The following is a 57,671-nucleotide window of genomic DNA, read 5'->3' on the forward strand; positions in this document are numbered from 1 at the left end:
GCTTGGCGTGAAAAAAGCGTTGGCAAAGGCTGTGGCTGACGGGCAAACTTGCCGTAACCCAGCAGGGCTCACCACCTTTTTTCCGCCATTGCGTCTGGTTCTCCTGTTAGCGGGGCACTGATTGTGTCGCGGCGTTGGCTATGGTGTTTGCTGCGCATCTCTTCTGCGGCGGATTAGATCGTGAAGGCGCGGCCTTCGTTTTGCCTTGCAAACACCGGATAGCTATTTGTTGAACACCGCGGTCTGTCGGTTTCGCCATTGATCCGGGGTCATGTCGAACTTGCGGCGAAATGCCCTGCCGAAGCTGGTGCCGCAACTATACCCCAATGCGCGGGCGATTTGTTCGACTGTCTTTATTTCTTCTGCAAGCAGCGCGGTTGCAAGCTCCATTCTTGCCTCGGTAACAGCTTCACGAAAGACGATTCCGGCTTCCGCCAATTTGCGATTGATGGAACGTTTTGAAAGCGCAGACCCGGCGGCCACTTCATCCAGCGTGGGCACTCGCCGCCGGATCAGCATGGATTGCCTTATCTGGCGGCGCAGGGAATCGCGGGTAAAATACTCCGGATTGGCGCCGATCATCTGCCGCATGGCCTGAAATGCCAGATCCCATGTTTCGGGATCTTGCCGCGGGTTGGGCCTTGTCGCCAGGCGTGCGGGAAGAAACAGCCGGGTCGATGTGTCAGTTTGGCAGGTCGCGATGCCGCTGCTGCGCGCGATTGTCTGAATGATGTCCTGGCCGGCGTGACGCAGATACAGCACCGGACCTTCCACCGGGCTTTCGGATAATTCGATCAGCTTGCGCGGGAAAATCGCCAGCAGGCTCAGAATTGCCGAAGCGACGAGATGTTCTTTTATCCAGCCAAAGGGACCCAGCGCGGAGATAGCCTTGATTGTCAGGGCAAAACCGTTGTTCTGGGCGGAAACGATCACGGTGAGGTGGCGGCTTTGCACGCTCAGTGCTTCGCTGATCAGGCGCAGCAAGGCCAATATGTCCGGTGCTGCTGCCAATTGGCCCCTCGAAACGAAATTCAATGATTGTGAAAAGTCGTTCAAAGTGGCTTCGATGAGCGCCGGTGCCCCGAAAAAGTCGAGAAAATTTGCCATGATGAGCAGGTCATCAGCCAGATCGATCTGCCGGGGCAGGCTGCGTGCTGGCGGCAGCGATGTGCCTTCGAAAATCCAGTCCGGCCAACCAAGATCCTGCCCCCAGATGTTGAAAATGCCTGAAGGAACCGGCGATCGGGACAATTCCACCAATTCGGGCAACAGGGTGCTGACCATGTCGCGATAAGGTTTCGAAGGGCTGCGGGGCGAGGTAAAATCGTGCCTTGCGCTATTCATGTTTCCGCACCCCTTTTGCAAAATGGACCAGACAGCAATTTTCGACGTTGCCGCCGGAAAGTAAAGCAAGCGATGGTTTGGCAGCAAATGTCTATCGTCTGGTCGTTACTGTTTATAGCGCATTGTCATTATGTTCCATACCATTGCCACTACCCGCATGTTTATGGAGGCAGGCGAATATCCGGCAATGCAATACCATAAGTGCGGCCGCGCTGCCCGCGCTGAACGGTTGGCTTTGTGCCATTGACGGCACGATTATTTAAGGACCTGAACCAGCATCCTGTTGAGTGAATGATGCTTTGTTGCAGCAGTCTTGCGGGTGCAGATGACGAGGAGAAACCAGAATGCGATTTTTTGCGGCTCTTTCGCTTTCCTTGCTTGCCCCGCTGGCGATACCGTCAGCGCATGCCCAGACCGTTGTTCCGGTGCAATTTGAGCGGGGTGCATCATCCGCAACGATTGCCGGATCGATCAAGGGGCGGGAATATGCCGATTATCGGATTATGGTGCGCGCGGGGCAGCATCTGTCCGTCCGCCTAACGCCGACCGATGGATCGCCCTATTTCAACCTGCTTGAGCCGGGATCAAGGGATGTAGCAATTTTCAACAGTTCGATGAACGGTCAGTCATACGCTGGTACAACCACCCGCGCCGGGGCTTACACCATCCGCGTTTACCAGATGCGCGCATCGGGAAGGCGGGGGGAGACTGCGCGATTTACTCTCGACATTGCCGTGCGGGGCAGCAGCGACGGTGCCCATTCCACCATACCAAGCCACCGTCCGGTCGATGCATTGGTGGCAGGCACGCCATATCATGCGACCGCCTCGATCATGTGCCGGGCGAGCGCCGGAACCGGCATGGGGACTTGCAAGGCGGGCGTTATTCGCAGGGGCGGATCTGCCACCGTCCATCTCGACACCCCTGACGGCGGGGAACGCACGATCCTGTTTCGCGGCGGAACGGCGGTGTCCAGCGACAGCCAGGCAGGATTGACGGTAACGCGGCGGCGCGATGTCAGCATTGTGCGGATTGGCACAGTGGAAATATACGAAATTCCCGACGCGCTGATTGAAGGGGGATGAGGTGACAGCAAACAGGGCCATACGCCCGCGCGTATGGCCATAATGGCAGCCGGGATACGCATGCTAGACAGCAGACCGAGCGGTCAGCCCGGGCCTCGATTTTCCAACCGTTCGACATCACCTGTTAAAGGAAAAAATATGCAGATTTCATGTTTCGGCCGCGCATTTGCCTCGGTTGCTTGCGTCGCATTGGCGGTCAGCCCGGCGCTTGCTGAAAAGGCCAGCCAGCTCACTTCGATTAATGGTATGTCCGGCAGCCGGGCGGAAAGCGCGCTGATGGACCGGGGGTTCACCTTTATTGGCAGCAATAATGCATCATCAGGTTATACCTATGCCCACTGGTGGCATGCAGGCAGCAAGAATTGCATCACGACAGAAACCAGAAACGATATGGTTCTGACAATTACCGATGCATCAGCATCCGATTGTCATCAGAAAAGCGGCAACAGCGACGCCGCCGTTGCCGCAGGGGTGGTGGCCGGTGCGGCCATTCTGGGCGCATTGCTGACCCATAAATCCCACCACCACGATGACCGGCAGCATCTGTCAGAGGGGCAGGCAGAAATGCAGTATGAGCGCGGATATACCGACGGATTGCACAATGCTGCATATCACAATTACGAGACTTCGGAACGCTACGCGCAAGGCTACACTGCCGGGGTGGATGAGCGAAACGCCAATTTGTCCCATCACAGCGGACGGGGCGGGCATGCAGCCTATGCGCAGATCAACGACCTCAGCGGCGCGCGCGCTGCGGGCGGAATGGAAGATCTGGAACGGCGCGGCTTTCGCCAGGTCGATAATTTCACCAGCGGCGATACACGCTATTCCATCCATTACCGGCCGCAATCACGCCAATGTGTCCAAGTGACCATCGCTGACGGCAAATTCTATGATGTGAGGGACATCGAACAGCACCCCAAGTGCCGTTGAGGTAAATACGCCAAACGCCTGTCTCGCATCGCCGCCGCTATAACAATCATGTTGCTTGTGGCGGCGTGCGGGCAGACTGCCGATACCTTTAGCAGCACTGGCAGCAGCGCTGGCCGCAGCACTGCCGGCGGAACAATCAGCAGCAGGACCCGAGATAGGGGAGCGCGGGGACGGGAAGCGGCGAAGCCGTCTTACGCGGCCAGCTGCGGCCTTGCGGCATGATCATCAAGTGCCAGACTGACGATGACACGGCGATGTAAATTAGGTAGCTAGGTAAGCTAGCCCGCCAAATTCGTCAGGAGCCTGCATTCATGCCAGAAACGCCGTCTGGAACGTCTGGTACATTTCCGCCCAAAAAACGCGGCGGGCCGCTGCGTATTCCCAAAACGGCCGAAGTGGTGGCAGATACCATCCGCAGAAAAATTGTGCAGGGCGAGCTGCCCGAAGGGTCTGCCCTGCCATCGGAACCGCAAATGGCCGAGGAATTCGGCGTGTCGCGGCCAACCTTGCGCGAAGCATTCCGCATTCTGGAAGCGGAGCGGCTGATTTTGCTGACGCGCGGTTCCCGCAGCGGCGCAATCGTCAGCCTGCCGCAGATCGAAGGCGTGTCGCGCCATGCCAGCTATTTGCTGCAGGCGCGCGAAGTGTCAGTTGCCGATATTTACGAAGCCCGTCTGGCGATTGAACCCTATATCGTGCGCAAGCTGGCGCAAAAGCCGACAAAAAAGGCTGTTGCCACATTGCGCGCCGAAGCTGACCGCCTGTCGGATCTGAACGAAAGCGGGCGCGACCGGGAAGTGGTGGTCGGCGTCGCCGAATTTCACCGGGTGCTGGTGGAAGTGGGCGGCAATGACACGCTGCATTTCATGACCCAGATGCTGCAGGATGTGATGGAGCAATATCAGTTGAGCCATTTGCGTGACGATCCATCGGGCAGGGACACCACCAGCCGGATCGGGATCAAAAGCTTTTACAAGCTGATCGACCTGATCGAGGCTGGCGACCCGGATGCAGCGCAGCGCCACTGGCAATTGCACCTGGTCAATTCCAACAAGCATTGGGCCACCACGCGCAGCCTGCGCGAAATGCTTGCCGGTTAAGACCCCTTGCGCAGCGTATGATGCGGTGGATCAATCTGCCGCTGGTGCTGACTGCGCTGCTGACTGCGCTGCCGACCCTGCTGTCAACGCTTCTGGATTATCAGGCCCCCCATCAGCACTTGCGCGCCGGAATGCGCTGAGGCCAAGGAAAGTTGCGCGCTGGCCCAGCACAACCCGGTTGAATGCCAGCGCAGCCATGATTGACGTGACCAGTGTGACCACCATGAAGTCAATATAATGCAAGGCCACAAGGCCCGCTGGCTGCCACCAGAAGCTAAACACACCGTACAGGCCAACCCCCCATATGACCCCTGCAATGGCCGCCCGGGCATCCACATTGCGGAACAGGAGCCCTGCCACGAATGCCGAAAGGATCGGCATGGACAGCAGCCCGTTCAGCTGTTGCAGCAGGTTGATGATGCTTTCGGCATTCTGATACATTGGTACCAGCATGACCGAAGTGACGGTGACGATGGCCGATACCACAGCGCCCAGTTTCCAGTGATTGGTGACCTTGCCGACGAATTGTTCGTGAAAATCCACCGAATATAGCGCGACTGTGGAATTGAGAACGGCACTGAAAGTGGTGATGACGGCCGCTGCCACCATGGCGGCAAAGGCGCCCGCCAGCCATCCCGGCATCACTTGTGCCACCAGCATGCCATAGGCGCTGTCGCCCACATCGCCGAATAATTTATATGCCACCACCCCGGGCACCACCACGATGGGCGGAATGACCAGAATGCGAATGATGGCCGCAGTCATGACTCCCTTGCGCGCTTCCTGAACGGTGGGTGCGGCCATGGCACGCTGGGTGATATTCTGGTTGGTGGACCAGTAGAAAATCTGGATGAACAGCATCCCTGTGAACAGGGTATGGAAGGGAATGGGGGAATCAGACCTGCCGACCATGGTCAGCCGTTCGGCAGGCACATTGGTCACAATATCGAAATCTACCGCCTGCAACGCCAGAAACACGATCAGCAGGGCAAGACCCAGCACGCCGATGCCGGAATAGGTGTCCATCACCGCCACCGCGCGCAGGCCGCCAAACACGGTGTAGGCTGCGCCAATGATGGCCAGGAGAATGGAAAACCCGATCAGCGGAATGGAGCCGCCAAACAGGGACTGGAGAAACAGGCCGCCGCTATACAGGGCAGCAGGCAGATAGATGAAAACATTGCCGAGCAGGAACAGCGCGGAAATGAGCGTGCGGATGGACCGGCCATTATACCGCCGTTCCAGAAGCTGGGTCACTGTGGTGCAATTATAGCGATAATAAAGCGGCACAAATATGAAGGCCAGAATGGTCAGCCCGGCAAACCCGGCAATTTCCCACCACGCCAGCAGCAGCATCTGGTTGCCGTTCATGCCCACCAGCTGGTCTGTCGAAAGATTGGTAAGCGTGATGGCGCCCGCCACGAAAACCCAGCTCAGGCCCTTGCCCGCCAGATAGACATCCTGCTGCGATCCGCCATCGCTGCGCGCTTGCCGGGTCTGCGTGCGCACCTTTGCCCAGGTCAGCACACCGACAAGGGCTGTAAGGCCGATGAAAATTGCCACTTGCAGTGTGCTGCCAAATTGCGCTGTATCTGCGAACATCACTTGCTCCCCACCCCGGATCCCCCCACCCGGAATAGCGGGCCTAGCGGCTTGCACGCAGGCTGCCAATCTGTCTGTGTGCGCAAAAATGGCGATAAGACAGGAACTACCGATGGCACATGACCAGGGCAAAGATGCACAGATGCGGCTGGGCGTATGCTATTATCCGGAACATTGGCCGCGTGATCTGTGGGATGATGATGCGCGGCGCATGGCAGATGCCGGCATCACCCGCGTGCGGATTGGCGAATTTGCCTGGAGCAGGCTGGAGCCGCAGCCGGGCCAGTTTGACTGGCAGTGGCTGGATGATGCGATTGCCGTTTTGGCGCGCCATGGCCACGGCATCATTCTGGGCACGCCCACGGCCACGCCGCCCAAATGGCTGGTGGACCGGATGCCGGACATGCTGGCCTGCGACGAGGGCGGGGCGGTCCGCAAGTTCGGATCGCGGCGGCATTACTGCTTCAGTCACGACGGATACCGGCAGGAATGCGCCCGCATCACCATGGCAATGGCGCAGCGTTACGGGCACAACCCGGCCATTGCCGCGTGGCAAACCGATAATGAATATGGCTGCCACGACACAGTATTGAGCTATTCGGATGCGGCCCGCGAAGCCTTCTGCATCTGGCTGGCGGCCCGTTATGGCACCGTTGCCGCGCTGAATGCAGCATGGGGCAATGTGTTCTGGAGCATGGAATATGCGTCATTTGACGAAGTGGACCTGCCCAATCTGACAGTTACGGAAGCCAACCCGGCGCATTGGCTGGCGTTCCGGCGGTTTTCATCCGATCAGGTTCTGTCTTTCGACCGGATCCAGACAGATATCCTGCGCGAATTATCACCCGGCAGGGACGTGGTTCATAATGCGATGGGCTTCTTCACCGATTATGATCACCATGCCCTGGGCCAGCAGCTGGATGCGCTGGGGTGGGATTCCTACCCGCTCGGCTTTCTGGAAATGTTTCCTTTCAGCGCTGCGGACAAGCTCGCCTATGCCCGGCAGGGCCAGCCCGATATTGCAGCGTTTCTTCATGATCTTTACCGCGGATGCGCGCGCAATGGCCGCTGGTGGGTGCTTGAACAGCAGCCCGGCCCGGTGAACTGGGCGCGGCACAATCCCGCCCCGCTGCCCGGAATGGTGCGCCTGTGGACTTTGGAAGCCATGGCGCATGGGGCCGAACTGACCAGCTATTTCCGCTGGCGGCAGGCACCCTTTGCGCAGGAACAGATGCACGCCGGATTGCTGCGTCCAGACAGCGCGCCTGCACCTGCGCTGGCCGAAGTGACGCAGGTTTCGGCAGACATCGCACGCCTTGGCCCCACAGGGGAAGGCGCGGCGCGGGTCGCCATCGTGTTTGCTTACCTGTCCGAATGGGTCACGCAAACCCAGCCGCAGGGGGAAGGGGCATCGGCCTTGTGGGCAGCTTTCAATTGTTACCGTGCGGCGCGCAAGCTCGGCCTTAACGTGGATATCATCAGGCCGGGCGCGCCGCTTGACGCCTATGGCCTGGTGATACTGCCATGCCAGCCCATCGTGGAAGACAATTTTGCCCGCCAGCTACAGGGCTTTACCGGCCAAATCATCATCGGGCCGCGCAGCGGCAGCAAAACGGATGAATTTTCGATTCCCGACAATCTGGCGCCAGGCCCGCTGCAATCTGTGTTCAGCGGTGTTGTCACGGCCAGCGAAAGCCTGCGCCCCGGCCTCGTGCATCAGGGGCAGGGCTGGGACATTGGCCTGTGGCTTGACCATCTGGACACGCAGGCCACTGCAGAGCTGGTGGCCGATGATGGAACGGCGGCGTGCTACCGGGCGGAAAATATCCGTTATCTGGCAGCATGGCCGAAGCCTGCGCTGATTGCCGAAGTGATGAAGCGCGCAGCCAGGGATGCAGGGCTGGAAGTGGTCCGCATGCCCAAGGGAATGCGGATGCGGCAGAGCGGGAATTACCGTTTCGTGTTCAACTATTCCGCCGCCGCCCAGCCTTTACCCGATGCGATTTCTGGCGAGCTTGTCATTGGCGACAGGCTTGTTGCTCCGGGCGGAGTGGCCGTGCTGGCAGCAGGTTAAAGGGTTTTACGATCCAGCCGCTTTGCCCAGCTGACGAACAGGGTAATCAGGAATGGCACCAGCAGGAAACTGAGCACGACCTTGGCCAGCATCTGCCCGACGAGCAGTGGGCCGATGGGAAATTCGCCGTAAAAGGCCAGCGTCACGAAAATCAACGTATCAATCGCCTGGCTAAGCGCGGAGGCAACCGCGCCGCGCAGCATCAGCCCCATGCTTCCCGTGCCATCACCCTTGCCGCGCAGCCGTTCGAAAATCCAGATATTGAGCAGCAGCGATACACCATAAGCGACAGGCCCAGCGGCCATGATTCGCGGTGTCTGGGACAAGACCTGCTCGAAAGCAGCGATATTTTCCGGCGGCATATTGGCAGACGGCGGCAGCATCAGCACCAGCAGCACCAACAATGCAGACCCTGCCAGCGGCAGGAAACCCCAGAAAACCATCCGGTTGGCAATGGCCTGACCGTGCAGCTGCGCCACCGTGCTGGACAGCACGACCAGCATCAGGAAGGCGAAAATACCGGCTTCGACTGCCAGCGGCCCCAAGGCCACCTGCTTGAACCCCAAAACACCCGCAATCACCGTCATCCCGCCATAAATCAGCGCAAAGACAAATAGCGAGCGAGGCAGGGATTTAGGCTGGGGAATAGACTGTGCGCTGGGCTGGGCGTGGGGCTGGGCGTTAGACTGGGCGCTGGGCGTAGCGGGATGGTTCGCGTGATCTTGGTCGTTCATCGCGCTGTGCCTATTATCTCGCACGCAAAAAGGGAAGCTGTCTGTTGGCGGCAGGCACACTTAACCCCGGTTGGCTGAAACGCCGCTGGTGATGCAGGCGACATGGGTGTTTGACCTGAGCCGCGCAAAAGGCGAAGAGCGTTTTCGAAAATTGGCCCGTTCGAAAGTTTCTATGTCCCCTATACTCACAAGCCTCATCGGTATTGTCGCCATTCTGCTGCTGGCGTTTCTGCTTTCTACCGGAAAGCGGCGCATCCGCCTGCGGATTGTCGGGGCTGCTTTCGCCTTGCAAGTGCTGATGGCGTTTCTGGTCCTCAGCACCCCATGGGGCCGGGCCACCATCCGTGCCATGTCCGAAGGGGTGGCGGCGCTCCTGTCCTATGCCAATGCGGGCACGTCCTTTCTGTTCGGGGCGGATAACCCGCTGGCCAACACGTTTGCCCTGGGCGCGCTGCCGGTCATCGTGTTCTTCGCTGCGCTGGTGTCCATCCTCTATCATCTGGGCATCATGCAGCGGGTCGTGCGCTGGGTTGGCGGGGCGATTGGCTGGGTCACCGGCATCAGCAAGGTGGAATCGCTGGGCGCGGCGGCCAATATCTTCGTCGGCCAGTCCGAAAGCCCGCTGGTGGTGCGCCCCTATCTGGCCGCACTGACCCCATCCCGGCTGTTCACCCTGATGACCGTGGGCATGGCCGGCGTGGCAGGCACCATTCTGGCAGCCTATGCCGGGCTGCTGGGGCCGGAATATCTGCCGTTTCTTCTGGCTGCGGCCTTCATGTCTGCGCCGGGCGGCATTCTGATGGCCAAGATCATCATGCCTGATGATGAAGGGCAGGCCCTGCCGGAAGGCGATATTGCCCTGCCTACTGCGCGGATCAGTTCCGAAGGACCAGCAGCCCTGACCGAAGGCGGCAGGGCGCATGAAGTGGAAGTGGCCGAAACATTCGAGGAAGGCCAGAAGCCTGCCAATGTCATCGAAGCGGCAGCACAGGGCGCGCAAACTGGCGTCAAGCTGGCGGTTGCGGTGGGCGCGATGGTTCTGGCATTTGTCGCGCTGGTGGCCATGGCCAATGGCTTCCTTGGTGCAGCCGGCGGATTGTTCGGATTTCCTGACCTGTCGTTCCAGCAAGTGCTGGGCTGGGTGTTTGCACCCTTCATGTTCCTGATCGGCGTGCCATGGGAAGAAGCAGGCGTGGCCGGCGGATTGTTCGGCACCAAGGTGGTGCTGAACGAATTTGTCGCCTTTATCGAACTGGGGCAACTCTCGTCCGACATCCTGAGTGAACGCAGCCGCGCCATCGTCACATTTGCCCTGTGCGGCTTTGCCAATTTCAGCTCCATCGCCATTCAGATGGCGGTTACCGGCGGCCTTGCCCCCAACCAGCGGCCGGTCATCGCCCGGCTGGGGATGCGGGCCCTTGCGGCAGGTTCACTTGCCAATCTGATGAGCGCCGCGCTAGCTGGCCTCTTCCTTCCTTACTGAGATACCGCATGACCGATATTGCTTCTGTTTCCCTGTCCCGGCCACTGGCAGATGTGGCGGACGAACTTGGCCGCAGCTTTTCCGAATTCGGCTTTGCCATCGTGCGCGATCACGGCATTCCGGCGGAGCTGATTGCCCGCGCCGAAGAGATGTCGAAAGCGTTCTTCGCTTTGCCCGACCAGGTGAAGCGCGCCTACAAGATTGACGGCGGCAGCGGCGCGCGCGGCTATACTCCCTTTGGTACGGAAAAGGCCAAGGATGCCCAGGTTCATGATCTGAAGGAATTCTGGCACGTGGGCCGCGACCTGCCCAAGGGGCACCCCTTGTCCGAATTCATGGCCCCCAACATCTGGCCAGCAGAAGTGGCGGGCTTCAAGGAAACCTTCGAAGCGCTCTATGCCGCTTTCGAAACGGCGGGCGATACCATCCTGCGCGCCATCGCGCTGCATCTGGGGCTGGCGGAAGATTTCTTCGTGCCAACGGTAGAGGACGGAAATTCCGTCATGCGGCTGCTGCATTATCCGCCGCTGGAAACAGCCGATGCAGAAGGCGCGATCCGCGCTGCCGCGCATGGCGATATCAACACCATCACCCTGCTATTGGGGGCAGAAGAAGCCGGGCTGGAACTGCTGACCAGGCAGGGCGAATGGCTGCCAGTCTCGCCGCCCGAAGGCGCGCTGGCGGTCAATATCGGCGATATGCTGGACCGGCTGACCAATGGCAAACTGCGGTCCACCACGCACCGCGTTGTCAATCCGATGGGCGAGGCGGCCCATCGTTCGCGCTATTCGATGCCGTTTTTCCTGCATTTCCGGCCCGACTATATCATCGAGACATTGCCGGGCTGCATCGACAGCGAATCGGGTGCATCTGCGCCAGCCCCAATTTCGAGCCATGATTTCCTGATGCAGCGTTTGCGCGAGATAAATCTGGCTTGATCAGCGCCAAATAACGCTCCGTTTTTGCATCAAAGAATAATGTCGCACGATGTTGCATTGCAGCAACACGCCTCAACCCCGCAGAATTCCGTCATTTTTCGGCTGGTTTTAAACGGGCTCGCCAGATTGGCGGGGATTGTCACCGTCCGGTAACAAAAGATACTTTTTAGCGTCGTCCATCCCCCTTATCGGGGCCAAGTCATTCCTCGTCATTTTTACGCGAACGTCACGCAAGGGACTGCTCAAATGAAACTTAAATATCTTCTGGCTGCCAGTGTTGTCAGCCTTTCCGCAGCGGCAGTGATGCCAGCGCCTGTCATGGCGCAGCAGATCACTTCGGGCATTGAAGGCACCGTTTCTGCCGCAGACGGCGCGCCGCTTGCCGGCGCCGTGGTTGTCATCACCGACACCCGCACCGGCCAGTCGCGCACGCTGACCACCGGTTCGGACGGCCAGTTCCGCGTCGACAGCCTCGTCACCGGCGGACCTTACGAAGTGACGGCAACGACCGCTGGTTTCGAAGGCCAGACAGTCGAAAACATCTACATCAACCTGCAGGGCAATTCGCAGCTGACTTTCCAGCTGGCCGCAACCGCTGGCAGCGAAGATAATGTCATCGTCGTCTCGGGCGCCCGGGTGCAGCTGTCGCAGCGCGCCATCGGTCCCGGCCAGTCCTTCGGCACCGACACCATCGAAGCCTTCCCTTCGATCAGCCGCGATGTTCGCGACATCATCCGTATCGACCCACGCGTCAGCCTTGACCGTTCGGACGAAGTTGACCGCGTTTCCTGCCTTGGCGGTAATGACCGCACCAACGCATTTACTGTTGACGGTATTGCCCAGTCCGACCTGTTCGGCCTCAATGGCACGCCTTTTGCCAGCCGCAACTCGCTGCCGCTTCCTTATGATGCCGTGCGCGAAACCTCAGTCGAATTCGCACCGTTCGATGTGCAATATGGCCAGTTCACCGGCTGCGCGATCAACGTTGTCACCAAGTCGGGCGGCAATGATTTCCACGGTTCGGCATTCTTCACCTATGCCAGCGACAGCCTGCAGGGCGACACCGCTGGCGGCGTCGATTTCTCCGGCCAGCCCTACAAGGAAAAGCGCTGGGGCGCGACACTGAGCGGCCCGATCATCAAGGATCGCCTGTTCTTCTTCGCAGCGTATGAAGAAACCGATCTGGCTGACAGCCAGGAAGAAGGCCCGGCTGGCGAAGGCTACCCGGTCGAGCTCGACTTTGTCACGACCGACCAGTTCAACCAGTATTCGCAGATCCTGAGCGATGTCTACGGTTTCGAAGCTGGCGGGCTTGCCCGCAGCCTGCCAGAAAGCAGTGTACGCTATTTTGGCCGTCTTGATGCCTACATCAACGAAGATCACCGGTTGGAAGCCACGTATCAGCGGCTTGAGGAAACCAATGTTGAACCGGACGATTTCTCGCGTTCGAACAACATCTTCACCGGTTTCAACGCATTTGAAGATGAAGGCACTGTCAGCGATTATTACTCGCTGCGTCTTTATTCCGACTGGTCGGACGTGTTCTCCACCGAAATCCGCGCATCGCGCGCGGACGTGCGGGACGTTCAAGGCCCGGTTGGCGGCGGCGAAGCGCAGTCGGGTAATCCCATTCCGCGCATTATCGTCGGCGTTTCCAACAATGGCGAAAACGGCTCCATCGTCAGCGGCCCCGGCTTCTCGCGCGGTGCCAATGACCTGAAAACCACGGTTTCCCAGTTGAAGGCGCTTGGCCGCCTGAATGCTGGCAACCACACCATCACCATCGGCGGTGAATATAACCAGCTGAAGGTCTTCAACCTGTTCGCCCAGAACGCGACTGGTACGCTGACTTTCAACAATCTGGCCGATTTCGCCAATGGCCTCCTGTCAGCCGGCACCAACACCTTCCCCAGCGGCGATGCCATCGTGGCTGGCCAGGCGGCGGGTGCCTATGGCAACTTCACGGCAACCGGTGACATCAATGATGCTGCTGCACGTTGGAAGCGCACAACCTGGACTGCCTATGCGCAGGACGCATGGCAGGTTAACGATCAGCTGAACGTCATTGCCGGTATCCGTGCTGAATGGCTGTCGGGCGATGCGCCAACCGCCAACCCTGCGTTCTTCAACCGCTACGGCTTCACCAACGCCAACAGCTTCGGCAAGATTGACCCTGTCTTCCTGCCTCGCCTTGGCTTCACCTATGAAGTCGATAACACCGGCTTCTTCAGCAATACGCAGATAAAGGGCGGTGTCGGCCGCTTCACCGGCGGCGATCCGGCTGTGTATTTCTCCAACGCTTTCTCCAACAACGGCTTCTCGACCGGCTTTGGCCAGACGGGCAATTCCGCTTGCGGGCCAGCTGGAACCAAGCTCGACGTTACGCCAAACGGCACTTTCACTGGCATTCCGCAGTGCATCGTGACAGCGGGCGGCATTCAGTCGGGCCGTGGTCTGGCTGATACGCAGTCGACCAACCCCAACTTCGAAATGCCAACCGTGTGGCGTGCCAACCTCGGGCTGTCGACCATGTTCGGCACCGAAACCGGCTTCTTCAGCGACTGGCGCATGAATGTCGATTTCATCTACAGCAAGTTCTTCAATCCGGTGGACTTCGTTGACCTTTCGCAGGTTGTGAACCCGGCGCTGGGCCTCGGCGGTTACACGGTTGATGGTCGCCCCATCTACCGCGCGATCGACCCGTCGGTGACTGGCTGTAATGCAGTTCTGCAGAACCAGGGTGGCTTGCCGCCAACCTACACCGGCGTAACCTCGGCTTGCTTCAACACCAGCCGTGACGATGAAATCCAGCTGACCAACGGCAAGAACTTCGAAAGCAAGATTGCTTCGGTGATCCTGTCCAAGAACTGGAACCGCGGCTTCATCACCGATGGCGGTAACATCAACTTCAACCTTGGCTATGCCTATACCGATGCCGAGAACAACCGTTACTCCAGCAGCTCGACTGCGACTTCCAGCTTCGACATCGTCGCAGCAGCGGATCGCCAGAATGTTGATGTGGCAACGGCTGAGTTCCAGACGAAGCACAACTTCACGCTGGGCCTCAACGTTCGTGAGCAGTTCTTCAACGATTACGATACCAGCTTCGGCTTCATCTTCGTTGCCCGTTCGGGTCGTCCATACAGCGTTGTATGGGACAATGGCCCGTCGAGCGTGTTGAACGACAGCGCGAGCGGCGACTTCAACTCGTTGCTTTACGTCCCAACCGGCATCACCGATCCGAATGTCTCGCCTTCCAGCAATCAGGCCGCACTGGCTGATCTGGATGCGTTCATTTCGAGCAAGTCCTGCATCAACAAGTATCGTGGGTCCACCCTGCCGCGTAACAGTTGCACCAATCCGTGGTTCTATGATCTTGATCTGCGCTTCAGCCAGGAACTGCCTGGTCCCGCCAGCGTGTTCGGGGTCACCGACGACAAGCTGAAGCTGTTTGTGGATTTCGACAACTTCCTGAACCTGATCGACAGCGGTTCGAACGTGTTCAAGCGGTATCGTTATTCGGAAGCCGCAGCGCGGGTTGACGGCATCGATTCAGCCGGTCGCTACATCTACTCACGCGCGCTCGATTATGGTGCGCCAGTGGTGCAGTCGAGCTCCTCGCTGTGGAAGATCCAGCTGGGTGTAAGCTACGAATTCTAATCGCTTCGATTAGTCGTAAAAATACAGACGGCGGCACCTGTGGGTGCCGCCGTTTGCATGTCCGCCATTCTCGTTATCGCCAGGCTCGGTCGGCTTGGCTCGTTCTGGCCTGGCTCGTTCTTTCTGGGCCGTTCAGGCAGCGCGCAGCAATTCTTCCGCCAGCCGTTCGCGATCTTCGCTTGCGCCTTGTGCCTTGAGCGCCCGCTCGAATGCGAGAGCCTTGCTGCCAAGGTTTTCTTCGCCGAACATTCCCGCAGTTCCGGCCAGCTTGTGGACGATGCGGGCCAGCTCTTCCGCGTCTGTCCCTTCCAGCAAGTTCTGGCGCAGGGCATGGGAAACGGCATCCAGCGCTTCCTTGCGGCGGGCCTGCCATTTGGCCAGCAAGGCAGGGGAATGCTGCATGGTGCCTGCCGGTTGCGACCGGGCAGCAGGGGCTAATGGCGCGGGCGCTGTGTCTTCTTGCTGCGGCAGCCAGCGGCGCAATGTCTGCATCAGATCATCCAGCACCAGCGGTTTTGACAGATGGGCCTGCATGCCGGCATCGATCACGGCGCGCTTGTCTTCATCATAGACATTGGCCGTCAGCGCCACGATCGGCAGTTCGCTTGCGCTGATGCCGGCGCTGCGGATGGCCCTTGTCGCAGCATAACCATCACACAGCGGCATCTGTATATCCATCAGCACCAGATCAAACGGTTTGCCCTGCGCGCGCGCGGCCTTGATGGCGGCGAATGCCACTTCGCCGTTTTCCGCAGTTTCAACCTGCTGGCCGCACCGTTCAAGCATGGTGGTCACCAGAATGCGGTTGATGTCGTGATCCTCGGCCAGCAAAATGCGGGCAGACCGGCGCAGGCGCTTGTCCTCGGGCCGTGCCGGTGTGGCAGTCGGGATAGCCGCTTCCTTTGATGGCAGGCGCAGGGGCAATTCGAGCATAAAGCACGATCCGCTGCCCTCGACACTGCTGACCGACAGCGATCCGCCCAGCAATTGCGCCATCTGGCGGCTGATCGTCAGGCCCAGACCCGTGCCGCCATATTTGCGCGATGTGGCATTATCCGCCTGTTCAAACGGGTTGAAAATGCTGTCCACCCGGTTGCTGGGAATGCCGATGCCGGTGTCTTCCACCCCGATCAGCATATTCTGCCCGGACACTGCGGCGCGCAGCGTGATGGTCCCAGCGTCGGTGAACTTCACCGCATTACCAATCAGATTGAGCACAATCTGGCGCAGGCGCAGGCCATCTGACACGATCGCCTGAGGCAGGGCAGGATCAAGGTCCAGCTTGATTTGCAGGCCTTTCTGAATGGCATTGGCGGAATGCAACATGGCGCATGATTGCAGCAGGTGCGCCAGCGGGACATATTCCTGCGTCACTTGCGTCTGGCCTGCTTCGACTTTGGACAAATCCAGAATATCGTTCAGCAACCGCATCATGCTCTTGCCGGATTCGTCGATCAACTGGGCATGGTGGCGCTGGCGTGGAGTGAGATCGGACGCCAGAAGAAGTTCGGTAAAGCCCAGGACCCCGTTCATGGGCGTGCGTATTTCATGGCTCATATTGGCCAGGAACTGCGATTTGGCAGTGGCCGCATTTTCCGCATGCTTGCGCGCACGGACCAGATTACGCTCCAGCTCGACCCGCACGGTAACATTGCGGCAGGACACGAATATGGCATGTTCGTCATCTGCGTCTTCGGGGTCGATGCTGCTGCGCACGCAGTCCGCCTCAATATAGACAGCCTCGCCTTTTTCGTCATCCAGCAGGCGGCGGTAAGTAAACCGTTCCTTGGTGGTTTCGCCCGACAAAAGCCGGCGCTGGATCTCGGTAATCTCGGCTTGTGCATCAGGATGGACCTGGGCATTTGCCCGGTTGCCGACAAAATGTTCCTGCGGAAGGTTGAGGACGGATTTGACCGACGGCGAGGCGTAAGTGCACACGCCGTTCATGTCATATTGCAGCACGGCATCGCTGACATTCTTGGCCAGCATCCTGAACTGCTGTTTACGCATCCGCAATTGCCGCATGGTCCGGTATTGATGGGCAACTGCCGCTGCCACCGGCAGGCTCATGACAAAGCCGCTCACCAGAAAGACCTGCAGGATTATCAGCTGTTCGTTGATCGGCCCGCTGACCAGATTTATCGGGCCATGCCCTGCGGCAGTCATCGCGCTGGCAGTGATTGCCACCTGCGCCAGCGCCAGCGCCGTGCCAAAGCTGCCCAGCCTGAACGCATGCAGCACCAGCACTGGCGCGGTCAGGAACAGGATGGGATATTCGCTTTGCCAGAAAATCGCCAGAGTGGCGAAAAAGCCGCCTCCCATGATGGCCAGCCATTCCAGTCGGTGCCGCCTGACAACAGGGTAATGCCCTCTTAATGTGCCGATAATAACCAGCAGCGGCGGCGCAATCAGCATGATGCCCATGGCATCAGCCACATACCAGCCGGCAAACGCTTCCCAGCTGCCATTGCCGCTTGCCAGCAAGGCCGCAGTGGCCATGGCGGCAGAACCCAGCGGCGCGATGATGGCCGCCAAAAACACAAAGCGGGCAAGGTCCACCACCCGTTCCATATCTGGCGGGACGCGGCTCATCTTGCGCAGCAAAACCAGCGCGACGCCAATTTCCAGGACATTGGCCAAAGAAACAGCGCCCGACATGAACAGCGATGATCCGGCCAGTATGTTGCCGGCAAAACTGCCCGCAAACAGGGCGGGATAGATAAACTTTTCGGATCTTGACCTGAAATGCACCATCAGGCTGATGGCAATGGCGTTTGGCATCCACACTGCGGCAAAGCTGCCTTCACCCTTGGTCATGGCCAGCCCGCCATAGGCAAGCAGCGTGAACCCGGCGAAAGCCGATAGCAGCAGAACGGCCAGCCGCCAGCCGGTAAGGCGCAGCAATTCCGCGTTCGGGAACTGGTCGGCACCCTGCCGCATTTTTTCCAAAGCAGATGCTGGCCTGTTGCCTGTTGCATCTGTAATTGTCAGATTGCCCCTCATCACGGACCCCTTTCAGGAAAGTTATAGAGGGTTAACGGCCAGTTCGGGCGCGGCCACCGGGTCTTGTTTTTCAATTGCAGGCATATGGCATGACGGCTGATACGAAATTTTCCACCACTTCCCGCAAGGTCAAACCGGCGACTTTGGTATTGATCGGGCTGCTGCACATTGCCGCCATCTATGGCCTGGCAAGGGCTTTTGCGCCCGATATGACCAGCAGTGTGGAACGGTCGGTCGTATCGGCCTTTACTGTCACCGTTTCGACGCCAGAAGAAGAAACCCCGCCGGAGCCGGAGCCGGAGCCAGCAGCCGATGAAGGGGCAGCAGGCGAACAGGGCAAGGAAGCTGTGCCCAAGCCTGTGACTGCGCCAACCCGCAAAATCGTGGTCAAGAAGGACAAGCCGGCACCCAAGGCTGCAGCAACCGGCACGGCCAATACTTCGGGCGCAAGGGACAGCGGCGAAGGCACCGGCGCTGCTGGCAGCGGGGCTGGGACCGGCAGCGGAGATGGCGGCAGCGGGCAGGGCAGTGGCGGGCAGGGTAATGGCGGGCAGGGCGGCGGCGCGGTGAACAAGCCTGTGCATGTGTCAGGCGCGATCAACAATGCCCGCGATTATCCTGTGCCGGCAGGCGGCAGATCGGCCCGTCTGGGCACCGAAGTGATTGTCAAAGTCACGGTCGGTAAGGATGGCAGGGCATCCAATTGCAGCGTTTACAAAGCCAGCCCCGACGCCGAAGCAGACCGCATAACGTGCCGGCTGGTGGTGGAACGGCTGGGTTTCAAACCTGCCAAGGATGCCAGCGGCAACCCCGTGGCAGCGCCATTTTACTGGCGCCAGCGGTGGTTCTGAGAAATGAATGGCAAGTGCTGCGGCAGGGTAAGAAGTTTGAAAACCATTTACCTTATGCGCCTGAACAGGCTGGCATTTACAAGCGGGAAATAAAGTGATTCAACCGGTTATCCTGTGTGGAGGAAGTGGGACACGCCTGTGGCCGCGCAGCCGCGTATCCCGGCCCAAGCCCTTCGTCCCGCTGGTGGGCGAATTAACCTTGTTCGAAGCCGCTTTGGACCGCGTTGCAGACCGGCAGGTTTTTGCCCCGCCAATTGTGGTGGCAGGCCCGCAGCACGTCAGTTTTATCGAAGCGCAGGCAGGCCATATTGACGGCTTGCGCATCATTGTGGAACCGGTGGGCCGCAATACCGCGCCAGCCATTGCGCTGGCGGCATCCATTCTTGCCCCAGGCACCATCATGCTGGTCTGCCCCAGCGATCACCACATTGCCGACAAGGCCGCATTCATTCACGCGGCACAAAGCGGCGCGGTGCTGGCAGGCGATAGCTGGCTGGTCGCTATCGGGGTCAAGGCAGACCGCCCCGAAACCGGCTATGGCTACATCCGCATTGGCGAGCCGCTAGGGGCCGGGGCAAGCGGATCACCGCAAGACGGACCATGCCACATGATCGACCGTTTTGTTGAAAAGCCCGATGCAGCCCGCGCTGCCGAATTTCTGGCCGATGGCGGCTATTGCTGGAATGCCGGTATTTTTGTGTTTGGTGCAGGGGCTTATCTGGAAAGCCTTGCCCATAACCGGCCGGATATGGCGCAGAATGCCCGGCTTTCGCTTGGCGATGCTCAGGGCGGAAATTCCCGAGGGGAAAGCCGGCAGGAAGGTCGCCCTCAGGGGCGTAGCGCCCTGATCCACCCTGACAGCACGCAGTTTTCGTCCATCACTGGCGAATCGGTTGATTATGCGGTGATGGAAAATGCCGAAAAGGCAGCGGTGGTGGTGGCCGACATGGGGTGGTCCGATATCGGGAATTGGCGCGCGCTTCGCGATGCGCGCACCGATGGTGGCGGCGGCAACAGTGTTACCGGCACAGCCGACCTGATCGGTTGCCGAAACGTGATGGTCGACAGTGACGGGCCGCGCGTCAGCGTCGTCGGGTTAGATGACATCATCGTCGTCGTCGATGGTAACGACATATTGGTGGTGTCGGCATCGGCCGCGCAGGATGTGGGCAAACTGCCCGGGGCGGCAGGCGCATGACACAAGCCGTCAGGCTGCGGCCCCGTATGGTCGAAAAAATCTGGGGCAGCAGCAGCCTTCCGCCACCGTTCAGCAACAAAGGCGACCAGAGGATCGGCGAAGTCTGGTTTGATGTGCCCCCGGAAATGAACAATGTGCTGGTGAAATATCTGTTCACCAGTGAAAAACTGTCCGTCCAGGTCCACCCATCCGATCTGGATATGCCGGCTGGCCAGTGCGGCAAGGACGAATGCTGGCTGGTGCTGGATGCCGTGCCGAATGCAAGGCTGGCACTGGGGTTCAAACAGGATATCAGCGCGCAGGCGATGCGCGCTGCTGCACTGGACGGTTCGATTGAGGATCTGCTGGAATGGCATGATGCGAGGCCGGGCGATTTTTTCTACCTGCCATCAGGCACGGTGCATGCCATCGGGCCGGGCATCAGCCTGGTAGAAGTGCAGCAAAATTGCGACATTACTTACCGATTGTTCGATTATGGACGGCTGGATCACGGGCGTCCGCGCGCGCTGCATCTGGATCAGGCGGTGGCGGTGGCCATTGGCGCGCCCCATCCTGCCGCATTGCGCAAATCATGCGGTATGGCGGGCAATACTCCCCTGCTGGAAGGGCCGGTCTTCCGCATAGACCGGCTGGCAGGTGCACCCACCGACAGCGTGCTCGCGCGCTATGCTGGCGCCGTGCTGGCAGTGCCGCTGGCAGGGGCCATAAAGGTAGACACGCTGACTGTCAGGGCAGGCGAATGCTGCCTGCTGCCAGACCTTGCCAGCGCGGATTTTTCCCAATCCCTGTCAGCCCTGATTACCCAGCCGGTGCGCCAGTGCCTCGCCGAAGACTATGCGACGGTGAATTTCGCCAGCAACTGAGCAATGTCATCCTTGGTATAGGGTTTTTTCAACACTGCCATGGCGCCCTTTTCATTCAGCTCGTCCGCCATTTCGCCGTAACCTGTGGCAAAGGCGAAGGGAATCCGCAGGCTGTGCAACTTCTGGGCGACCAGATCGCTGGTTTCGTCGCCAAGGTTGTAATCAAGAATGGCCAATTGCGGCGCGTCATCCTCAATAAGGCGCAGGGCAGCCTTGACCGTGCTGGCCATTGTCACCGTATCAATGCCGAGCTGCCGCAGGCAGTCTTCGGAATCCAGCGCAATGATCATGCTGTCTTCAACCAGCAATACGTGGTTCAATTCGTCGGCAATCGGATTGTCAGACGCCGATTGCTCATCGCTAAGTTTTTTGACGGCGTCGGCGCTTTCCATGGCGCGGGTGTACTGCGTTACAAAGCGATTGGGAATGAGGAATTGCGCCTGCACGCCCCCCAGCTTGTAATGCACCTTTGCATCGCCGCCAATTTCATAGGGGATTGACCGTTCGATGATGGTCGAGCCGAAACCGCGGCGCGTCGGCGGCTTCACCGCTGGCCCACCCATTTCGCGCCAGTCGATCAGCAGATCATCATGAATGTCGCGGCTCAGCGTGATGGCAAGCGTGCCGCTGCTGTCGCACAGGCTGCCATATTTGGCCGAGTTGGTCATCATTTCGTGCATCACCAGCGCCAGCACGGTATAGGCTTCCGGCGCGACCAGAACATCAACCCCGCTGATGACAATCCGGTCTTCCTTGCCCGCGAAGAAGGCTTCGGCCTCTGATGTAATCAGTTCCTTCAGCGATGCCGGATTCCAGTTTTCCTTGGTGATGTTGTCATGCGCCTTGGCCAGCGCCGACACGCGGCCACCGATAAGATCGATGAAACTGCCGACATCCCCCGCTTCCGAACGGGACTGATTGATCAGCCCGCGGATGAGGTTGAGGATGTTGCGAACCCTGTGGTTGAGTTCGGCAATCAGCAATTCCTGCTGTTCCTTGGCGCGCGCCAGTTCGCGCACCGCATCGTCAGTAACCCTCAGGATGACTTCCAGCAAGGTGACGCGCAGCGATTCTGCCATTTGCAATTCTGCTTCGGTCCAGTCAGCGCTCTTGTCGTCGATCTGCTGCTGCCATGCGGCAAAGCTTTTACGCGGCGAAAGGCGCGCTTCGCCGTTGGACGTTTCAACCGGTTTTTCCGGATTGCCGGCCCATGTCACAGATTGCTTCAACGGCCGCCGCCACAGCACAAAATAATCTCGCGGCCGCCGTGATACAGGGATGATGAGCGCGCCTGCCAGCCGGTCGGCAAATGCCGCTGCGGCAGGGACATTTTGGGCGAGGTGGGAACTGGCAATGACCGAACTGGTCGCCGACGTGTTCAGCCCGCGTACCAGCGCCTGGAATTCAGCCTCGGTCGGCGCAATCCCGCGCTTCTGGTAATTGCCATCGACATAAGCGCTGGACCCGTCATGCGGGATGACATCGGCGATTGCCTGGCCAAGTGTCGGCAGGCTGTCCACCAGCGAAACACCGCCAGCCAGCCGCGCCATCAGCCGGTCATGTAGCTTGCGCCCATCCTGCCACAGCTGCGATTTGCGTTCCGAAATGGTGCGATCAAGCTGCAGGGAAAAAATCTGCGAGAACAGCTCTGCACTGGTGCGCTGCGAATAGGGCAGAATACGCGGAGTGCGATGGTGGCAGGCAAACAGACCCCATAATTTGCCGCGGATGACAATCGATATGGAGAGCGATGCCGCGATACCCATGTTCTGGAGGTATTCGATGTGCACGGGCGACACAGCCCGCAGGCTGCTGAGGCTTAAATCCAGCGTCTGGCCGTCGAACGAGACACTGGGTTCAATGGGCACCGGCACCGCATTCACATCGCTGATGATGCGAAACAGGTTGCGCAGATACAGGGCGCGGGCCTGCTGGGGGATGTCGGATTTGGGATAGCGCAGGTGCAGAAACGGTTCGAGGTCAGCTTCCACAGCCTCGGCGATCACTTCGCCAGTGCCATCAGGATGGAATTTGTAGACCATCACCCGGTCAAACAGGAGCAGGTCTTTTAGATGTTCAGCAGCGCTCTGACACAGGATGTTTTCGTCCTGATACAGGTCAAGATCGGTGATCATGGGCCGTAAAACGCCGGAACTGTCCGCATGGGATTTGGCATCATGCGGTTCAAATTCGATGACGATATGCCCATCGATCTGATGCAGCGCCACATCCAGCAGCGCTTCCCTGCTTGTCAGGGCCACACCGAATATCCGCTCCACCGTATCGGCATGGCTGATCCGGCGCAAACCTGCCTGCAAGGCGGCCAGCCCTTCGGGCAGAATGAACTGGCTGAGCAACATACCCGCGCCAATATCATCCGTGCTGCCCAGAATTTCTCCGGCGTTGACCGAATGGTGGGTGATGATCCAGTCGCTGTTGACAGCAATCAGGCCGCCAAAAGGCTGGATCATGTTCAACTGGTGTATCGGTTCGCGGTCGCACTGGGTGAGATCGGCTTGCGGATCATTAAGTCTCATGCAGGAATTCTCGTCGGATTAGTGATGCTCGTCGGATTTAAGGTCTTTGCGGTTTCGAAACATGCGAAAACCGCAATGGCGCCGCGTGCCGCACGTTGCGTTGTGGCGTCAGAAACGGGTTGGTCAAGCAACGGTTTTATCGCGCCCCAAAAGGCTGGCATCGCGTCGCCGGCCAGAAATGTAGCAGGCCAGTCTTCGCCGCTGTGGCGGCGCATCCGGGCCAGCATTGTACGGTTGCCCATGGATGATCCCCCCAACGCCCACGCAATGCCCAGCGGTTCAATATCCGCAGCAGGAACAAAGGCAGGGAACTGCACGTCCATCGATGATCCAAGGCTGAACAGATCCTGCGCGATAAGGCCGGACTGGCGCGGCGGCATCAAATGGCCCGGCATATGGGCGGCGCACCATTGTTCTAACGGCACGCGGGCGGCGTATTGAATGTGCAGAAATTGGCAATATTCATCACGGTCTGCCAAATCGAGCGTGCCCAGTGTGGCGTCCAGCGCATCATGCGCGGATTTTGTGATGGTTCGCAATTGCGATCGTAAATTCGGCCGATCCGTTTTCGGTGACACACTTCCCTCCGTACGCAAAGTAACGTGGGATCGTATTCACCGCGTCAACCTGGCGTTAAACGGGGCATACAGCTTGCGCACTGCATCTGGTATCCCCTAACCGCCTAGCGTATCAATTCTCCACATGGCGTTAGGTTCCTGTTTTTTTGCAGGCCATTTGTGGCTGTGAAATCGGTTTTTGCAAGCAAGGTGTGCCTCTGATGATTGCCGAGACTATTCAACTGGCGCTTGCACCGGTTTTTGTGCTGGTGGCTATCGGTAATATCATGAACCTGCTGTCCACTCGCCTTGGCCGGGTGGTGGACCGCAGCCGGATGATGCAGGCGCGCCACAAAGAAACCGAAGGGGCAGAGCACGACCAGCTGGTGCTTGAATTCCGTTCACTAGACCGGCGCATCCACCTGATCGGCCGCGCCATTTTGCTTCTGGTGCTGAGCGGCCTGACCATTGGCCTGACCGTGGTACTGCTGTTTGTAGGCGAACTGGTGCACAAGAACCTGCCGCAGATGGCCGCGGCTGCCTTCATTGCCGCCATCGGTCTTTTGATGACGGCCCTGCTGCTGTTTCTTCAGGAAACGCGCGAAGCATCGGCCGCCTTGCGCATTCCGGAAGATTATCTGGAGCTTGACCGCTCACTCTAGCGCCCGGGGGCATTCAAGACGGAGCGGCCATTCGACAGAGGCGGCCATTCAGTAGGAAATCTTGCCCTATTTGAGCAGCTTCTGGCCCTGATGTTTGATCGCCCCTGCAATCATCGGCTCAATGAAACTGAGCGCCATCGGCAGGGCAATCTGGAACACCAGCTGGCTGTCTTCAATGTCGACAGTGCCTTTCAAATCCTGCCCCATGGCGCGCACGGTCAGGTTCATGCGGTCTTCGCTGGGCCAGTCGGTCATCACCTCGGCCATTCCGCCCGGAATGTGGTTGGCAATTTCATGGCTGCGGTTGCGCAGGCGATCGCGCACAGTTTCGCGCGGTATATCAAACGGTACGGCAACGCGCATCAATTGGTATCCTTGTTCGTATCAGGGGTCCTGCCCGGTACTATGCCCGGTTTCATGGCGGGGATCATTCCGGCTGAACCATCAGCGGCATTGCCATATTTATAATCGAGATAACGGTGTTTTATCGCCAGATCGTCCAGCGCGCCATCAGCCAGCTGCCGGGTCACACTGTCAATTTCTGCGCTGATCCGGCCAAGCCCTTCCGTCAATTGCTGGTCGGGGGTTGCGCCGGCGCGTGTCTCGCCGCGCAGCTGGGTAGGCACCTTGCGATAGGAATCGACCATTTCGGGCAGATGTTCACCCACCAGCTTGCGCACTTCGCGTGCTGCGGGGTGGTTCTGATCGATGGTCTTCAATTGCAGGCCCAGCGCATCCAGCTGCACGCCGATCTGATCGACCATGGTGATAGCCGGCGGCGGCAGGGCCGGGCGCTGCGCTTCCAGCCACAATTCCGTCCGTCCGACCATTTGCGCAACATCGCCCTTGGTCAGATCAGCCCGGTTGGGCACTTTCATTTTGGGAAAAACGGTGAACGCGGCAATTGCCGCAAGAATGGCGAAGAAAGTCACCATCACGCCTGCAAAACCGATCCCGTCAATAATCAGGCCTGCCATCATCGCGGCAATCACAATGGCGCCAATCGCCATCACGATGCGCTTGACCTTGCGCACCATATGCTGCGTTTTCAGTTCGGCTGAGCCCTTGCCAATGGACACACGGCGCCCGCCCTGCCGCTGCACTTGCAGGCTGTTGCCTGCAGCCGACATGATGCGGTCGCTATCCCGGGTAAGGTCGGCCATCAGCCTTCAATCGACAGGAGGCTGGATTCGCTCACCTGCTTTGATGCTTGCGCCTGCCCTTCGGCGCGGGCGATATAGCCTTTGGATTTCTGCACTTCATCCGACAGCACATTGACGGTCTGCTTCATGGAAGACAGCGCTTCCAGCTTGAACCGGTCAACTTCATCCATCGTATCGTAGATATTCTGGAACGCGCGCTGCAATGTTTCCAGCGGGATGGTGGAACTGGCGGCCTGCTGGTGAATCTTGCCGGTCTGGTCGCGCAGCATGGTGCTGGTGGAATCGATGATGCCGGCGGTGGTTTCATTGAGCGCGGTAATCTGGCCCAGCACCAGCCGCTGGTTGGTCATGGCTTCGGCCACGGTCACAGCTGTGCGTAATGCGCCCACGGTGGTGGTGCTGGCGCGGTCCACGCCCTTGACCAGTTCGACATTGTTCTTTTTGACCAGGTCCAGCGCAAGATAACCCTGCACGCTGACGGCCATCTGGGTCAGCAAATCCTGCGTCCGCTGGCGAACATAGAACAGCGCGGTTTCGCGCACCGCCTTGGCCTTGGCCGGATCGGTCGCATCCAGTTCCAGCGCCTTTTCTTCCAGCTTATCATCCAGGCTTTTGGAAATGACGATCATCTGTTCCAGATTGCCCATGGCTTCCCACAGTTTCTGACGTTCCACATCAATGGCGGCATTATCCATGATCAGCTCGTCCTTGCCCGACGCAAGATTGCCAAGGATGGACTGGATATGCGTCTGCGCGCTTTGATAGCTGCGGAAATAATTGGTCAGCTTGTTGCCGAAAGGAATGATGCCGAGAATCTTGCGTGGGCCGGACAATTTGCCCCGCTTGCCAGGGTCAAGGTCTTCCACCACGCGGCGCAATTCCGCCAGATCGGCGCCTACGCCTTCATCCTTGTCCATCGCGCGGATCGGCCGGTCGAGGAACCGGTTGGACATTTGCGAGGCGGCAGCAATTTCCTTGCGGCCCATATTGGTCAGCTGATCCACTTTCTGGCCAAATTCAGGCGAATTGGCATCTGCTGCGATCAGGTCGGCCACAAATGAATCGACCTTGGTCTGCAATTTGGACTGAATTTCCTCGGATACAGGAACCAGCCCGGCGGCCTTTTCGGCAGTCACCTTCGGCACCGGATCGGGCGCGGTCAATTCCAGATCAATCGCGGTAGCGGTTCTGGTTTGGCCATTGTTCTGCGATGCGCTCATCTGTTGATACCTGTTTTTGCGTGGCTGCCAGTGGCAGCGAAATTGAACTTTCGACAGTGTATTAAGGTCATAAGACACGAAGTTCAAGATTTTTGCCGCATGGCGCAGGCTTCGTCCATCCTTTCATATGAAAAACAATCACGCTAACGCTTTACCGCAGTACGCATCATCGCCAGGGGCACAATGACACAGGACGACCCGGCAACGCCGCCAAAACCCGTCTCGCAATCGTTTGGCTGGGTCATCCTCAGCTGGCGCAGATGGTGGCGTGATGCCGTTGTCGGCACGGTCGATCAGGCAGCAGTGATTGAAAAACGCCGTGAAGACGGCGCCATGACATCGCGTTACATGTTCATGATTGCCATGTCTGGCGGCATTGCCATTCTGGGCCTGTTGCTGTCATCGCCAGCAGTGGTGATCGGCGCGATGCTGCTGTCCCCGTTGATGGGCCCGATCATGGGCCTTGGTTTTGCCATGGCCATCGGGGATTTTGGCTGGATGCGCCATTCGGCCAAGTCACTTGCCTATGGTTCGCTGGTGGCCATCGGCTTGTGCGCGCTGGTGGTGTTCCTGTCACCATTGCAGACCGTGACGACTGAAATCGCGTCGCGCACGCGGCCCAATCTGTTTGATTTGCTGGTGGCGCTGTTTTCATCGCTGGCCGGCGCCTATGCCATGATCCGGGGGCGTGAAGGCACCATTGTCGGCGTGGCCATTGCCACGGCCTTGATGCCGCCGCTGGCAGTGGTCGGCTTTGGTATCGCGACGGTTAACTGGACGGTATTTTCCGGCGCGCTGCTGCTGTTCTTCACCAATCTCATGACCATTGCGCTGACCGCTGCCGTGATGGCGCGGATCTATGGGTTCCGCACCACCCTCAGCAGCCGTCAAACGCAGTTCCAGAACATCATCATCATTTTCGCTTTCGTGGCTCTGGCTGTGCCGCTGGGCTATGCGCTGCGGACCATTGCCTGGGAAGCCAACGCATCGCGTCAGGTGCAGGCAGAACTGATGGATGAATTTGATGGCCGGGGCAGGATTTCCCAGCTCGACATTAATTTCGACCGCGAGCCGATCGAGGTTTCGGCAACGATTCTGACGCCCAGACTGATGGATGACGCAGAAGCGCGCGGTGCCCGGTCTATCGGCAGGGCGCTGGATGCGCCTGTCAATCTGGTGCTGACGCAATATCAGGTGGGGACCAGCAAATCAGCGGCTGAAAAAGCGCAGCTGGCGTCTGCAAGCCGGCAGGAAGAAGTGGCCAATGAACGCGCCAATGCACTGGCGCAGCGGCTGGCGCTGATCGCAGGCGTGCCTGAGGATGACGTGCTGGTCGATCGGCAGCGGCGGCGCGCACTGGTCAAATCTGCCGTGCTGGATGGGGCCACGCTGGCTGCCTATCGCGCGCTGGAAATGCGTATCAGCAGCACCGAGCCTGAGTGGCAGATCGAACTGATCCCGCCGCCGCTACCGCTGCCTGCCATCATTTTTGAAGATGGCGAGCCGACAGCTGACGGTCTGGCGAAAATGGCGGTTGTGGCCTGGGCAGCGCAGCGGCTTGATGCCGGAATTCGGCTGGCTGGCCCCGCCGACGAGGTGGAAAAGGCACGCGCCATCATTGCCGCCAAAGACGTGGCCATTGAAACGGAAACTCGCAGTGGGCGGCTGACAGTCGGGTGGCTCAAACCCGGCGAATAGCGCTCACGCAGCGAAGGGCAGTTCCAATGGCTGGATGTCGCCTGACAGATACAGCCGCTTGGCCTTGGCCCGGCTCAATTTTCCGGAACTGGTGCGCGGCAGGCTGCGCGGCGGCACCAGTTCCACCACACAGTTCATGCCCGTGATGGACCGCACCTTGTCGCGGATCTGTTCGTGCAGTTTCACCCGTTCGTCAGGGTCCGAAACGCGGCAATGGACCAGCACTGCGGGCGCTTCCTCGCCATTTTCGGTTTCCACGCTGAAGGCGGCAATATCGCCATGGTTGAAGCCGGGCAGCTGTTCCACCGCCCATTCAATGTCCTGCGGCCAATGGTTCTTGCCATTGATGATGATCATGTCCTTGGCGCGGCCCACGATGAACAGATAGCCATCGGCCATATAGCCCATGTCGCCTGTATCCAGCCAGCCATCGACCAGACATTCCTCGGTCGCTTCCGGGTTGCGGAAATAGGAATGCATCACGCTGGTGCCGCGGCACCAGACCTTGCCGATCTGATGGTCGGATTTCACGCTGTCCTTGGGGCCGCGGATTTCCACTTCCATTCCGGAAATCGGCTTGCCGCAATTGACAATGGCGCGATAGCGGGCGGGGCGCGACAGGTCGCGCGGGGTGCCGGACAGTTTTTCTTCTTCCACCAATTCAACCTTGATGCCTTCACGCGGCGGCATCACGGTCACAGCCAGCGTGGCTTCGGCAAGGCCGTAGCTGGGGGTGAAGGCATTGGCCTTGAACCCGGCTTCGGCAAAAGCGTTGACGAAATGCTGCATCACGTCAGGCCGGATCATGTCCGCGCCATTGCCCGCCGTGCGCCAGCGGGACAGGTCGAACCGTTCGGCCACATGGCTCTGGCTGGAAATGCGGCGGGCGCAAATATCATAGCCGAATGTAGGCGAATAGCTGAGCGTGGTGCCTTCATTGCGGCTGATGAGATCAAGCCACGCCAGCGGGCGGCGGGCAAAATGCTCGGTTTTCAGATAATCAGCCGAAACCTGGTTGGAAATCAGCGACAGGAAACAGCCGACCAGCCCCATGTCATGATACCATGGCAGCCAGCTGACCACGCGGTCATTGCTGCCGATATCCATCGAAATGGCGTGGCCGGCCAGATTATCCAGCAAGGCGCGGTGCGTCACCGCGACGCCGGTGGGGAAACGGGTGGAGCCGCTGGAATATTGCAGATAGCAGATATCGTCCGGTGATGGCGGGGCAAGATCGCATTCGGGCGCATCCAGCGCGGCAAAGCTGATCCAGTCCATGCCTTCACAGCCCTGCCGCGCAGCTGCAGCAGCAGCCATTTCAGAAATTTCTGCCGGATAGAGCAATAATTTCGGGTCAGAGCTTTCCAACTGGACTGCCAGCTGATCAATATAGCTGTCTTTTCCGCCAAAGGTGGTCGGCAGTGGCAGCGGGACGGGCCACGCGCCGGCATAGACTGCGCCGCAGAACAGCGCGGCAAATTCCGGGCCGGTTTCTGCCACCAGCGCCACGCGGTCTTCCTTGCCGATGCCCGCAGCAATCAGCCGGCTGGCCATGGCCAGCGCATCGTCGCGCATTTCCCGGAAGGTATAGACGCGTTCCAGCGTGCCGCGCATATCGTGGAAATTCAGCCCCTTGGCGCTTTGCGCCGCGTAATCGACCGCATCGGTGAAGGTCGCGAAATCCGAACGCCTGCGGGGCAACGGACAATCGTTGGGCGTTGGTTTCAACGCCTGAGGCGTAACTGTGGCATCGGTCATATTTTCTTACGAAACCCGTCATCTACGCGCTTTCAGGGCGCTTCCATCATATTAAAGCAATGCTGAATTACGACCGGCAGCATTGCAAACTTTCCCATTTCATACAGACTGTGGCACGAATAAGGCCAATGACCGAACGCGATCATCCACAATCCCGCAAAAAGCGGCCCCCGCGCCCGCTGGATCAGCAGCGGTTGCAGGAGCTTGGCCTGGCCTATGTAGCACGTTTTGCCACCACCGCAGCCAAGCTTGAAACCTATCTACAGCGCAAACTGCGTGAACGGGGGTGGAACGAGGATGAAAGCGAGCAGCCGGATACGCGCGCAATCGCAGGCCGGTTTGTCGAATTGGGCTATATTGACGATGCTGCCTACGCCCGATCGCGCAGTGGCGGCCTGCTGCGGCGCGGTTATGGCCCACGGCGGGTGGCGCAGGCGCTGAATGCTGCCGGGGTGGATGAACAGATCCGCGCGGAAGTGCAGCCGGGCGACCATGCGATTCGCCAGGCCGCTTTGGCGATGGCGCGAAAACGCCGCTTCGGCCCGTTTGCGTTTGACACCCCGGACCGCGAGAAGCGGGAAAAACAAATCGCCGCAATGTTGCGCGCAGGGCATGGATTTGATTGCGTGCGCGCTATAATGGATGCGGCAAGCGGTGCTGCGGCCGAAAATTGGGCCAACGAGTTTGCTGGCGGCAGCGAAGAAGAGGAATTTTCCTGATTATGCGAACCATTCTGTTAAGCGCGGCGCTGGCTTTATGTGCGGCCTGTTCTCCGCAGCCTGCTGCCGAAGCCGCTCCTGCCGTGACAAAACCGGCAGCGGTGCACCCTGTATCCGGCCTGAAAATTGTGCCGCTGACAGTGACCAATGGCAAGAAACGCCACAGCTTCCGCGTGGAAGTGGCCGCCAGCCAGATGGAACAGGCCAGGGGTCTGATGTTCCGGACGCAGCTTGGCCCGGATGAAGGCATGATTTTTCCGCGCGATGGATATTCTCAGGCCAGTTTCTGGATGAAGAACACGCCCCTGTCGCTCGACATCATCTTTGTTGGCACGGATGGGCGCATCAGCAATATTGCCGCCAACACGGTGCCATATTCGCTGCAATCGGTATCATCGGAAGGCATGGCCAGCCTGGTGCTGGAATTGCGCGGTGGCCGCGCGGCGGAACTGGGCATTGTGGCAGGCGACAAAGTGGAATGGTAAGAATGCCTGAAATGGTAGGAATGCCTGAAATGGCAAGAATGCCTGATACGCTTCGTGCTTGGCCAACACGCCGTTATCGGGTAACCGCGCGCCGCATGAGGTTTATTGCATGAGCATTCTAGGCAAGATTTTCACCTGGTGGAACGGCGCCACCATTGGCACGGCGCTGAACAGCTGGCGTCATGGCGAACAGGTTGGCACTGATGTGCAGGGCAATGCGTATTTTCGCGCCCGCAAGACGCCCGATGGCGCGCGCGAACGGCGCTGGGTCATTTATGAAGGCGCCAATGATGCCAGCCGCGTGCCAGCGGAATGGCATGGCTGGCTGCACGGTTCTGGTGATGACGTGCCGGAAAGCAACCTTCCGCCAGCACATATCTGGGAAGTGGATTACACGCCCAATGCCACTGGCACACACGGCGCATACCGTCCGCAAGGGGCGCTGGAACGCGGCGGCAAGCGCGCCCACGCCACCGGCGATTACGAAGCGTGGACACCGGACAGCTGACCATGCGCAGGGTTTTTTCTGCAACCGCTGTGCTGGCGCCGTTGACCTTGGTCCTTGCGGCCTGTTCGCAAGGCGCGCCCGTGCCTGAAGCTGAAGAAACGGATATTCCCGAAGAATTGCAACAGGCCGCAAAGCCTGAAGCGCCGGTTGCGGTTGATGCCGGCGCAACGCCCATGGCGGACCGCGTGGCCACCATTGGCCTGCTGAACAAACGCAACAACCTGTCGCAGGATCTGGAAATGAAGCCGGGCGAATCGCGCCGGCTGGGCAATGTCATCATTCGCCTGTCCGCGTGTGAACGTACCCCGCCATGGGAATTGCCCAAGGAAACCGGCGCATTCGTTCAGGTTCTGGTGCGCGATACAGGCGGCGCGCGGGACTGGCGCAAGGTTTTTTCCGGCTGGCTATTCAAACAGTCCCCGTCACTCAACGTGGTGGAACATCCGATCTACGATGTCTGGGTCAAGGACTGCGCGATGAATTTCCCTGGCGAAACCTCAGGGGCCGATCCGGCTGACGCTGATGATAAGGATGCGGCCAAACCATCTGCCGCTGTTCCTGCTGAACCGGCACCAGCGCCTGACGATGCGGCGGTCAACAACGCGGCATAGGCGTCCGGCACGGACATATCTGCCCTGGCGCGGGCGTTTTCGAGCAAATCCAGATAGCGTTCCTGCGGCAGGGCAATGGCCCCCATGGTTGCCAGATGGTCGGTCATGAATTGGCAATCCAGCAGCTTTGCGCCGCTTTGCCGCAAGATTGCCACCAGCCATGCCAGCGCCACCTTTGATGCATTGTCCGCGCGGCTGAACATGCTTTCCCCGCAGAATACCTGATCGAAACTTACCCCATACAGCCCGCCAACCAGGTCGCCGCCCATATCACCGCCCATTTCTGGGGTGCGCCACACTTCGATGGAGTGGGCATGTCCGGCATGGTGCAGGGCAAGATAGCTGGCCTCGATCCGGTTGCTGATCCAGCTGCCGTCTTCATCCCCGCGCGGGGCAGCGCACGCTTCAATGATCCGCTCGAACGCCTGGTTGCAGGTGACGCGGAAATGATCCTGCCGCACAATCTTGCGTAGCGATTTTGAACAGCGGAACCCGTCGAGCGGTATAATGGCCCGTTCGCGCGGCTCGACCCAGAATATCTCCTCGTCGTCCCGCCCTTCCGACATCGGGAAAATCCCGCTGCGATAGGCCATCAGCAATAGGTCTGACGGTATTATGGCCGATGAAGCAGAAGGGAGGGCGGCTGACATGGAACGGCAGTTTAGCGTGAAGACGGGCAATCTGCTATAGTTTGCAAACTAAAGCAGATTGCCCGCCCACACCCACCAGACGGGGCAGGGCGAGCAAGATAGTCACCTGTCTTTCGCAAAGGTGTCTTGCCTTCCCGCCGCCGCCGCTCTAGAGGCGCGGCTGCCTGCAGGAGCGTAGCTCAGTTGGTAGAGCATCGGTCTCCAAAACCGAGGGCCGTGGGTTCGAGTCCCTCCGCTCCTGCCAGGCAATACCGGCCCAACGTCGGCCTTCTCACCAAAATCCCGATGTGACAGCGCCAGTTTGCGCGCGGATTTTGCGTGTCTGCCCCTCCGCAATAGAGCGCGGTTTTGTGGCCCGCCATCCATGCGTCAAAATCCATTCATCGTAAATCCGGGAACCAGTGCGACCAGCTGCACGTTTGGAGCGATGAATGGTTGAGAAACCTTTTTTAAAAGGACGGTCATCATGTCTAGCTTGAGCTTTCGCAGCAGTCCTCCTGATGGTTGGATTTCGCCGCGGCCCTATAGTGATGCCAATCTGCGTCACCGCAAACTCGGCCCGATCCAGCCTTTGGAAGAACCCGGCTTTTTCTCGCGCCTGTTTTTCAGGAAATAATCCAACACCACAAAAAAGGGCCCGGTCGTTTGCGCGACCGGGCCCTTTTTGTTTGCGGCAGTATTGCCGTTAATATTCTTCTGGCGGTTCGGCGGTCTTGGCCCGGTGATCTGGGCCAGCGGTCCGGTCCCCCTTGGCCAGTTTGAACACCACGCCTGACAGCAATGCCAGCGCCAGCAGGTTAGGCAGGGCCATGGCCGCGTTGGAAATATCGCCCAGGCGCCAGACCAGTTCGGATGGTTGCGCCGCGCCGATGTAAATCGCCACACACCACAGCACGCGCCAGATGTAATGCAACATCTTCTCACCCCGAAGGGTGGAGCCAGGCACGCGGTCATAGATGAAGGTGATCGCGCGTTCGCCGTAATATGACCAGGTCAGCAGCGTGGTGAACACAAACAGCAGCAAGGCCACGCTGGCCACCAGCGTGCCAATCGGCACGGTGCCGATTTCCATCGGGAATGCCGCGGCAAATGCGCCTGATGTCATGGCAAAACCAGTGAGGTCAGATTGCCATGCATGGATCACAGGCTGGCCGCCGCCGGTGAAATTGCCTTCCACCGTCAGAATGACCAGCGCGGTCATGGTGCAGATCACCACCGTATCGATGAATGTGCCGAGCATGGCCATGCGGCCCTGCTGTTCCGGATCATTGGTCTGTGCCACAGCGTGAGCGATCGGGGTCGAACCCTGACCCGCCTCGTTGGAGAACAGGCCCCGCGCCACACCGGCGCGCAGCGCGATGATGATGGCCGCGCCGACAAAGCCGCCGGTTGCTGCCTGCGGATTGAACGCGCCGTAGAAGATGCGGTAGAATGTTTCGCCCAGATCGTTGAAATTGAGGATCAGCGCGATCACGGCCATCACGATGTAAGCGCCTGCCATGGATGGCACGACCTTTTCCGCGACATTGCCGATCGACTTGATCCCGCCGATGATCACCACGAACACTGCGCCCGCCACAATCAGGCCGCCGACCCATTCTTCAATGCCGAACAATTCGTTCAGCCCGTCCGCGACCGCATTGGACTGGATGGCATTGCCGGTAACCAGCGCGGAAAACAGTGTGCCAAGGCAGAAAACGACTGCCAGCCATGTCCATTTGGGACCAAGCCCCATCATGATGTAGCTCATCGGGCCGCCGCGATAGGTGCCGTCAGCGGTTGTTTCGCGGTAACGAATGGCGAGCGAGCCTTCCGCAAAGGCCAGCGCCATGCCGAACAGGGCCGTGACCCACATCCAGAAAATCGCTCCCGGCCCGCCCAGGGCGATGGCCGTTGCCACACCGGCAAGGTTACCCGTGCCGACTTGTCCCGAAAGTGCTGTCGACAACGCTGCAAACGGCGAAATTTCACCGGCACCTGCACTTTTGCGGCCCTTGAACAGGCCGGCAAAGGCGCTGCCCAGCTTTACGATGGGGTAAAATCTGAGGCCCACCATGACCCACAGGCCGATGCCGAGCAGAATCAGGGTCATTGGCGGGAAGGGCAGAACCTCCTGCCCATTCCACAGGCCAGCCCAGATGAAATCCGACACGTTGGTGATTGGTTGAATCCAGGCTTCTGCCCCGGATGGATTTGCGGCCATGAACAGGCTCCCCCTTATGCGTCCCGTAAAGCGCGCCACGCTAAAGGCGCAGGGCAGACAAGACCAGCCCCAAGTTTCGCCTGTTACCGAATGAATCGGGCCAATGATGCGCCGCCGGGCAATTGCGCCCTGGCCGGCTCTGTTCCAGATGGTCTTGCGTTTGGCGGCAGTGCAGCCTAAACGAACGGCGTTTTCCGACATATGTTGGTATTAAAGCCCCTCCCGGACTTGAACCGGGGCGGCGATGCCCCCATCCCGGTAGACAGGATTTTTTTCAAAGCAGCGAAAGCGCGAGTAAATGGCAAAGACCAACCCAAGCCAGTTCTTCAGTCAGGTGAAAACCGAAGCCAGCAAGGTCGTCTGGCCCACGCGGCAGGAAACTGTGACAACCGCCATTTTCGTGGCGATCATGATGGTCATTCTCTCGGTGTTTTTCCTTGGCATTGACACTCTGTTTGGCGCCATCGTGCGCTGGCTTCTCACCATCGCCTGACGGCTTCAAGCCATGGGCCGACGCGTTTCCGCGCAGGCCGGGGCACATTTACCAAACACAGGATACACTATGGCTCGCTGGTACATCATCCACGCCTATTCCGGGTTCGAGAACAAGGTTCGCGACGCAATCATTTCCGAAGCGGAGCGGCTGGGCCTGTCCGAAGCGGTTGAAGAAGTCGAAGTGCCGACCGAAACCATCACCGAAGTAAAGCGCGGCAAGAAGGTTCAGGTAGAACGCAAGTTCATGCCCGGCTACGTGCTGGCCAAGCTGACCATGACTGATGATGTCTACCATCTGGTCAAAAACACGCCGAAAGTTACTGGCTTCCTCGGTTCCAACAACAAGCCGCAGCCGATTTCGGAAGCCGAAGCCGCGCGCTATTTCGGCGGTGTGGAAGCTGCCAAATCCGCCCCCAAGAAGCAGGTCAGCGTCGATTACGAAATCGGCGATTCGGTCAAGGTTCTGGATGGCCCCTTCGCCAGCTTCAACGGTGTGGTCGAAGAACTCGATTTCGACAAGAACAAGGTCAAGGTTTCGGTGTCCATCTTCGGGCGGGCAACGCCGGTGGAACTGGATTTCGAACAGGTCGAACTGGCCAAGTAAGGCGCCGCGCAATCCGTCCTGCCGCTGCGTATTTGCAGCGGCGTCGGGCGGGCCGCGAATTGTTCAAGGGCGCCCCATCGCGGGCGCCTTTTTGCATCGGGTGCCTGGGCATCCCGGCTGGCTGCCTTCGTAAAGCGCGAATCTCTTGCAATTTGCGCTGCTTCCGCTATTTGCGCGCCTTCCCAAACAACAGTTTCGGAAAAAACCATGCGGGAGGGGCCGCTCCATTCCAGTTGGGGCCCCGTATTACCGCTTAACATGAGGCACGTTTTGAAGAACGCGCCGACAGTGTGAAAAGGAGGCCATAGTGGCCAAGAAAATTGAAGGTTACATCAAGTTGCAGGTGCCAGCCGGCGCTGCAAACCCATCCCCGCCGATCGGCCCTGCGCTGGGTCAGCGCGGTGTGAATATCATGGAATTCTGCAAGGCGTTCAACGCCGCGACGCAGGAAATGGAAAAGAGCGCCCCGATCCCGACGGTGATCACCGTTTATGCCGATCGTTCGTTCACTTTCGTCACCAAGACGCCGCCCGCCAGCTACTTCCTGAAGAAGGCTGCCAAGCTGAAGTCCGGTTCGAAAGAACCAGGCAAGATTTCCGCCGGAACGATCAAGCGTTCGCAGGTCCGCGAAATCGCCGAAGCGAAAATGGCCGATCTCAATGCAAATGATCTCGACCAGGCAACATTGATCATCGAAGGCTCCGCGCGTTCGATGGGTCTTGAAGTGGTGGAGGGCTGAGAACATGGCTAAACTGACCAAAATCCAGAAGCTGCGGACCGAAAAGCTCGATCCTGAAGCAATGTATTCGTTCGACGATGCGCTCAAGACGCTGCGCGAGCACGCCAAGAAGTTTGACGAGACTGTTGAAGTCGCGATGAACCTGGGTGTTGACCCGCGTCATGCCGACCAGATGGTTCGCGGCATGGTATCGCTGCCATCAGGCACTGGTAAGGACGTCAAGGTTGCGGTTTTCGCCCGCGGCGACAACGCTGACAAGGCGCTGGCTGCCGGTGCTGACAAGGTCGGCGCTGAAGACCTGATGGAAGACATGCAGAACGGCAATCTCGATTATGACCGCGTCATTGCTACGCCGGACATGATGGGCGTTGTTGGCCGTCTTGGTAAGGTTCTGGGCCCCAAGGGCCTGATGCCTAACCCCAAGCTGGGCACTGTCACGCCAAATGTCGAACAGGCAGTCAAGGACGCCAAGGGCGGCCAGGTTGAATTCCGTGTTGAAAAGCAGGGCATCATTCATTCCGGCATCGGCAAGCTGTCGTTCTCGGACGATCAGCTGAAGGCCAACTTCGAAGCGTTTACCGGTGCGATTGCACGGGCCAAGCCTTCGGGTTCCAAGGGCAAGTACATCCAGAAGGTCTCGCTGACCTCGACGATGGGCCCCGGTCTCAAGATCGACAATGCCGGTATTGAAGGCGCATAATAGCGAGCTTCAAGAGCGGTTGGTTTTAAAAAAAGGCCGGTGAGGGAAACCTCACCGGCCTTTTTCATGAATACAGGGATAGCTGGCAGGTCAGGCGGGGCGGGCAGATAGCCATGCGGGCATGGCATTGCCGTCCATTTCCAGCCTGTTCCTGCCTTTTGCCTTGGCGAAGAACAGGGCGAGTTCCGCCCGTTTCATCGTATCATCCAGCGATGAGGCAATGCGGGCAATGCCCGTGCTGGCAGTAATCGAAATGCCCTTTTCTCCTACCGAATCGCGTATTTCCGACAGGGCGCCGATAATACGCCGACAGATGGCTTCGGCCTGATCGGGCGTAGTGCGGGGCAGCAGGACGCCAACGCTCTCGCCGCCAATGCGCGAAATAATGTCATCCTCGCGCATGAAGGTGCGCAGGAAATCGGAAAATACCACCAGCACCCTGTCACCGGCCGTTTGGCCATGCTGCAGGTTGATTGCCCGAAAATGGTCAATATCGAATAATGCAACACAGCCGCCGCAGTCCTTTTGCACCAGATGTTCCAGCATGGCGATAAAGGCGCTGCGGTTGGCAAGGCCGGTCAGCGGGTCGGTCATGGACGAGGCAAACAACTCCTCTTCCATGTTCCGCTTGGTCTCCACGCAGCGCAGAATGGCCAGTGTGCCGTAAATATCACCGCTCTCGTGGCTCAAGGCGCGCATCTGGATCTCGAACCAGCAGGGCTGGTCATCCTTTGTTTGCCCGGGAAATTCGGTCCATTGGCCCTGGCCTTTGCCGCTTATCGCCGCAGCAAGATCAGCCTTGATCGTGTCTGTATGGGATGGATGCACCAGATCCAGCAGATGCGGGCCGATCAGCATGGACGGCAGGGCCACGCCCAGCCGTTCCAGCATGGGCGATGCGTGAAGGATGAAACCCTCCCGATCCGTTTTCAGGATAATATCTGTCGTGGCTTCTGCAAGCAGTCCACACAGGACAGATTCCTCCCGTGGTGTAAACTCTGCCCCCATTCGACCCGTGCCCCCCGGCTTTTATGACTCGCAAGTCTGCTAAATCGCGAAAGGCAACCGTGAAGTAATAACCAAGTAAACCGTTACACATAACGATCACATGCCGCAGACCAGTATTTCAGCCTGACTTGTAAATCGCGTGTTATTTGGGTTAACTAACTCATATTACTTACGAATCACCCTTCCAATTTGTTTACCATACAATGCGGGTCAGGGAACTTTTATTGCGGGAAGCGGATCGTTTCACCATTCGGCACAAGGCTGGCGCTCATAATTCGATCATAATCCTGACCTTGTCAGCGGTCGTGCCATAGGCCGCCGCAATCTGCTGTCTGCTGCTGGCAATCAGGCCGACGAGGGCGGGGGTGTCGCGGCTGGTTTTCAGATCCTGTTCTTCAATGCCCAGCGCCTGTGCCAATGCGGCCATCCGTTCGCCCAATGGCCGCGCCTTGCCTTGCTCCCACGCCCAGATGGTGGGTTTGCTGACACCAAGCTGCGCGCCCAGTTGCGCCATGGTCATCCGCCGTTCCTTGCGCAGGCGGCGGAGCCGTGATCCGAATGCTTCGGGTGCTGTTTTTACAGGATCGGCCGGTGCGCCATAATCGGCTCCAAATGCGGCGGCACCCATATCTGCCTGCACGGCTACCTGCATTGCTGGCCCCACGGCGCTGCGCAATTCTGCGGCAGATAATGTGGCAGCTGAAATCGGCTGATCGAACGCGCATCCGAAAAGCTGGCCGCTTTCCCATACCACCCGTGCGCGAACGGTGCCTGCGTGCGGCAATTCCACATCAATGGCTTCATCTATGGCAAGTGCAATGCTGCAACCCAGCAGCAGGCCCCCTGCCGAAACATTGTGGATGACCACATTCGTCGCTTCGCCCGAGGCCAGCGAGCCCGATGTTTCGAGCCGTAGCGTCCGGCGGTCCGCGCGGTCGGTTATATTGCCTGCTGGCGGGACGTTTTCCAGATGTGCCGGAATGGGAATGATCTGCCTCCTGATGAAGGCTGACTCTCGGGCCGCAGCGGTTAAGTTTTGGTTAGCCTGGGCAGGTGAATTTCAGCATTTCGGGCTGGCCGGTCGCAGCAGCGTTCAAATGCCGCCGGGGGTAAAATCCCAGCCACGTTCGCCAAGGCCTTCGCACAGCGTATCGGTGCAGCTGGCCAGCGCATCGGCGCTGGTTGACCGGATCACGAAATTGGCGCCGACCTTGCCTTCGCGAAAGAAGGGATAGCTGCCGATCTGGCAGCCATCATGGGCTTTTTCCGCCTCCCGCAGCAAATCGGCCACTTCGCTTTCCGCGACCCAGCTGCCGATGGTTTCTGTCAGCAGAGGGGCGCCGCCTTCCAGCGTTCCGGTCAGCGCATCCAGCATCCCGGCCGTGATATGCGGCACGCCTGCCATCAAGAAGACATTGCCAATCTTGATGCCCGGCGCGCCGGACATGCGGTTGGGGATGAGCTGCGCGCCATCGGGCACACGCGCCATCCGCAGGCGGCCCTCGTTCAATCCGCCCTTATCCGCGTAATAACGTTCCAGTATCGCGCGCGCTTCCGGGTGGACAATTACCCCCACTCCCAGCGCCTGAGCCACGGCGTCCACGGTAATATCATCATGCGTCGGGCCAATGCCGCCGGTCGTGAACAGATAATCATAGGCTGTCCGCAGCGTGTTTACGGCATCTATGATGCGGTCCTGATCATCCGCCACCACGCGCACTTCGCCAAGGCGGATCCCCTGTACCTGAAGCCAGGTGGCAATCTGCGCAATATTCTTGTCATGCGTGCGCCCGGAAAGGATCTCATCGCCAATGATGACCAGCCCGGCAGTCCAGATACGTTCGTTCATGGTACGGCGTTAGGCCATCGCCGCGGCGAGGTGAAGAGTGCAGGCTGCACTATTTTTACCCCTATTCCGCCGCTTCGAGCTGGCCATCATCCGAACCGGCATTCGCGCCAGCGCGTCGAAATTGGAGAATGCCATCATCCAGCGCTTCTTCGGCCATGATCTTGCGATCCAGGACATATTCCTGATTGAGCCGCCACGGATAGGTCACTGCGCTTTTGGGCATGATATTGAGCGAGCGCTGGATATATCCGGACGAGAAATCGAAGATATTGTCTTCTTCCAGCCCGTGATTTTCCGCCAGCACCGGCACGACATAATCTGTGCCGGTTGCTTCCATCTGGTTGAGCACGCGGCAGATATAGTCGGAATTGATGTCGGCCCGCAAAGTCCAGCTGGCGTTGAGATAGCCAAACACCACTGCCAGATTGGGCAGGTTGGAGAACATGCAGCCCTTGTAATAGAACCGCTGGCTGAAATCGACCGGTTCGCCATCCTGACTGATCGCGATTTTCCCTGCCAGCGCCATGTTAAGCCCGGTGGCCGTGACAATGATATCCGCTTCGATGATATCGCCATTGTCCAGTTCCACGCCCTGTTCGACAAAGCGGGCAATCCGGCCAGTCACGATTTTGGCCTTGCCTGCCTTCATTGCTTCAAACAGATCGGCATCGGGCACCAGGCACAGCCGCTGGTCCCACGGGTCGTAAGGCGGGGTGAACGTCGCATCATCATAGTCAGCGCCCAGCGCTTTCTGGATCCGGGTCTTGAGCGCGGTTTTGACCTTTTCAGGGTTTTTGCGAGCCTGTTTGAAAGCGAAATCCTGCATCTTCACGTTTTTCCAGCGCGTGACCTTATAGGCAGTTTCTTCAGGCAGGATCTTGCGCAGGAAATTGGCCAGACCATCCTTTGCCGGGCGCGAGAACATCCATGTCGGCGTGCGCTGCAACATGGTGACGTGAGCAGCCTTGCCAGCCATGGCCGGCACGATGGTAACCGCAGTGGCGCCGGAACCGATAACCAGCACTTTCTTGCCCGTATAATCAAGGTTTTCAGGCCAGAATTGCGGATGGAGAACCTGGCCCTTGAACGCGCCCAGTTCAAAACCTGCATCATAGGGCTGGTCATAATCGTAATAACCGGAGCCAAGATAGAGGAAATTGGCCGTCATCGTCTTGCGCGCTTCCCCTGCTGTTTCCACAGTGACGTGCCACAGCGCTTCGCGCCCGTTCCAGTCGGCCGCAATGACCTTGTGGCCGGTGCTGATATGCTGGCGAATGCCGCGTTCATCGACGATGCGGTTGAGGTATTCGAGAATGCTGGGCGCATCGGCGATGGATTTTTCATGCTTCCACGGTTCGAATACGAAGCCCAGTGTGTGCATGTCGCTGTCTGACCGGATGCCGGGATAGCGGAACAGATCCCATGTCCCGCCCAGATTTTCCCGCTGTTCGACAATGGCATAGGTGCGGCCAGGGCACATCATTTCCATGTGCGCCGCCATCCCGATGCCGGAAATTCCGGCGCCGACAATCAGCACATCCACATCAGGTTTTTGAGCCAGCATTTTTGTTTCTCCCACTTACACCGATGTAAGCACATCGCCGGAAGCTTGGCGAGTCCCGCTTTTTCGTGCTGACGCGGGGCCAAGCGGGCGCTAGGTGTCGCACCATGCAAAAACCAATGTGTCTCACCCTTGTTGCAGTGGCCTTCGCTGCACCCGCCTCTCTCGCCGCACAGGAAAGCGGAGATGCTGCCATTGCGGCGGAAATCGTGGTGACCGGAAAGGGGCTGGCCGAAACGCCTGCGGCCCCTGCCTATGCCGTGACCGAAATTGCGCGTGAGGAGATTGTCACATCGTCGTCCGGACGGATAGAGGATGTGTTGTCTTCAGTGGCGGGTTTTCAGCAATTCCGCCGTTCCGACAGCCGTTCTTCCAATCCCAGCGCGCAAGGTATCACGCTGCGGGCGCTGGGCGGCAATGCCAGCAGCCGCGCGCTGGTGCTGCTGGATGGGGTGCCGATGGTGGACCCGTTCTTCGGCTATATCCCGCTGAGTGCCCTGGCGCCGGAGGGGCTCGGAAGCATTCGCGTTACGCGGGGCGGCGGATCGGGGCCATTTGGCGCTGGCGCATTGGCGGGCACGGTGGAACTGACCAGCGCCGGGATTGATATGCTGGCGCCGGTCAATGCTTCGCTGCTGATAAATGACCGCGCCGAAACAGAGGCCAGCGCCAGCGTCGCGCAGAAGCTGGGCAGCGGCTTTGTCGTCGCCAATGGCCGGTGGGACCGGGGGCAGGGCTTCCACACCACGCCCGCGTCTGACCGCGTGCCTGCCACGGCCAGGGCTGCATTCGATAGCTGGTCGATTGGTGTGCGCGGCGTGGTGCCGCTGAATGATACGGTGGAACTGCAAGCGCGCGGACTTGCGTTTGATGACCGGCGGACCTTGCGGTTTGACGGGGCGGACAGTTCCAGCCAGGGGCAGGATGCCAGCATCAGGCTGGTGGGTCGGGGCAACTGGCAATTTGATGCGCTGGCCTATGTGCAGGCGCGCAATTTTACCAACATAGTGGTGTCGTCCACGCGGTTCGTGCCGGTGCTGGATCAGCGCAATACGCCATCCACCGGGCTGGGCGGAAAGATTGAATTGCGCCCGCCTGTCGGGCCGGACAATGTGCTGCGGCTGGGCGCGGATTACCGGCGGGTCAGCGGGGAATTGCAGGAAGATGCCTATAGTGCATTTACCGGCAGGCTGACCGAGACAAGGCGGGCTGGCGGCCGCAACAGCGATCTGGGGCTGTTTGTAGAGAATGACTGGAGCCTGGGCGCGCTGGTGCTGACCGGCGGGCTGCGCGCAGACCGGACCGTGATCGAAAACGGGTTCTACCGCGCGCGCAATGCGGCAGGTGCGGTTGTGTCCGAAACCATCGCGCCGGATCGTTCGGACTGGGCCCTTACCTATCGTGCGGGCGCGGCATTTGATGCCAGCCCGGCGCTGCGGCTGCGGGCGGCGGCCTATAGCGGGCTGCGGCTGCCGACCCTGAATGAACTGTATCGGCCATTCGTCGTGTTTCCGGTAGTTACCGAAGCCAATGCCGATTTGCAGAACGAACGGCTGGAAGGCTTCGAGGCTGGTGTTGATTTCAAGCCCGCTGAAGGCGTTTCCCTGTCTGTCACGGCGTTCGACAACAGAGTGAAGAATGCCATTGCCAATGTGACGCTAGCCACCAACCTGCGCCAGCGGCAGAACCTGCCTGCGGTGGATGCGCGCGGGCTGGAACTGGCCGCGTCAGTCAAACGCGGCACTATCAGTCTGGATGGATCGCTGGCCTATACCGATGCCACGGTGGACGGACGCGGATCATCGCTCGATCTGGATGGCAAGCGCCCGCCGCAAACACCAGAATGGGCTGCCAGCCTGACCATGGCATGGCGTCCGGCCGCTGGCTGGCTGGCCGCTGCAACCTTGCGCCATGTGGGGGCGCAGTTTGAAAGTGATCTGGAAACGGACCGATTGCCGCCTGCCACCACGATTGGTGCCTATTTCCAGGCGCCATTGGGTGGCAAATTCTCGCTAGTGCTGCGCGGCGAGAACCTGACGGACGAGACAATCGTCACGCGCAATTCCGGCGGGTCGATCGATCTGGGCGTTCCGCGCACCCTGTGGGCCGGGCTACGTTTTGGATATTGACGGCATCAGCCCTGCGCGGTGACTTTCCCGCGTTGATCGGCCATGCCCATGGATGCCAGCAGGCCGGTCTGGTCCTGAACTTTGCGGAAATCATCCTTGCTGGCCATGCCGCGCCAATTGCCGAGGATGAGCGATTGCGCCACTGCGCCGCCCAGCGTGGTGCCGGGGCCGGTGATGATGAACAGGTCGGGCGCGAATTCGCGCGCGGCCACTTCGATGGCACGGGTGAAATCATAGGTCTGCGTGACTTGCGCGCCGAGAGTGTAATCCCACAGCGAATGCAGATCGGCAGCATAGGGCCACCAGATTGACCCGCGTCCGTCCACCATGGGGACTTCGGGCTGTTTGAACAAGTCTGGCGAAAGCCGGCTGCGCCCTTCAAGTGACACAGGTTCCTGCATGGCAGTGTGAAAGGCCGCATGATTGCCCAGTCGCTTCGGGAAACGGCCATCCAGCGGCTCTGCCTCTGCTTCAAAAGCGGCCAGGCCAGCATCATTGCCAGCCAGCACCAGCATCCCGCCCAGATTGATCGACAGGCGCAGAATATGCCCCTCTCGCGCGTCAATATCCGCCACTGTTCCCAGCAGACTTGCACGGCGCGCAGCGTTGGCCGCCCAGTCATCCCCCAGGAACGGGTAAACCAATTGCCCGCCAATCAGCGCGTCCTGCATCAGCGTGCCCATGGTGTTGGCCACGGCAAAACCATCCTGCGGAGATAATGCGCCCGCGCAGGCGAGCGCGGAATACCAGCCCATGGAATTGCCGGTGACGGCCACCACATCAATCGCGCTGCGGTCAATCGACAGAAAATCCCCCAGCGTGGCGGCGTAAATCAGGCCCGAGGCATTGTCGCCGCGGGTGTGTTTGGCGAGGGAAAACCGTTCCGCCCCGTCCAGTGCGGTCAGTGTTTCCTGCCCCTGCCGCTGGCGTTCGGCATCGAAGCTGCCGAACATGCCGGCATCAGGAAAATGCCGATGCAGATAGCCAAGCTCGGTCTTGTTATAGGTGCCCCGGCCAGGGCAGATGACGACTGCGGTGGTCATGCCTTGTCTCCCACCAGTGCTTTGGCGGCGGCCATGATCTCGTCCACGCTGGGCATGGTGACGGCATAGGCGGGGCCGGTAGGAATGAAACTGTCCTGCGCGCTGACGCGGGCCAGCGGGCGGCTGCCAGCTTTGCCATCAGCTTTTGCATCATGCTCGGTAAAGATGGTCATCAGCGCATCGGCCACGCCGCCAGTGCGGCGGGTTTCATCCACGATCAGGATATTGCGGCACCCCTTGGCGGCTTCCAGCATCGCATCTTCGGGCAGGGGGGATAGCCAGTTGAGGTCAATCACCCGCGCGGCAATGCCTTCTGCAGCGAGGCGTTTCTGCGCCTGAAGGGAAAGATGCATGCCATTGGCAAAGCTGACGATGGCCAAATCTTCGCCACTGCCATGTGTCGTCACCTCGCCCAGTGGGATCCGTTCGCCGGGTTCCGGATATGTGCCGAGCCAGCCATTATCGCCCGCTTCGTGCAGGTCGCGCATGGGGTAAAGCGCAATCGGTTCGAGGAAGACCACGAGCCGTTGTTCCTCCCGCGCCAGCCGGACACATTCGCGCAGGACCCGCGCTGCATCCGGCCCATTGGACGGGCAGGCCAGGATAAGGCCGGGAATATCGCGCAATACGGCCACTGAATTGTCATTGTGGAAATGGCCGCCAAAGCCCTTCTGATAGCCAAGCCCGGCAATCCGCAGCACCATCGGGTTGGTATATTGGCCGTTGGAAAAGAACGGCAGCGTCGCCCCTTCGCCGCGCAGCTGGTCTTCGGCATTGTGCAGATAGGCCAGGAACTGGATTTCAGGCATCGGCAGGAAACCGTTCTGCGCCATGCCCAGCGCCAGGCCCAGAATAGATTGTTCATCCAGCAGCGTATCGATCATCCGCGCGCGGCCAAAGCGGGCGGACAGTTTCTGTGTCACGCCGTACACCCCGCCCTTGCGGCCGATATCCTCGCCCATCATGACGATTTCGGAATGATCCAGCATCAGGTCGGTCAGCGCCCAGTTGATCAGGCGGGACATGATCTGCGGCTGCTGCATGGCTTTCATGTCGCCGCCAAAGGCATCAGCCCGGCTTTGCGCAGATGGGCTATTGCTGGGCAGGCATTCCCGCCGCGGCGCGATGATGCTAGCCATGACCTGCTCTGCGGTTTCCAGCCGGGGGCGGGTCACTGCTTCTGCGGCGACACGCTGCACCCGGTCATACGTGCGGTTGTAGATATCCAGCGCCTGATCCGCTGTGAGCGCGCCAGCCTGTTCCAGCAGTCGCACCGAATGCAGCAGCGGGTCCTGGGCTTCTTCTGCTTCGACTTCCGCCTTGGAAAGATAAGTCGTCGGCATATCCGCGCCCGCATGGCCATACAGGCGGATGGTGCCGATATGCAGAAAAGCAGGCTTGCGCCGCGTCCTGACAAATTCTGCCGCTTGCGCTGCGACACGGAAGGTCTCGTAAATATCCAGACCGTTGCAGTGAAAATACTGGAGGCCCGGACGGTTCGCGAAACTGGCAGTGATCCAGCCTGTCGGGGTTTTGGTGGAAATGCCGATGCCATTATCCTCGCACACGAACAGCAGCGGCATGGGCACTTTCTGGTAGGCTGTCCAGCAGGCCGTGTTGATCGCACCCTGTGCCGTGGAATGGTTGGCCGATGCATCGCCGAAGGAACACATGATGATGGCATCATCAGGCAGGAATTTGTGTTCTGGCGGCTGGCGTTTGGCCAGACCGATGGAATAGGCAGCACCGACTGCCTTGGGCAAATGGCTGGCGATGGTGGATGTCTGCGGCGGGATATTGAGCGCCTTTGACCCCAGCACCTTGTGGCGGCCACCCGAAATCGGGTCTTCTGCCGAACAGGCGAAGGACAATAGCATGTCCCAGGTGATGGTCTGGCCGGGAACCTGCTGCGCCCGCTGGATCTGGAATGCAGCATCGCGGTAATGCAGAAAAGCCATATCGGTCGGCTGCAAGGCAGCGGCGACTGCGGCCATGCCTTCATGGCCCGATGATCCGATGGTGTAGAAACCCTGTCCAGCGGCCTGCATGGCGCGGCTGGTGCGGTCCAGCGCGCGTGTCAGGCAGCCGGAACGATAGATCGACACTGCGGTTTCCGGTGCCAGCGGGCCGGATGGCGCCTTGCCAGCGGGAAAGTCACCTGAACCGGCGCGGCGCAGGAAATTCTCATGTACGATTGCAGCGCGATCCATGGTTCGCCTTGTAGTTTGAATCGAGGAATAAACGTGGGCGCCTGATAGGGGCTGTTTCGCCCCATGTCAGGCCGGAACGGTAATTCTTTTCCCACTGAAAACCGCCTGCCAGTTCTGGATTTCCGAAAATACCACTTCGTCGGTAGCATGGACCAGTTCAGAAACATGGCGATAATTCAGCCGGTTTTCTGGCGCGTTCTGCAACAGGGCAATGCGATCTGCCACCGTGTTCAGCTTTTCTGCCGCCACTTCCGAGATGGAAGCAAACCGTTCGAAATCACCGAAATAGCGGATGCCCGCCAGCGCACCGCCCAGCGTCGGCAGGGCCACACCCAGCACGGTGAAGATCTTGGCGGCCTTGGCCACCCAGCCGCCTTCTATCACCCCGCTGACATCCATCGCCACCAATGCAAGATACACCGCGACAGAGAAGACCGCTGCCACGAACAGCAGGCCCGAAAGATGGTCCAGCCCTTCGTGCACACGGCCAAGCTGCGCCGCCTTGCGCTGGTGATAATCACGCTGCGGCAACACATGCCCATCGCGCAGGGTGGCAAGCGCCTCGCGCAGATATGGCTGGCCGATTTTCGCCTGCGGCAGGCCCACTGCGCGGACGCTGTGGCGGGCATACCATTCGGGCCAATAGCTTTTGGTGCCGCGCGGCCAGGCACCTGAGGGGCGGGCCACGCCCATGGCCAGCATCAGCGGGCTGTGGCGCAGATATTCCGCAGCGCGCCGCGTTTCAAACCACCGGCCATGCAGCCGTTCGCGCGTGCCATGAATGGTGATGAGGATGATCAGCAGCAGCATGATGAATTCAACCGACGCGAACAGCCATTTCTGGCTTGTATCCACCAGCGGCAGATACAGAATGCCGGCAATGATGGCGAATGAACCGAGCAGGAAATTCACTGTCATTCCCGAACGGTACCGGTCCGAAAGATGCGCGGAAATACCATCGGCCCAGGCAAACCGGCGCAGCACATGTGTCCCGATACGGCGTGACAGCGCAGGATCACCGCCGGGCAGTGCGTCAATCGCGCCCAGCAGCGGCGCGGCAGAACCTGCGGCAATGGCATCGGGGTGTTCGTAAGTCTGGGTGATGTGGCCAAACCGTTGGCGCAGGCCGCGCCTGCCAAAGATGGCTTCTATGCGTCTGAAGGCATGGACGGACCGGCTGCTATGGTCCCGCCACAGTGCGGCATTAAGGGCGGCATGCCCGATATGGCGGCCCTTGATGCGTGATGGTTCCGGCAGGACTGCATCACGCACGATGGCATCCAGCCATTCAAGATTTTCTGCCATGTCAGCCTGCGATCCGCATTCTGCCAACGCTTCGGGCGCCTGAAGAATGCGCCAGTCTGCAAGGTTAGACGGGCGCAGCCATAAAACCGGCGCGCCCATTTCCAGCGCAACACAGACAGTATGCCCCGTGCCGCCAATATCGGCCGTGGAATGGCCATCCCACACTGCAATCACCAGATCGGATTGTTCGATCAATATTCGGCCCGCCAGTGCCGAGCGTGCGCTGGCATCCAGCGCGAAACTGCGCTGCGCTGCCATGTCCCCCTCATGGTCGGTGGCCGCAAGGAATGCGGCGCCGATCCGCTCGTCCTCGTCTTCCAGTTCGAACAGGCTGGCCGCGTTGCAAAGCGTGCTTATGGCGGCCACTCGCCCTGCCACTGCGGCATCGGCAGGCGGCGATCCGGCCAGCACGCAGCGCGCATCGGCAGGGGTCATCGGGCGGGCATTGATGGCGCTGTTTAGCACTTCGCCAAAAGGCAGGGGGATGACCAGTTCCCACCCCCTGGCCAGCGCCAGATGGGCCGCCGCCTGATCGGTGCCGTCCGCAGCCAGCGTATGCAGGCGGGTCGTGGCAATATCACTTTCGGAAAAATCAGCATCACAGCGTGCCAGCGTGGCGTCAATCCGGTCAAACAGCTGCCGCAGCACCATGTCGAGTTCAGCGCTGTCGGCCGGGTAAGACGGGTGGCTGGCGCGGTGGCCCGTCACGCCGATGGACAGGCGCGGGCAGGGCAGGGGTTCGGCAGCGGGGCGTGACCCTTTTTGCGCGGGTATATGCGGATTGGTCAGGATAGGCCCCCTCTCAGCTCTGCGTCTGCAATCTCTTTCTAGCGGCAAAATCCGCCTTGGCGATGATTATCCGCAAAGGGCTGAGGCAAGTGCCAAGCGCGAGGGGAGGAGGGGGAGCGAAAAAAGTTTCGGGCAGGCATGACCACAATTGAAAGGGCCGGGATGACAAGCGGCTTGGGATTTGGCGAATTGGCTGGTAGGCGCGCGCCCATGCTTGGAATCAACGGAATAACCGTGCGGCTTGGTGGCCGGACCATACTCGATCGTGCGACCGCGGCGATACCCCCTGGCGGGCGTATCGGGCTGATCGGCCGCAATGGCGCGGGCAAATCCACCTTGATGAAAGTGATGATCGGCCTGCTTGATCCGGATGAAGGTTCCATCGAAATGCCGCGCCGCACGCGGCTTGGCTATATTGCGCAGGATGCACCCACGGGCACGGCAACCCCTGCCGAAACGGTGCTCGCCGCCGATGTGGAGCGGGCAGAATTGCTGGAGGAATCCGAAACCTGCACCGATCCCGACCGGCTGGGCGATATTCACGAGCGGCTGCTGGCGATCGACGCCTATTCCGCGCCCTCGCGCGCGGCCCGCATTCTGACCGGGCTTGGTTTTGACGAAGATATGCAGAATCAGCCGCTCGACAGTTTTTCAGGTGGCTGGAAAATGCGCGTCGCACTGGCGGCGCTGCTTTACTCCGCGCCCGATGTGCTGATGCTGGACGAACCTTCCAACCATCTCGACCTGGAAGCGACGCTGTGGCTGGAAAATTTCCTCAAATCCTATCCCGCCACCGTGGTTGTCATCAGCCATGAACGCGACCTTTTGAACAATGTGGTCGATAATATCCTGCATCTTCAGGGCGGGAAGCTGACGCTGTATCCCGGTGGATATGACAGTTTTGAACGCCAGCGCGCCGAACGCGCGGCGCAGCTGGCATCAGCCAAGGCATCGCAGGATGCCCAGCGCGCACGTCTGCAGGATTATGTCTCGCGCAACAGCGCCCGCGCATCCACGGCCAAACAGGCCCAGTCCCGCGCCAAGATGCTGGCCAAGATGCAGCCGATTGCGGCATTGATGGAAGACCCGTCGCTCAGCTTCGATTTTCCCAGTCCGGCAGAACTGAAACCGCCGCTGATTACGCTGGACCTGGCAGCAGTCGGCTACGCGGAAGACACGCCCATCCTCAAGCGGCTCAATCTGCGGATTGATCCTGACGACCGGATTGCCCTTCTGGGCCGCAACGGCAATGGCAAGACCACGCTGGCCCGGCTGCTGGCGGCGCAGCTGGTGCCGATGGAAGGCGAAATGAACGCATCGGGCAAGATGCAGGTTGGCTATTTCACCCAGTATCAGGTGGAAGAACTGGCAGGCGATGCCACCCCGCTGGAACATATGTCCCGGGTGATGGAAGGTAAACCGCAAGGGGCCATTCGCGCCCAATTGGGCCGGTTCGGCTTTTCCGGCGCACGCGCCACGCAGCAGGTAACCAAGCTGTCCGGCGGTGAACGGGCGCGGTTGGCGCTGGCGCTGATCACGCGGGATGCGCCGCATCTGCTGATCCTTGACGAGCCGACCAACCACCTTGATGTCGACGCGCGCGAGGCGCTGGTGCAGGCGCTCAATTCCTATGAAGGCGCGGTTATTCTCATCAGTCATGACCGGCATATGGTGGAACTGACGGCCGACCGGCTGGTGCTGGTCGATAGCGGCACGGCCACGGAATATTCCGGCAGCATGGAAGATTATATTGATTTCGTGCTGGGGCGGAACCAGCCGAAAGCCGATGGCGCGGCCAAGCCGGTCAAGAAAGACCGCAAGGCAGCAGCCAAGGCACGCGAGGAAGCCCGCGCACACAAGGCGCGCATTTCCGCGGTTGAAAAGGACATGGCCAAGCTGGAAGTGCAATGTTCCGCGCTTGACCGGGCCATGTTCGAACCATCCTCCGCCGCGCCGGAATTTGCCAGGATGTCGATGGGCGAACTGTCCCGCCAGCGGGGCCTACTGGCGGCAGAAATGGAAAAGCTGGAAGCGGAATGGCTTCAGCTAAGCGAGAATATCGGGACCGACGGGTAAGAAAGCTGTCGGACCAAACCGGCGCGCAAGCTTTAACCATCCTACCCGAATTATTCGGCAGATGTATTGCCTTCAGCCGGTGCCGGACCTTCCAGCGGCACATTCGTCATCGGCGTTTCGGGCAGCCTCACGTCCACCCCTTCGCTTTCAGGCGCCGTGGTCCATTCTGTCGACGGCGGTATCGGCGCAGCCTGTTCTTCGCGCGCTGCCTGCTCTGAACGTGTCCACGCCCAGAATATGCCGATGGCTACCACCACGGCAATCACAATGAGCCAGGCGGCTCTCCTGTTGGAGGAAGTGGGCTTTGGGTCTGGCATATCGGCACCCTGTTTTGGCGAAATGGTGATGCATCCAGATGAACGCGCCAATGGCATCGGGTAATATGTAAACCCCCGTAGATATGGGGGGCCGCGGCAGGGACGGGCGACAGAGAGGGCCAGCCAGTAACACCTCCCGAACCTGCCTTATGTTGGTTTACGTATGGCCAGAAAAGGGAGTGGCGGCGAATTTGGCTCCCTCTGGCTCAGGAGCGTTTGACCCCTTGTGCGTAAATGTGCTCTTGTCCCTCTTTGTCAGCAGAAGCAGGACGTTATGGCCACCACACCCCCCAATGATCCCAACAGGATAGACCCGCAATCACCGCCCGAAACGCCGGGCCTGCCGGATGAACCAACGCCGTCCCAGCCGCCCGAAATCGAACCGCCAACGCCTGATTTCGATCAGCCTGACCGCAGCCCTGATGAGATCCCGCCAGAACTGTCCGGTTCGCTTTAATGGCTTAACAGCAGCGGTATTTCCGGATCGCACAGCATGTCGCGGGTTACACCGCCCAGCACGCTTTCGCGGAACCGTGAATGGCCATAGGCACCCATGACCAGATAGCCGCCTTTGCGGATGTGCGTCGCATTGACCAGAATTTCGGCAATGGAGGCGTCATCCTCGTGCGGCAGATTGACGATCTCGGCTTCTATTCCGTGCCGCGCGAGATATTTGGCAGCGCCGGTTGGCGGCAGATCATAGCGTTCCTTGTCCTTTTCTTCCGAAACGGTCAGAATATGGACGGATGCTGCGCGGTGCAGCATGGGCATGGCGGCTTTCAGGGCGTGGGCGCCTTCGGCTGATCCGTTCCATGCCACCATGGCCGGCACGTCCAGCGGCATTTTTGCAATGTTGGGCGGCACCACCAATATCGGCGCCTGAATGTGCGAAATCACTTCTGACACCAGCGCGGATGGGCGCTGGCTTTTGCCGACAGGATTATGCGCGCCCAGGATGATGATGTCGTTGAGCGGGGCATAGCGAGGCAGCTGGATTGCGGCGGCACCATTGCAGTCGGTCCATTCCCAGATGACATCTTCGCTGGCCAGCTGTGCCTGGATCCGGTCGCGCAACTGGTCCCCCAGCTTGCGATAGTCTTCCGCCACCTGCGCGGCCATGGTGCCGTAAATATCGCCCGGCACGCCAAATTCGAACGGCACTGCCTGAAGGCAGGTCAGATGGCCATCAAACTGCCGCGCCAGATCGAGCGCCACCTGTAGCCGTGCCTGAAGGCAGTCATCATCATGAATGTGAACCAGAATCGAGCGCATGGTACGTCCTTGTGGTTGGTGGCCTGTGTAGCGTGGTTCATCCTGCCGTTGCCGCGCAACAACCGGGTGATTGAGGGGTAAGAATAGGCAATTGCGCGATGCGGTAATTACGCAAACATCCTGAAGCCTGACGGATTTGCCCGGTCGAATATGGCCCGGTTTCCACGATGCTTGCCGCAACAAAATTCACTGCGGGGCGCGCAATTTAGCAGTTGGAAAATGGTCAGGCTGGTGGTCGCACACAGATGAATTTTCATCTCCAAAACCAAGCCATCAGGCCAATCGATCAGGCCAATCGATCAGGCCAGCCGAACATCTGCCCATGATCGAACCTGTCGGATCACAGCTGCCCTCTCGCATCGCCTCTGTCGCCGCGCTGTCACGCCAGCGTTCAGTGGGTCTGCCTGTTCTCGCCAACGCCAGCGGCAAAAGCAATCCGCAACAGGTCGGACAGGCTCTGGACTTCCAGCTTGTTCATCAGATTGGCGCGGTGGATTTCCACCGTGCGGGGGCTGATCCCCAGATCATAGCCGATCGTCTTGTTGGGATAGCCTTCTACCAGTCCTGCCAGCACATCGTGTTCACGCGGTGTCAGCCCGTTCAGCCGCAGCTTTGCCTCATCCCGTTTGGAATGCCGGTGGCTGGCATCTTCCAGGCGGTGGTAACATTCCTTGATGGCAGCGGTCAGCACCACTTTTTCAAACGGCTTTTCGATAAAGTCGAGCGCGCCGCCCTTCATTGCCTTTACTGCCAGTTCAACATCGCCATGCCCGGTCATGATTACCACCGGAAACAGGACCCCGCGGTTGTTCAATTCCTGCTGCACATCCAGCCCATCCATCCCCGGCATCCTGATATCCAGCAGGACACACCCCGGATCCAATTTGCCGACCTCGTGCAGGAACGCCAGCCCGCTTTCAAATACCTGAAGCGTAAAGCCTGACGTTCGCAGCATAAAGCCCACTGACCTCCTTACAGAATCGTCATCATCCACCAGATAAATCGGATAATCATTCATCAGCATCCTCCATATTCGCGCTGGCAAGCGTAAAGGTGAAAACGGTTCCGCCCATGTCAGACGGCCTGGCGCCGATTTTCCCGCCATGGGCGTTGATGATGGTGTGGCAAATGGACAGGCCCAGGCCCATTCCGCTGGCTTTGGTGCTCATGAAAGGGTGAAACAGGCGCTCTGCTATATGGGGGTCCAGCCCCGGGCCACTGTCACTGACGCAGACGCTCACCTTGCCGCCTTCAATTGCCTCTGAACTGATGATGATGCGCTTGGTCGCAGAATCCGCCATGGCTTCGAGCGCATTGCGGATCAGATTGACCAGAACCTGCTGGATTTGCACCGGCACCACCAGAACCAGATCGCAGGACGGATCAAGCTGGCTGGAAAAATCCACATCCCGCCCATCGCCATTGACCAGCGCCAGTGCAGTTGCCTCCCTCACCAGGCGCGACAGGCTGGCAATTTCGCGCACGGTATCGCCGCGCATGATAAATTCGCGCAGCCGGTGGATGATGGTGCCGGCGCGCAAGGCTTCTGCGGCACATTCGGACAAGGCATCGCGCACCAGCGCAAGATGGCCGGCAGTCGGATCGTCCAGCAGATCCTTCGCCGCTTCGACATAATTGGCCACGGCCGTCAGCGGCTGGTTCAGTTCATGGGCCAGCGAATTGGCCAGCGTTCCCATGGATGTGATGCGGGAGACATGGGCCAGTTCGGCCTGCAATACGTGCAACTGGCGCTCTGTCTCGCGCTGTTCGCTCATGTCTCTTATGAAGCCAGTGAACAGGCGGCTGTTGCCAATCACCATTTCGCCAACAGACAGGGTAATCGGGAATGTCGTGCCATCGCTTCTGCGCGCAGTGGTGACCCTGCCAATGCCGATGATCTTGCGTATGCCTGTGGCCAGATAATCGTGGATGTAGCCATCATGCGCTTCGCGGTCAGGTGGCGGCATCAGAATTCTGACATTTTCCCCCAGCACCTCTGTTTCATCATAGCCGAACATCTTTTCGGCGCCTTTGCTGAAGGACACGATGGATGAACGGCTGTCGATCACAATCATCGCATCCGGCACAGTGTCGATCAGGGCATGAATGCTGCTGATGCGTTCATTGGCCAATGGGCTGGTCGCCATTTCCTGATTGATGATGTCGCTCATGCGATAAGCTGATCCTGTAATGGGCCATGACAGCTAAGCCATAAGCGGCTGATCCGTTACAAGGTCAGCCATTTACGGCATCAACATGTAAACCGGCACAGGGGTTTTCAGGGTATTTCCCCATGCCGTGACGAATAACAAAACCAAGTCTGCATTATTATAGATATTATACCACTAAAAAATCAAGGACTGCCAATGCTGGCTGGCCTGAATTCTTAGGGGCCGGGCGTGTTTTCTAACTTTTCAGACCGGTCTTCTACCGCGCTAGGGAAGTTTCCTTATCGCTGCTGATAACGAAACGGTTTTATCATCCAGCCACAAGATCGCCGCGCTGGATTTGCGATTCGATCAATAAAGTTCTGCAAAGGATTACGTCATGAACAATCAGGTTGGCACATCGATTAAACCCTTCATTGACCGCGGAATTGCCGGACGATTGCTGGAACCATTTGCCCGTATGCGGAGCAATATGGACCATCTGATTGATGAATTTCCAACAAGCTGGTCGAATTTCCAGTTGGGCGGCGTGCCTGCGGTCGAGATGAAAGAGCAGGAAAGCGACTATCTCATCACGATCGAAGTTCCCGGAATTTCGCCTGCGGCCATCGACTTGCAGGTCGACCGCGACATGCTGATCGTGAAAGGCGAAAAAAAGGAAGAGCACGAGGAGAAAGAAGCCGATTACGTCATTTCCGAACGCAGCTATGGCGCGTTTGAACGGCGCATTGCCCTGCCTGCCGATGCGCAGGTGGACAAGGTGGAGGCCAGTTCTGAAAACGGGGTGCTGAAGATCACCATTCCGCGCAGCCCCGATGCCACCTCCAGGCGCCGGGTGATCAAGATCAAATCCAGTCAGAAAGCATGAGACAGGACCATCTTCACCCGGCCTTCCGCTGACAGGAGGGGGCGGTCCTTACCCATGGCGTGACCTGCGACCCCACGCCAAGCCTGCCCTCTGGTCCCACGGGATCAGGGGGCTTTTTTGTTGAGGGATACGGGCTTCTGCGTAATGTGCGCAGCCCCATGATGATTGACGGTGGCTGACCACAAACCCGCCCCGGAAGGAGAGATTGATGGCTGATGACAAACATCTGCACGCGGCCAGGGTTCACGTCGAAGCGGTGCTTCAGGGTGAACAGCCGCCGCCGGTGGTCAAAACATTTTTCGACGAGCCGACTTTTACCGCAAGCTATGTGCTGCATGACCCTGCCACAAGCCGCGCGGCTATCGTCGATCCGGTGCTGGATTTCGATCAGCCTTCGGGCCGCACCGCAACTGCATCGGCGGACAGGATTGCGGCCTATGTCCGCAGCCAGGGCCTGACTGTGGACTGGCTGCTGGAAACGCATGCCCATGCAGACCATCTTTCTGCCGCCCCGCATTTGCAGAAGGAACTGGGCGGCCAGTTGGTCATCGGGCGGGAAATCATCACCGTTCAGACGGTGTTTGGCGGGATTTTCAACGAAGGCCCCGAATTTGCCCGTGATGGTTCGCAATTTGACCGTTTGCTGGATGATGGGGATTGCCTGATGATGGGCACCATCGCTATTACCGCGCTGCATGTGCCCGGCCACACACCGGCGGACATGGCCTATATTGCCGGGGATGCCGCCTTTGTCGGCGACACGATTTTCATGCCGGATTACGGCACGGCGCGGGCGGATTTTCCCGGCGGGGATGCCGCCACGCTGTACCGGTCCATCCAGCGGCTGATGGGACTGCCCGGCGCGACACGCGTGTTTCTGTGCCATGATTACAAGGCTG

General features: G+C 59.3%; 47 protein-coding genes, 1 tRNA gene and 1 pseudogene (1 of these 49 running past the window's edge). 26 read left to right on the forward strand and 23 right to left on the reverse strand.

Features of this window, described 5'->3' with window-relative positions; genetic code table 11:
* Positions 1 to 222 precede the first annotated feature (222 nt).
* Positions 223 to 1,344 (reverse strand): helix-turn-helix transcriptional regulator, encoded by a 1,122-nt coding sequence (locus GRI44_RS00005; RefSeq protein ID WP_160599285.1) that lies wholly within the window; start codon positions 1,342 to 1,344, stop codon positions 223 to 225.
* A gap of 344 nt (positions 1,345 to 1,688) precedes the next feature.
* On the opposite strand from GRI44_RS00005, the gene GRI44_RS00010 reads away from it, so the two are divergent.
* The 3 genes from GRI44_RS00010 to GRI44_RS00020 all read left to right on the forward strand — a co-directional run bounded on the left by GRI44_RS00010 (position 1,689) and on the right by GRI44_RS00020 (position 4,462).
* Complete coding sequence (locus GRI44_RS00010) at positions 1,689 to 2,429, forward strand: hypothetical protein (RefSeq protein ID WP_160599286.1); 741 nt, start codon at positions 1,689 to 1,691, stop codon at positions 2,427 to 2,429.
* A 138-nt stretch (positions 2,430 to 2,567) separates the two neighbouring features.
* Positions 2,568 to 3,362 carry a hypothetical protein gene (locus GRI44_RS00015; RefSeq protein WP_160599287.1) on the forward strand — a complete coding sequence of 265 codons (795 nt, stop codon included), beginning with the start codon at positions 2,568 to 2,570 and terminating at the stop codon, positions 3,360 to 3,362.
* Between the two features lie 311 nt (positions 3,363 to 3,673).
* Positions 3,674 to 4,462: a FadR/GntR family transcriptional regulator gene (locus tag GRI44_RS00020; RefSeq protein ID WP_160599288.1), complete on the forward strand. Its 789-nt coding sequence runs from the start codon at positions 3,674 to 3,676 to the stop codon at positions 4,460 to 4,462.
* A 30-nt stretch (positions 4,463 to 4,492) separates the two neighbouring features.
* On the opposite strand, the gene GRI44_RS00025 is transcribed toward GRI44_RS00020, so the two are convergent.
* A complete protein-coding gene (locus tag GRI44_RS00025) occupies positions 4,493 to 6,064 on the reverse strand; it encodes a sodium:solute symporter family transporter (RefSeq protein WP_160599289.1) in 1,572 nt (523 codons plus the stop codon).
* A 112-nt stretch (positions 6,065 to 6,176) separates the two neighbouring features.
* Between GRI44_RS00025 and GRI44_RS00030 the strand changes: the two genes are divergently transcribed.
* Positions 6,177 to 8,138, forward strand: coding sequence for a beta-galactosidase (locus GRI44_RS00030; RefSeq protein ID WP_232842925.1), 1,962 nt, complete (start codon positions 6,177 to 6,179; stop codon positions 8,136 to 8,138).
* Here GRI44_RS00030 and GRI44_RS00035 read toward each other — a convergent pair.
* The gene (locus GRI44_RS00035) at positions 8,135 to 8,872 is read right to left on the reverse strand and encodes a queuosine precursor transporter (RefSeq protein WP_160599290.1); all 738 of its coding nucleotides are present in this window, start codon (positions 8,870 to 8,872) and stop codon (positions 8,135 to 8,137) included. The two genes, GRI44_RS00030 and GRI44_RS00035, sit on opposite strands and share 4 nt — an antisense overlap.
* 172 nt (positions 8,873 to 9,044) lie before the next feature.
* Between GRI44_RS00035 and GRI44_RS00040 the strand changes: the two genes are divergently transcribed.
* The 3 genes from GRI44_RS00040 to GRI44_RS00050 all read left to right on the forward strand — a co-directional run bounded on the left by GRI44_RS00040 (position 9,045) and on the right by GRI44_RS00050 (position 14,953).
* Positions 9,045 to 10,355 (forward strand): NupC/NupG family nucleoside CNT transporter, encoded by a 1,311-nt coding sequence (locus GRI44_RS00040; RefSeq protein ID WP_160599291.1) that lies wholly within the window; start codon positions 9,045 to 9,047, stop codon positions 10,353 to 10,355.
* Positions 10,356 to 10,363: 8 nt separating this feature from the next.
* Positions 10,364 to 11,293 carry an isopenicillin N synthase family dioxygenase gene (locus GRI44_RS00045; protein WP_160599292.1) on the forward strand — a complete coding sequence of 310 codons (930 nt, stop codon included), beginning with the start codon at positions 10,364 to 10,366 and terminating at the stop codon, positions 11,291 to 11,293.
* Positions 11,294 to 11,539: 246 nt separating this feature from the next.
* Positions 11,540 to 14,953, forward strand: coding sequence for a TonB-dependent receptor (locus tag GRI44_RS00050; protein WP_160599293.1), 3,414 nt, complete (start codon positions 11,540 to 11,542; stop codon positions 14,951 to 14,953).
* 132 nt (positions 14,954 to 15,085) lie between these two features.
* Here the strand turns inward: GRI44_RS00050 and GRI44_RS00055 are convergent, their stop codons facing one another.
* Entirely contained in the window at positions 15,086 to 17,956 is a 2,871-nt protein-coding gene (locus GRI44_RS00055) for an ATP-binding protein (protein WP_160599294.1), read from the reverse strand.
* A gap of 89 nt (positions 17,957 to 18,045) precedes the next feature.
* Between GRI44_RS00055 and GRI44_RS00060 the strand changes: the two genes are divergently transcribed.
* The 3 genes from GRI44_RS00060 (at position 18,046) to GRI44_RS00070 (ending at position 20,868) form a co-directional block, all read left to right on the forward strand.
* A complete protein-coding gene (locus GRI44_RS00060; protein ID WP_160599295.1) occupies positions 18,046 to 18,807 on the forward strand; it encodes an energy transducer TonB in 762 nt (253 codons plus the stop codon).
* Positions 18,808 to 18,901: 94 nt separating this feature from the next.
* Positions 18,902 to 20,005: a mannose-1-phosphate guanylyltransferase gene (locus GRI44_RS00065; protein WP_160599296.1), complete on the forward strand. Its 1,104-nt coding sequence runs from the start codon at positions 18,902 to 18,904 to the stop codon at positions 20,003 to 20,005.
* A complete protein-coding gene (locus GRI44_RS00070) occupies positions 20,002 to 20,868 on the forward strand; it encodes a class I mannose-6-phosphate isomerase (RefSeq protein WP_232842926.1) in 867 nt (288 codons plus the stop codon). The genes GRI44_RS00065 and GRI44_RS00070 overlap by 4 nt, the downstream gene beginning before the upstream one ends.
* Here GRI44_RS00070 and GRI44_RS00075 read toward each other — a convergent pair.
* Together GRI44_RS00075 and GRI44_RS00080 are read right to left on the reverse strand one after the other, a co-directional pair.
* A complete protein-coding gene (locus tag GRI44_RS00075) occupies positions 20,838 to 23,405 on the reverse strand; it encodes an HWE histidine kinase domain-containing protein (protein ID WP_160599297.1) in 2,568 nt (855 codons plus the stop codon). The genes GRI44_RS00070 and GRI44_RS00075 overlap by 31 nt on opposite strands.
* Positions 23,402 to 23,944, reverse strand: a complete 543-nt coding sequence (locus GRI44_RS00080) for a biliverdin-producing heme oxygenase (RefSeq protein ID WP_160599298.1) — start codon at positions 23,942 to 23,944, stop codon at positions 23,402 to 23,404. Before GRI44_RS00080 ends, GRI44_RS00075 begins: the two co-directional genes overlap by 4 nt.
* Positions 23,945 to 24,183: 239 nt before the next feature.
* On the opposite strand from GRI44_RS00080, the gene GRI44_RS00085 reads away from it, so the two are divergent.
* Positions 24,184 to 24,624 carry a DUF2721 domain-containing protein gene (locus GRI44_RS00085; protein WP_160599299.1) on the forward strand — a complete coding sequence of 147 codons (441 nt, stop codon included), beginning with the start codon at positions 24,184 to 24,186 and terminating at the stop codon, positions 24,622 to 24,624.
* Positions 24,625 to 24,690: 66 nt separating this feature from the next.
* On the opposite strand, the gene GRI44_RS00090 is transcribed toward GRI44_RS00085, so the two are convergent.
* Genes GRI44_RS00090 through GRI44_RS00100 form a run of 3 tightly spaced genes read right to left on the reverse strand, consistent with a single transcriptional unit; the run spans position 24,691 to position 27,007 of the window.
* Positions 24,691 to 24,987, reverse strand: coding sequence for a polyhydroxyalkanoic acid system family protein (locus GRI44_RS00090; RefSeq protein WP_160599300.1), 297 nt, complete (start codon positions 24,985 to 24,987; stop codon positions 24,691 to 24,693).
* A complete protein-coding gene (locus tag GRI44_RS00095) occupies positions 24,987 to 25,787 on the reverse strand; it encodes a hypothetical protein (protein WP_232842927.1) in 801 nt (266 codons plus the stop codon). Before GRI44_RS00095 ends, GRI44_RS00090 begins: the two co-directional genes overlap by 1 nt.
* On the reverse strand, positions 25,787 to 27,007 hold the full coding sequence (locus tag GRI44_RS00100) for a toxic anion resistance protein (RefSeq protein ID WP_160599301.1): 1,221 nt from the start codon (positions 27,005 to 27,007) through the stop codon (positions 25,787 to 25,789). Before GRI44_RS00100 ends, GRI44_RS00095 begins: the two co-directional genes overlap by 1 nt.
* Positions 27,008 to 27,190: 183 nt before the next feature.
* Between GRI44_RS00100 and GRI44_RS00105 the strand changes: the two genes are divergently transcribed.
* Positions 27,191 to 28,705, forward strand: a complete 1,515-nt coding sequence (locus GRI44_RS00105; RefSeq protein WP_160599302.1) for a DUF389 domain-containing protein — start codon at positions 27,191 to 27,193, stop codon at positions 28,703 to 28,705.
* A 3-nt stretch (positions 28,706 to 28,708) separates the two neighbouring features.
* Here the strand turns inward: GRI44_RS00105 and GRI44_RS00110 are convergent, their stop codons facing one another.
* Positions 28,709 to 30,463 carry a fatty acyl-AMP ligase gene (locus tag GRI44_RS00110; protein ID WP_160599303.1) on the reverse strand — a complete coding sequence of 585 codons (1,755 nt, stop codon included), beginning with the start codon at positions 30,461 to 30,463 and terminating at the stop codon, positions 28,709 to 28,711.
* 128 nt (positions 30,464 to 30,591) lie between these two features.
* Between GRI44_RS00110 and GRI44_RS00115 the strand changes: the two genes are divergently transcribed.
* The 4 genes and pseudogenes from GRI44_RS00115 to GRI44_RS13920 form a co-directional block, all read left to right on the forward strand.
* Entirely contained in the window at positions 30,592 to 31,182 is a 591-nt protein-coding gene (locus GRI44_RS00115) for a regulatory protein RecX (RefSeq protein ID WP_160599304.1), read from the forward strand.
* A gap of 2 nt (positions 31,183 to 31,184) precedes the next feature.
* Positions 31,185 to 31,667 (forward strand): DUF192 domain-containing protein, encoded by a 483-nt coding sequence (locus GRI44_RS00120; RefSeq protein WP_160599305.1) that lies wholly within the window; start codon positions 31,185 to 31,187, stop codon positions 31,665 to 31,667.
* A gap of 109 nt (positions 31,668 to 31,776) precedes the next feature.
* Positions 31,777 to 32,175 (forward strand): NADH:ubiquinone oxidoreductase subunit NDUFA12, encoded by a 399-nt coding sequence (locus GRI44_RS00125; protein WP_160599306.1) that lies wholly within the window; start codon positions 31,777 to 31,779, stop codon positions 32,173 to 32,175.
* A 239-nt stretch (positions 32,176 to 32,414) separates the two neighbouring features.
* Positions 32,415 to 32,588: pseudogene (locus tag GRI44_RS13920) on the forward strand (DUF2155 domain-containing protein); the annotation flags it as partial.
* 35 nt (positions 32,589 to 32,623) lie between these two features.
* Here GRI44_RS13920 and aat read toward each other — a convergent pair.
* Complete coding sequence (aat, locus tag GRI44_RS00135; RefSeq protein WP_202386107.1) at positions 32,624 to 33,436, reverse strand: leucyl/phenylalanyl-tRNA--protein transferase; 813 nt, start codon at positions 33,434 to 33,436, stop codon at positions 32,624 to 32,626.
* Positions 33,437 to 33,604: 168 nt separating this feature from the next.
* Here aat and GRI44_RS00140 point away from each other — a divergent pair.
* Positions 33,605 to 33,680: transfer RNA gene (locus tag GRI44_RS00140), tRNA-Trp, on the forward strand.
* Between the two features lie 441 nt (positions 33,681 to 34,121).
* Here GRI44_RS00140 and GRI44_RS00145 read toward each other — a convergent pair.
* Positions 34,122 to 35,639 carry an alanine/glycine:cation symporter family protein gene (locus GRI44_RS00145; RefSeq protein ID WP_160599307.1) on the reverse strand — a complete coding sequence of 506 codons (1,518 nt, stop codon included), beginning with the start codon at positions 35,637 to 35,639 and terminating at the stop codon, positions 34,122 to 34,124.
* 298 nt (positions 35,640 to 35,937) lie between these two features.
* Here GRI44_RS00145 and secE point away from each other — a divergent pair, with 298 nt between their 5' ends.
* The 4 genes from secE (at position 35,938) to rplA (ending at position 38,177) form a co-directional block, all read left to right on the forward strand.
* Positions 35,938 to 36,132 carry a preprotein translocase subunit SecE gene (secE, locus tag GRI44_RS00150; protein ID WP_160599308.1) on the forward strand — a complete coding sequence of 65 codons (195 nt, stop codon included), beginning with the start codon at positions 35,938 to 35,940 and terminating at the stop codon, positions 36,130 to 36,132.
* A 69-nt stretch (positions 36,133 to 36,201) separates the two neighbouring features.
* Positions 36,202 to 36,738, forward strand: coding sequence for a transcription termination/antitermination protein NusG (gene nusG / locus GRI44_RS00155; RefSeq protein ID WP_160599309.1), 537 nt, complete (start codon positions 36,202 to 36,204; stop codon positions 36,736 to 36,738).
* A gap of 307 nt (positions 36,739 to 37,045) precedes the next feature.
* Complete coding sequence (rplK, locus tag GRI44_RS00160; protein ID WP_160599310.1) at positions 37,046 to 37,477, forward strand: 50S ribosomal protein L11; 432 nt, start codon at positions 37,046 to 37,048, stop codon at positions 37,475 to 37,477.
* Positions 37,478 to 37,481: 4 nt separating this feature from the next.
* On the forward strand, positions 37,482 to 38,177 hold the full coding sequence (gene rplA / locus GRI44_RS00165) for a 50S ribosomal protein L1 (RefSeq protein ID WP_160599311.1): 696 nt from the start codon (positions 37,482 to 37,484) through the stop codon (positions 38,175 to 38,177).
* A 90-nt stretch (positions 38,178 to 38,267) separates the two neighbouring features.
* Here the strand turns inward: rplA and GRI44_RS00170 are convergent, their stop codons facing one another.
* The 4 genes from GRI44_RS00170 to GRI44_RS00185 form a co-directional block, all read right to left on the reverse strand.
* Positions 38,268 to 39,185 carry a GGDEF domain-containing protein gene (locus GRI44_RS00170; protein WP_160599312.1) on the reverse strand — a complete coding sequence of 306 codons (918 nt, stop codon included), beginning with the start codon at positions 39,183 to 39,185 and terminating at the stop codon, positions 38,268 to 38,270.
* Between the two features lie 268 nt (positions 39,186 to 39,453).
* On the reverse strand, positions 39,454 to 40,188 hold the full coding sequence (locus tag GRI44_RS00175; protein WP_332872383.1) for a helix-turn-helix domain-containing protein: 735 nt from the start codon (positions 40,186 to 40,188) through the stop codon (positions 39,454 to 39,456).
* A gap of 90 nt (positions 40,189 to 40,278) precedes the next feature.
* Entirely contained in the window at positions 40,279 to 41,034 is a 756-nt protein-coding gene (locus tag GRI44_RS00180) for a competence/damage-inducible protein A (RefSeq protein WP_160599313.1), read from the reverse strand.
* A 61-nt stretch (positions 41,035 to 41,095) separates the two neighbouring features.
* Positions 41,096 to 42,598, reverse strand: a complete 1,503-nt coding sequence (locus GRI44_RS00185; RefSeq protein ID WP_160599314.1) for a flavin-containing monooxygenase — start codon at positions 42,596 to 42,598, stop codon at positions 41,096 to 41,098.
* Between the two features lie 104 nt (positions 42,599 to 42,702).
* Between GRI44_RS00185 and GRI44_RS00190 the strand changes: the two genes are divergently transcribed.
* A complete protein-coding gene (locus tag GRI44_RS00190; protein WP_160599315.1) occupies positions 42,703 to 44,724 on the forward strand; it encodes a TonB-dependent receptor in 2,022 nt (673 codons plus the stop codon).
* Positions 44,725 to 44,729: 5 nt separating this feature from the next.
* On the opposite strand, the gene GRI44_RS00195 is transcribed toward GRI44_RS00190, so the two are convergent.
* The 3 genes from GRI44_RS00195 to GRI44_RS00205 all read right to left on the reverse strand — a co-directional run bounded on the left by GRI44_RS00195 (position 44,730) and on the right by GRI44_RS00205 (position 49,990).
* Positions 44,730 to 45,767: an ACP S-malonyltransferase gene (locus GRI44_RS00195; protein WP_160599316.1), complete on the reverse strand. Its 1,038-nt coding sequence runs from the start codon at positions 45,765 to 45,767 to the stop codon at positions 44,730 to 44,732.
* Positions 45,764 to 47,977, reverse strand: coding sequence for a thiamine pyrophosphate-dependent enzyme (locus tag GRI44_RS00200; protein ID WP_160599317.1), 2,214 nt, complete (start codon positions 47,975 to 47,977; stop codon positions 45,764 to 45,766). Before GRI44_RS00200 ends, GRI44_RS00195 begins: the two co-directional genes overlap by 4 nt.
* A gap of 66 nt (positions 47,978 to 48,043) precedes the next feature.
* Positions 48,044 to 49,990, reverse strand: coding sequence for a hypothetical protein (locus GRI44_RS00205; RefSeq protein ID WP_160599318.1), 1,947 nt, complete (start codon positions 49,988 to 49,990; stop codon positions 48,044 to 48,046).
* 291 nt (positions 49,991 to 50,281) lie between these two features.
* Here GRI44_RS00205 and GRI44_RS00210 point away from each other — a divergent pair, with 291 nt between their 5' ends.
* The gene (locus GRI44_RS00210) at positions 50,282 to 52,147 is read left to right on the forward strand and encodes an ABC-F family ATP-binding cassette domain-containing protein (protein ID WP_160599319.1); all 1,866 of its coding nucleotides are present in this window, start codon (positions 50,282 to 50,284) and stop codon (positions 52,145 to 52,147) included.
* 50 nt (positions 52,148 to 52,197) lie between these two features.
* Here the strand turns inward: GRI44_RS00210 and GRI44_RS00215 are convergent, their stop codons facing one another.
* The gene (locus tag GRI44_RS00215) at positions 52,198 to 52,464 is read right to left on the reverse strand and encodes a hypothetical protein (RefSeq protein ID WP_160599320.1); all 267 of its coding nucleotides are present in this window, start codon (positions 52,462 to 52,464) and stop codon (positions 52,198 to 52,200) included.
* Between the two features lie 274 nt (positions 52,465 to 52,738).
* Here GRI44_RS00215 and GRI44_RS00220 point away from each other — a divergent pair, with 274 nt between their 5' ends.
* Positions 52,739 to 52,921 carry a hypothetical protein gene (locus GRI44_RS00220; RefSeq protein WP_160599321.1) on the forward strand — a complete coding sequence of 61 codons (183 nt, stop codon included), beginning with the start codon at positions 52,739 to 52,741 and terminating at the stop codon, positions 52,919 to 52,921.
* Here the strand turns inward: GRI44_RS00220 and GRI44_RS00225 are convergent.
* The 3 genes from GRI44_RS00225 to GRI44_RS00235 form a co-directional block, all read right to left on the reverse strand.
* A complete protein-coding gene (locus GRI44_RS00225) occupies positions 52,918 to 53,736 on the reverse strand; it encodes a universal stress protein (RefSeq protein WP_160599322.1) in 819 nt (272 codons plus the stop codon). The genes GRI44_RS00220 and GRI44_RS00225 overlap by 4 nt on opposite strands.
* A gap of 391 nt (positions 53,737 to 54,127) precedes the next feature.
* The gene (locus tag GRI44_RS00230) at positions 54,128 to 54,754 is read right to left on the reverse strand and encodes a response regulator transcription factor (RefSeq protein ID WP_160599323.1); all 627 of its coding nucleotides are present in this window, start codon (positions 54,752 to 54,754) and stop codon (positions 54,128 to 54,130) included.
* On the reverse strand, positions 54,747 to 55,907 hold the full coding sequence (locus tag GRI44_RS00235; protein WP_160599324.1) for a PAS domain-containing sensor histidine kinase: 1,161 nt from the start codon (positions 55,905 to 55,907) through the stop codon (positions 54,747 to 54,749). The genes GRI44_RS00230 and GRI44_RS00235 overlap by 8 nt, the downstream gene beginning before the upstream one ends.
* 376 nt (positions 55,908 to 56,283) lie before the next feature.
* On the opposite strand from GRI44_RS00235, the gene GRI44_RS00240 reads away from it, so the two are divergent.
* Together GRI44_RS00240 and GRI44_RS00245 are read left to right on the forward strand one after the other, a co-directional pair.
* Positions 56,284 to 56,772, forward strand: coding sequence for an Hsp20/alpha crystallin family protein (locus tag GRI44_RS00240; RefSeq protein WP_160599325.1), 489 nt, complete (start codon positions 56,284 to 56,286; stop codon positions 56,770 to 56,772).
* A 208-nt stretch (positions 56,773 to 56,980) separates the two neighbouring features.
* Positions 56,981 to 57,671, forward strand: partial view of an MBL fold metallo-hydrolase gene (locus GRI44_RS00245; protein ID WP_160599326.1) — the 5' portion only. Its footprint extends 239 nt past the window's final position; only the first 691 of its 930 coding nucleotides appear in the window; the start codon lies at positions 56,981 to 56,983; its stop codon lies beyond the right edge, outside the window.

The sequence above is a fragment of the Allopontixanthobacter confluentis genome (assembly GCF_009827615.1).
In the GTDB taxonomy this organism is placed as follows: domain Bacteria; phylum Pseudomonadota; class Alphaproteobacteria; order Sphingomonadales; family Sphingomonadaceae; genus Allopontixanthobacter; species Allopontixanthobacter confluentis.

Bases quoted from the DNA above. Each gene is read 5' to 3' on its own strand.
- GRI44_RS00195 (WP_160599316.1), bottom strand. From the start codon at position 45,767: ATGACCACCGCAGTCGTCATCTGCCCTGGCCGGGGCACCTATAACAAG.
- GRI44_RS00185 (WP_160599314.1), bottom strand. From the start codon at position 42,598: ATGCTGGCTCAAAAACCTGATGTGGATGTGCTGATTGTCGGCGCCGGA.
- GRI44_RS00145 (WP_160599307.1), bottom strand. From the start codon at position 35,639: ATGGCCGCAAATCCATCCGGGGCAGAAGCCTGGATTCAACCAATCACC.
- GRI44_RS00170 (WP_160599312.1), bottom strand. From the start codon at position 39,185: ATGGGGGCAGAGTTTACACCACGGGAGGAATCTGTCCTGTGTGGACTG.
- GRI44_RS00100 (WP_160599301.1), bottom strand. From the start codon at position 27,007: ATGAGCGCATCGCAGAACAATGGCCAAACCAGAACCGCTACCGCGATT.
- GRI44_RS00060 (WP_160599295.1), top strand. From the start codon at position 18,046: ATGACGGCTGATACGAAATTTTCCACCACTTCCCGCAAGGTCAAACCG.
- GRI44_RS00190 (WP_160599315.1), top strand. From the start codon at position 42,703: ATGCAAAAACCAATGTGTCTCACCCTTGTTGCAGTGGCCTTCGCTGCA.
- GRI44_RS00010 (WP_160599286.1), top strand. From the start codon at position 1,689: ATGCGATTTTTTGCGGCTCTTTCGCTTTCCTTGCTTGCCCCGCTGGCG.
- rplA (WP_160599311.1), top strand. From the start codon at position 37,482: ATGGCTAAACTGACCAAAATCCAGAAGCTGCGGACCGAAAAGCTCGAT.
- GRI44_RS00180 (WP_160599313.1), bottom strand. From the start codon at position 41,034: ATGAACGAACGTATCTGGACTGCCGGGCTGGTCATCATTGGCGATGAG.
- GRI44_RS00090 (WP_160599300.1), bottom strand. From the start codon at position 24,987: ATGCGCGTTGCCGTACCGTTTGATATACCGCGCGAAACTGTGCGCGAT.
- GRI44_RS00040 (WP_160599291.1), top strand. From the start codon at position 9,045: ATGTCCCCTATACTCACAAGCCTCATCGGTATTGTCGCCATTCTGCTG.
- aat (WP_202386107.1), bottom strand. From the start codon at position 33,436: ATGTCAGCCGCCCTCCCTTCTGCTTCATCGGCCATAATACCGTCAGAC.
- GRI44_RS00235 (WP_160599324.1), bottom strand. From the start codon at position 55,907: ATGAGCGACATCATCAATCAGGAAATGGCGACCAGCCCATTGGCCAAT.
- secE (WP_160599308.1), top strand. From the start codon at position 35,938: ATGGCAAAGACCAACCCAAGCCAGTTCTTCAGTCAGGTGAAAACCGAA.
- GRI44_RS00095 (WP_232842927.1), bottom strand. From the start codon at position 25,787: ATGGCCGACCTTACCCGGGATAGCGACCGCATCATGTCGGCTGCAGGC.
- GRI44_RS00045 (WP_160599292.1), top strand. From the start codon at position 10,364: ATGACCGATATTGCTTCTGTTTCCCTGTCCCGGCCACTGGCAGATGTG.
- GRI44_RS00225 (WP_160599322.1), bottom strand. From the start codon at position 53,736: ATGCGCTCGATTCTGGTTCACATTCATGATGATGACTGCCTTCAGGCA.
- GRI44_RS00120 (WP_160599305.1), top strand. From the start codon at position 31,185: ATGCGAACCATTCTGTTAAGCGCGGCGCTGGCTTTATGTGCGGCCTGT.
- GRI44_RS00030 (WP_232842925.1), top strand. From the start codon at position 6,177: ATGGCACATGACCAGGGCAAAGATGCACAGATGCGGCTGGGCGTATGC.
- GRI44_RS00075 (WP_160599297.1), bottom strand. From the start codon at position 23,405: ATGAGACTTAATGATCCGCAAGCCGATCTCACCCAGTGCGACCGCGAA.
- GRI44_RS00220 (WP_160599321.1), top strand. From the start codon at position 52,739: ATGGCCACCACACCCCCCAATGATCCCAACAGGATAGACCCGCAATCA.
- GRI44_RS00105 (WP_160599302.1), top strand. From the start codon at position 27,191: ATGACACAGGACGACCCGGCAACGCCGCCAAAACCCGTCTCGCAATCG.
- GRI44_RS00210 (WP_160599319.1), top strand. From the start codon at position 50,282: ATGCTTGGAATCAACGGAATAACCGTGCGGCTTGGTGGCCGGACCATA.
- GRI44_RS00070 (WP_232842926.1), top strand. From the start codon at position 20,002: ATGACACAAGCCGTCAGGCTGCGGCCCCGTATGGTCGAAAAAATCTGG.
- GRI44_RS00015 (WP_160599287.1), top strand. From the start codon at position 2,568: ATGCAGATTTCATGTTTCGGCCGCGCATTTGCCTCGGTTGCTTGCGTC.
- GRI44_RS00125 (WP_160599306.1), top strand. From the start codon at position 31,777: ATGAGCATTCTAGGCAAGATTTTCACCTGGTGGAACGGCGCCACCATT.
- GRI44_RS00240 (WP_160599325.1), top strand. From the start codon at position 56,284: ATGAACAATCAGGTTGGCACATCGATTAAACCCTTCATTGACCGCGGA.
- GRI44_RS00110 (WP_160599303.1), bottom strand. From the start codon at position 30,463: ATGACCGATGCCACAGTTACGCCTCAGGCGTTGAAACCAACGCCCAAC.
- GRI44_RS00025 (WP_160599289.1), bottom strand. From the start codon at position 6,064: ATGTTCGCAGATACAGCGCAATTTGGCAGCACACTGCAAGTGGCAATT.
- GRI44_RS00005 (WP_160599285.1), bottom strand. From the start codon at position 1,344: ATGAATAGCGCAAGGCACGATTTTACCTCGCCCCGCAGCCCTTCGAAA.
- GRI44_RS00035 (WP_160599290.1), bottom strand. From the start codon at position 8,872: ATGAACGACCAAGATCACGCGAACCATCCCGCTACGCCCAGCGCCCAG.
- GRI44_RS00050 (WP_160599293.1), top strand. From the start codon at position 11,540: ATGAAACTTAAATATCTTCTGGCTGCCAGTGTTGTCAGCCTTTCCGCA.
- GRI44_RS00020 (WP_160599288.1), top strand. From the start codon at position 3,674: ATGCCAGAAACGCCGTCTGGAACGTCTGGTACATTTCCGCCCAAAAAA.
- GRI44_RS00055 (WP_160599294.1), bottom strand. From the start codon at position 17,956: ATGAGGGGCAATCTGACAATTACAGATGCAACAGGCAACAGGCCAGCA.
- nusG (WP_160599309.1), top strand. From the start codon at position 36,202: ATGGCTCGCTGGTACATCATCCACGCCTATTCCGGGTTCGAGAACAAG.
- GRI44_RS00200 (WP_160599317.1), bottom strand. From the start codon at position 47,977: ATGGATCGCGCTGCAATCGTACATGAGAATTTCCTGCGCCGCGCCGGT.
- GRI44_RS00115 (WP_160599304.1), top strand. From the start codon at position 30,592: ATGACCGAACGCGATCATCCACAATCCCGCAAAAAGCGGCCCCCGCGC.
- GRI44_RS00215 (WP_160599320.1), bottom strand. From the start codon at position 52,464: ATGCCAGACCCAAAGCCCACTTCCTCCAACAGGAGAGCCGCCTGGCTC.
- GRI44_RS00085 (WP_160599299.1), top strand. From the start codon at position 24,184: ATGATTGCCGAGACTATTCAACTGGCGCTTGCACCGGTTTTTGTGCTG.
- GRI44_RS00230 (WP_160599323.1), bottom strand. From the start codon at position 54,754: ATGAATGATTATCCGATTTATCTGGTGGATGATGACGATTCTGTAAGG.